40 protein-coding genes are annotated in these 41,410 nt (G+C 74.0%); 24 read left to right on the top strand and 16 right to left on the bottom strand.

Going from position 1 to position 41,410, the window contains the following annotated elements; translation table 11 throughout:
* Positions 1-97 precede the first annotated feature (97 nt).
* Positions 98-844: a D-Ala-D-Ala carboxypeptidase family metallohydrolase gene (locus ACSNOB_RS18855; RefSeq protein WP_436687841.1), complete on the bottom strand. Its 747-nt coding sequence runs from the start codon at positions 842-844 to the stop codon at positions 98-100.
* Positions 845-1,003: 159 nt separating this feature from the next.
* On the opposite strand from ACSNOB_RS18855, the gene ACSNOB_RS18850 reads away from it, so the two are divergent.
* Both ACSNOB_RS18850 and ACSNOB_RS18845 read left to right on the top strand, forming a co-directional pair.
* Complete coding sequence (locus ACSNOB_RS18850) at positions 1,004-1,510, top strand: HIT family protein (protein ID WP_436687843.1); 507 nt, start codon at positions 1,004-1,006, stop codon at positions 1,508-1,510.
* Between the two features lie 206 nt (positions 1,511-1,716).
* Positions 1,717-2,775 carry an aldo/keto reductase gene (locus ACSNOB_RS18845; RefSeq protein ID WP_436687840.1) on the top strand — a complete coding sequence of 353 codons (1,059 nt, stop codon included), beginning with the start codon at positions 1,717-1,719 and terminating at the stop codon, positions 2,773-2,775.
* A 125-nt stretch (positions 2,776-2,900) separates the two neighbouring features.
* On the opposite strand, the gene ACSNOB_RS18840 is transcribed toward ACSNOB_RS18845, so the two are convergent.
* Positions 2,901-5,063: an elongation factor G-like protein EF-G2 gene (locus ACSNOB_RS18840; RefSeq protein WP_393109703.1), complete on the bottom strand. Its 2,163-nt coding sequence runs from the start codon at positions 5,061-5,063 to the stop codon at positions 2,901-2,903.
* Positions 5,064-5,317: 254 nt separating this feature from the next.
* Here ACSNOB_RS18840 and pgsA point away from each other — a divergent pair, with 254 nt between their 5' ends.
* The 6 genes from pgsA (at position 5,318) to pdxT (ending at position 10,395) form a co-directional block, all read left to right on the top strand.
* On the top strand, positions 5,318-5,950 hold the full coding sequence (gene pgsA / locus ACSNOB_RS18835) for a phosphatidylinositol phosphate synthase (protein WP_436687839.1): 633 nt from the start codon (positions 5,318-5,320) through the stop codon (positions 5,948-5,950).
* Positions 5,951-5,993: 43 nt separating this feature from the next.
* Complete coding sequence (locus ACSNOB_RS18830) at positions 5,994-6,926, top strand: phosphatidylinositol mannoside acyltransferase (protein ID WP_436687838.1); 933 nt, start codon at positions 5,994-5,996, stop codon at positions 6,924-6,926.
* Positions 6,927-6,941: 15 nt separating this feature from the next.
* A complete protein-coding gene (locus ACSNOB_RS18825) occupies positions 6,942-8,102 on the top strand; it encodes a glycosyltransferase family 4 protein (RefSeq protein WP_393109709.1) in 1,161 nt (386 codons plus the stop codon).
* A gap of 2 nt (positions 8,103-8,104) precedes the next feature.
* Complete coding sequence (locus ACSNOB_RS18820; RefSeq protein ID WP_393109973.1) at positions 8,105-8,608, top strand: hypothetical protein; 504 nt, start codon at positions 8,105-8,107, stop codon at positions 8,606-8,608.
* Positions 8,609-8,795: 187 nt separating this feature from the next.
* Positions 8,796-9,713, top strand: coding sequence for a pyridoxal 5'-phosphate synthase lyase subunit PdxS (gene pdxS / locus ACSNOB_RS18815; protein WP_436687837.1), 918 nt, complete (start codon positions 8,796-8,798; stop codon positions 9,711-9,713).
* Between the two features lie 73 nt (positions 9,714-9,786).
* A complete protein-coding gene (gene pdxT / locus ACSNOB_RS18810; protein ID WP_436687836.1) occupies positions 9,787-10,395 on the top strand; it encodes a pyridoxal 5'-phosphate synthase glutaminase subunit PdxT in 609 nt (202 codons plus the stop codon).
* Between the two features lie 39 nt (positions 10,396-10,434).
* On the opposite strand, the gene ACSNOB_RS18805 is transcribed toward pdxT, so the two are convergent.
* Complete coding sequence (locus tag ACSNOB_RS18805; protein WP_436687835.1) at positions 10,435-11,286, bottom strand: MmyB family transcriptional regulator; 852 nt, start codon at positions 11,284-11,286, stop codon at positions 10,435-10,437.
* Between the two features lie 104 nt (positions 11,287-11,390).
* Between ACSNOB_RS18805 and ACSNOB_RS18800 the strand changes: the two genes are divergently transcribed.
* The 5 genes from ACSNOB_RS18800 (at position 11,391) to ACSNOB_RS18780 (ending at position 15,590) form a co-directional block, all read left to right on the top strand.
* Positions 11,391-12,053 carry an NADPH-dependent FMN reductase gene (locus tag ACSNOB_RS18800; protein WP_436687834.1) on the top strand — a complete coding sequence of 221 codons (663 nt, stop codon included), beginning with the start codon at positions 11,391-11,393 and terminating at the stop codon, positions 12,051-12,053.
* Positions 12,050-12,352: a hypothetical protein gene (locus ACSNOB_RS18795; protein WP_436687833.1), complete on the top strand. Its 303-nt coding sequence runs from the start codon at positions 12,050-12,052 to the stop codon at positions 12,350-12,352. Before ACSNOB_RS18800 ends, ACSNOB_RS18795 begins: the two co-directional genes overlap by 4 nt.
* Positions 12,353-12,585: 233 nt before the next feature.
* Positions 12,586-13,335: a YebC/PmpR family DNA-binding transcriptional regulator gene (locus ACSNOB_RS18790; RefSeq protein WP_393109715.1), complete on the top strand. Its 750-nt coding sequence runs from the start codon at positions 12,586-12,588 to the stop codon at positions 13,333-13,335.
* 391 nt (positions 13,336-13,726) lie between these two features.
* Positions 13,727-14,818 (top strand): hypothetical protein, encoded by a 1,092-nt coding sequence (locus ACSNOB_RS18785; protein WP_436687832.1) that lies wholly within the window; start codon positions 13,727-13,729, stop codon positions 14,816-14,818.
* 109 nt (positions 14,819-14,927) lie between these two features.
* On the top strand, positions 14,928-15,590 hold the full coding sequence (locus tag ACSNOB_RS18780; RefSeq protein WP_436687831.1) for a DUF402 domain-containing protein: 663 nt from the start codon (positions 14,928-14,930) through the stop codon (positions 15,588-15,590).
* Positions 15,591-15,605: 15 nt separating this feature from the next.
* Here the strand turns inward: ACSNOB_RS18780 and ACSNOB_RS18775 are convergent, their stop codons facing one another.
* Together ACSNOB_RS18775 and ACSNOB_RS18770 are read right to left on the bottom strand one after the other, a co-directional pair.
* Positions 15,606-17,054, bottom strand: a complete 1,449-nt coding sequence (locus tag ACSNOB_RS18775; protein ID WP_436687830.1) for a nitroreductase family protein — start codon at positions 17,052-17,054, stop codon at positions 15,606-15,608.
* A 212-nt stretch (positions 17,055-17,266) separates the two neighbouring features.
* Positions 17,267-18,058 carry a shikimate dehydrogenase family protein gene (locus ACSNOB_RS18770; RefSeq protein WP_436687829.1) on the bottom strand — a complete coding sequence of 264 codons (792 nt, stop codon included), beginning with the start codon at positions 18,056-18,058 and terminating at the stop codon, positions 17,267-17,269.
* Positions 18,059-18,404: 346 nt separating this feature from the next.
* Here ACSNOB_RS18770 and ACSNOB_RS18765 point away from each other — a divergent pair, with 346 nt between their 5' ends.
* The gene (locus tag ACSNOB_RS18765) at positions 18,405-19,208 is read left to right on the top strand and encodes an SGNH/GDSL hydrolase family protein (protein WP_393109726.1); all 804 of its coding nucleotides are present in this window, start codon (positions 18,405-18,407) and stop codon (positions 19,206-19,208) included.
* 250 nt (positions 19,209-19,458) lie between these two features.
* Here the strand turns inward: ACSNOB_RS18765 and ACSNOB_RS18760 are convergent, their stop codons facing one another.
* From ACSNOB_RS18760 to ACSNOB_RS18740, 5 genes are all read right to left on the bottom strand, one after another.
* Positions 19,459-20,520, bottom strand: a complete 1,062-nt coding sequence (locus ACSNOB_RS18760) for an ABC transporter permease (protein ID WP_436687828.1) — start codon at positions 20,518-20,520, stop codon at positions 19,459-19,461.
* Positions 20,517-21,410, bottom strand: a complete 894-nt coding sequence (locus tag ACSNOB_RS18755) for an ABC transporter ATP-binding protein (protein ID WP_436687827.1) — start codon at positions 21,408-21,410, stop codon at positions 20,517-20,519. Before ACSNOB_RS18755 ends, ACSNOB_RS18760 begins: the two co-directional genes overlap by 4 nt.
* Before the next feature lie 81 nt (positions 21,411-21,491).
* On the bottom strand, positions 21,492-22,265 hold the full coding sequence (locus ACSNOB_RS18750) for a response regulator (RefSeq protein ID WP_436687826.1): 774 nt from the start codon (positions 22,263-22,265) through the stop codon (positions 21,492-21,494).
* Positions 22,262-23,545: a sensor histidine kinase gene (locus ACSNOB_RS18745; protein WP_436687842.1), complete on the bottom strand. Its 1,284-nt coding sequence runs from the start codon at positions 23,543-23,545 to the stop codon at positions 22,262-22,264. The genes ACSNOB_RS18750 and ACSNOB_RS18745 overlap by 4 nt, the downstream gene beginning before the upstream one ends.
* Positions 23,546-23,558: 13 nt before the next feature.
* Positions 23,559-23,966 carry a hypothetical protein gene (locus ACSNOB_RS18740; protein WP_436687825.1) on the bottom strand — a complete coding sequence of 136 codons (408 nt, stop codon included), beginning with the start codon at positions 23,964-23,966 and terminating at the stop codon, positions 23,559-23,561.
* 149 nt (positions 23,967-24,115) lie between these two features.
* Here ACSNOB_RS18740 and ACSNOB_RS18735 point away from each other — a divergent pair, with 149 nt between their 5' ends.
* Both ACSNOB_RS18735 and ACSNOB_RS18730 read left to right on the top strand, forming a co-directional pair.
* On the top strand, positions 24,116-24,922 hold the full coding sequence (locus ACSNOB_RS18735; protein WP_436687824.1) for a helix-turn-helix domain-containing protein: 807 nt from the start codon (positions 24,116-24,118) through the stop codon (positions 24,920-24,922).
* The gene (locus tag ACSNOB_RS18730; RefSeq protein WP_436687823.1) at positions 24,913-25,125 is read left to right on the top strand and encodes a DUF397 domain-containing protein; all 213 of its coding nucleotides are present in this window, start codon (positions 24,913-24,915) and stop codon (positions 25,123-25,125) included. Before ACSNOB_RS18735 ends, ACSNOB_RS18730 begins: the two co-directional genes overlap by 10 nt.
* A 46-nt stretch (positions 25,126-25,171) precedes the next feature.
* Here ACSNOB_RS18730 and ACSNOB_RS18725 read toward each other — a convergent pair whose 3' ends face one another.
* The 3 genes from ACSNOB_RS18725 to ACSNOB_RS18715 all read right to left on the bottom strand — a co-directional run bounded on the left by ACSNOB_RS18725 (position 25,172) and on the right by ACSNOB_RS18715 (position 27,278).
* Positions 25,172-26,122 carry a permease prefix domain 1-containing protein gene (locus ACSNOB_RS18725; protein WP_436687822.1) on the bottom strand — a complete coding sequence of 317 codons (951 nt, stop codon included), beginning with the start codon at positions 26,120-26,122 and terminating at the stop codon, positions 25,172-25,174.
* Positions 26,119-26,460: a PadR family transcriptional regulator gene (locus tag ACSNOB_RS18720; RefSeq protein ID WP_393109742.1), complete on the bottom strand. Its 342-nt coding sequence runs from the start codon at positions 26,458-26,460 to the stop codon at positions 26,119-26,121. Before ACSNOB_RS18720 ends, ACSNOB_RS18725 begins: the two co-directional genes overlap by 4 nt.
* A gap of 131 nt (positions 26,461-26,591) precedes the next feature.
* Entirely contained in the window at positions 26,592-27,278 is a 687-nt protein-coding gene (locus ACSNOB_RS18715) for a hypothetical protein (RefSeq protein ID WP_436687821.1), read from the bottom strand.
* A gap of 278 nt (positions 27,279-27,556) precedes the next feature.
* Between ACSNOB_RS18715 and ACSNOB_RS18710 the strand changes: the two genes are divergently transcribed.
* Complete coding sequence (locus tag ACSNOB_RS18710; protein ID WP_436687820.1) at positions 27,557-28,936, top strand: serine/threonine-protein kinase; 1,380 nt, start codon at positions 27,557-27,559, stop codon at positions 28,934-28,936.
* 66 nt (positions 28,937-29,002) lie between these two features.
* On the opposite strand, the gene ACSNOB_RS18705 is transcribed toward ACSNOB_RS18710, so the two are convergent.
* Positions 29,003-29,572 carry a hypothetical protein gene (locus ACSNOB_RS18705; protein WP_436687819.1) on the bottom strand — a complete coding sequence of 190 codons (570 nt, stop codon included), beginning with the start codon at positions 29,570-29,572 and terminating at the stop codon, positions 29,003-29,005.
* 1 nt (position 29,573) lies between these two features.
* The gene (locus ACSNOB_RS18700; RefSeq protein WP_393109750.1) at positions 29,574-30,140 is read right to left on the bottom strand and encodes an RNA polymerase sigma factor; all 567 of its coding nucleotides are present in this window, start codon (positions 30,138-30,140) and stop codon (positions 29,574-29,576) included.
* A 235-nt stretch (positions 30,141-30,375) separates the two neighbouring features.
* On the opposite strand from ACSNOB_RS18700, the gene dnaE reads away from it, so the two are divergent.
* Complete coding sequence (dnaE, locus tag ACSNOB_RS18695) at positions 30,376-33,906, top strand: DNA polymerase III subunit alpha (protein WP_436687818.1); 3,531 nt, start codon at positions 30,376-30,378, stop codon at positions 33,904-33,906.
* Positions 33,907-34,359: 453 nt separating this feature from the next.
* Positions 34,360-35,397: an aminotransferase class V-fold PLP-dependent enzyme gene (locus ACSNOB_RS18690; RefSeq protein WP_436687817.1), complete on the top strand. Its 1,038-nt coding sequence runs from the start codon at positions 34,360-34,362 to the stop codon at positions 35,395-35,397.
* Between the two features lie 39 nt (positions 35,398-35,436).
* On the opposite strand, the gene ACSNOB_RS18685 is transcribed toward ACSNOB_RS18690, so the two are convergent.
* Positions 35,437-36,297: an SPFH domain-containing protein gene (locus tag ACSNOB_RS18685; RefSeq protein WP_436687816.1), complete on the bottom strand. Its 861-nt coding sequence runs from the start codon at positions 36,295-36,297 to the stop codon at positions 35,437-35,439.
* A gap of 309 nt (positions 36,298-36,606) precedes the next feature.
* Between ACSNOB_RS18685 and ACSNOB_RS18680 the strand changes: the two genes are divergently transcribed.
* Genes ACSNOB_RS18680 through ACSNOB_RS18660 form a run of 5 tightly spaced genes read left to right on the top strand, consistent with a single transcriptional unit; the run spans position 36,607 to position 41,238 of the window.
* Entirely contained in the window at positions 36,607-37,368 is a 762-nt protein-coding gene (locus ACSNOB_RS18680; protein ID WP_393109758.1) for an ABC transporter ATP-binding protein, read from the top strand.
* Positions 37,355-38,047, top strand: coding sequence for an ABC transporter ATP-binding protein (locus ACSNOB_RS18675; protein ID WP_436687815.1), 693 nt, complete (start codon positions 37,355-37,357; stop codon positions 38,045-38,047). The genes ACSNOB_RS18680 and ACSNOB_RS18675 overlap by 14 nt, the downstream gene beginning before the upstream one ends.
* A 40-nt stretch (positions 38,048-38,087) precedes the next feature.
* Entirely contained in the window at positions 38,088-39,347 is a 1,260-nt protein-coding gene (locus tag ACSNOB_RS18670; protein WP_436687814.1) for an ABC transporter substrate-binding protein, read from the top strand.
* A complete protein-coding gene (locus tag ACSNOB_RS18665) occupies positions 39,344-40,225 on the top strand; it encodes a branched-chain amino acid ABC transporter permease (protein WP_436687813.1) in 882 nt (293 codons plus the stop codon). Before ACSNOB_RS18670 ends, ACSNOB_RS18665 begins: the two co-directional genes overlap by 4 nt.
* A complete protein-coding gene (locus ACSNOB_RS18660) occupies positions 40,222-41,238 on the top strand; it encodes a branched-chain amino acid ABC transporter permease (protein WP_436687812.1) in 1,017 nt (338 codons plus the stop codon). The genes ACSNOB_RS18665 and ACSNOB_RS18660 overlap by 4 nt, the downstream gene beginning before the upstream one ends.
* Positions 41,239-41,410 lie beyond the last annotated feature (172 nt).

The raw sequence follows: 41,410 nt of genomic DNA, 5'->3' as shown, positions 1-41,410 counted from the left end.
CCCCCCCCCCCCCCCCCCCCCCCCCCCCCCCCCCCCCCCCCCCCCCCCCCCCCCCCCCCCCCCCCCCCCCCCCCCCGGGCCCGGTCGGCCGGTGTGGTCAGATCCCGCAGGTCGGGGCGGACCAGGACCGGCTCGGCGTGTTGCCCAGGTGGGTGTGGTCGTTGTGCCCCGGGTAGCCGGGGCCGAGGATGTTGCTGAAGCCGTGGTACCGGGCCTGCTGGGCGAGCCGGCACAGTGAGTGCGACCCGACGAGGTCGACCCCGTCGCCGTAGAGGTGCCGGCTGTTGGCGGCCCCGCCGACCGCGTTGTTGCAGGCGTAGCTGCGGAATCCGCTGCTGATCTGGAGCAACTGGTCGCCCATGGCGTGCCGCATGGCCTGGAGCTTCCACATCGACACCCGCGCGTTGAAGCGGGCGGTGGTGGCCGACACCGCGCCGCCGGACCAGTCGCTGTTGCACCTGTTCCACTCGGCGTAGCTGAAGTTGACCGGGGTGCAGTCGTCGTCCTGGAGCGCGTAGATCTTGTTGAAGGTCAGCGGGCCGGCGACGCCGTCGGCGCCCAGCCCGTACGCCTGCTGGAAGCGGATGACGGCGGACCGGGTGGCGGGGCCGAACACCCCGTCGAGGCCGAGCACCGTGCCGTAGTCGGGGTAGCCGGAGACCCGGATCTGGAGTTGCCGGACGTCCTCGCCGGACATCCCCTGGGACAGGGTGCGTCCCCAGGTGTAGCAGCCGTCGGCGTGGGCCGCGCCGGCGGTGAGGGTGACGCCGACCACGGTCGTGGCGGCGGTCAGCACGAGCGCCGCGAGAATCCTGCCGAGCCGTCGGATCACGAGAGCCTCCATCGGTGTATGGAAGTAGTTCGATGGATGGAAGTTTCAGTGTTGGCGTTCGTTTCGTCAACAACTTCCGGCCACGGGTTCCCGGCGGCGGGCCTCGCCGGTCGTCGGGCGGGTCCGTAGGATCGGCGTGTGACAGGGGCGGAACGGCACACGGACAGCGGCATGGCCGACGGCCTGGAGCGGCTCTGGACGCCGCACCGGATGACCTACATCTCGGGCGGGGACCGCCCGAAGGACGGCCACGAGAGCGGCTGCCCGTTCTGCCTGGCCCCGGGACTGCCGGCGGCGGAGAGCCTGGTCGTCGCGCGCGGCGCGCACGTCTTCGTCGTGCTCAACCTCTACCCCTACAACCCGGGCCACCTGCTGGTCTGCCCCTACCGGCACGTCGCCGACTACACCGACCTCGACGGGCCGGAGACCGCCGAGCTGGCGTCGTTCACCCAGACCGCCATGCGGGTGATCCGCAAGGTCAGCAACGCCCACGGGTTCAACCTCGGCATGAACCAGGGCGGGGTGGCCGGGGCGGGCATCGCCGCCCACCTGCACCAGCACGTCGTGCCCCGCTGGGGCGGGGACGCCAACTTCATGCCCGTCATCGGCCGCACCAAGGTGCTGCCGCAGCTGCTCGGCGACACCCGGGAGCTGCTCGCCCGCGCCTGGCCCGCCTGACCGTCCGGCCCCGCTCGGCCGGTGTCCGCCTGGCCGCCGGGCCCCTGCGCTCCGGGCCCTCCGGGCCCTCCGGGCCCTCGGCGCGATCCGTGCGGCGTGGGCTGCCCGGCGCGGGCCGTGTCGCCGGGCACCGGCCGGCGGCCCGCCGCCCGCCGACGGCGCGGGCTTCGGCCCCCCGCGCGTGCCGGAGGTGGCACGATGCGTCGATGGCAGTCAGCACGCGGACGTTGGGCCGCAGCGGCGTCGAGGTCAGCGCCCTCGGCATGGGATGTTGGGCGATCGGCGGCCCGTGGTCCGCGGGCACCCAGCCGCTGGGCTGGGGCGCCGTCGACGACGAGGAGTCGGTCCGGGCGGTCCGGCGCGCGCTGGATCTCGGCGTCACCCTCTTCGACACCGCCGACACGTACGGGGCGGGGCACTCCGAGCGGATCCTGGGCCGGGCGCTCGCCGGCCGGCGGGACGAGGCGGTGATCGCCACCAAGTGGGGCTACACCTTCGACGAGGCGACCCGACAGGCCACCGGCGAGGACGCCTCCCCGGCGCACCTGCGGCGGGCGGTGCGGGACTCGCTGCGCCGGCTGGGCACCGACCGGATCGACCTCTACCAGCTGCACCTGGCCGACCTGCCGGTGCCCCGGGCCGAGGCGCTGGTCGGCACGCTCGAAGAGCTGGTCGGCGACGGCCTGGTCCGGGCGTACGGCTGGAGCACCGACCGCCCCGACCGGGCCGCCGCGTTCGGTCAGGGCGCCCCGCACGCCACCGCCGCGCAGCACGCCCTGTCGGTGCTCCGGGACGCCCCCGAGATGCTCGCCGTCTGCGACAAGTACGACCTGGCCAGCGTCGTCCGGGGACCGCTCGGGATGGGCCTGCTCACCGGCAAGTACACGGCCTCCTCCACGTTGCCCCGCGACGACCTGCGCGGGGCCGCGCCGGGCTGGCTGGAGTGGTTCCGCGGCGGGCGGCCGGCACCGGAGTGGCTGCGCCGGGTCGCCGCCGTGCGCGCGGCGCTGACCGCGGACGGGCGCACCCTGGCCCAGGGCGCGTTGGGCTGGATCTGGACGCGCAGCGGCCGTACCGTCCCGATCCCCGGCTGCCGCACCGTCGCCCAGGTCGAGGAGAACGCCGCCGCCCTGCGCTGGGGTCCGCTGCCGCCGGACCAGTTCGCCGAGGTGGAACGCCAGCTCGCCGCCCTCCGCGCGGCGGCGCTGCGGTCGGCCGACCGCCCCTACTGGCCCAGCCCCACACTCCCGGCCATCCACCCGTGACCCCGCCGCCCGGCGTCCGCCAGCTCCTACGGTCGAGGGGCCGGACCGCCGGGCGGGGGCGCGACCCCGACCCGGTCCGCGACCGCACCGCCGGGAACGGGCGCGGCCTCGCGTGGGGGCGTGGGTCAGGGGTGGGGAGTGTGTTCCTTGCGGATCTGCTCGGCCAGGTGGGCGGGCATCGGGTCGTAGCGGACGAAGCGGCGGCGGAACGTGCCCGTGCCCGACGTCATGGAGCGCAGCTCGACCGCGTAGCGGAGCAGTTCCGTGGCGGGCACCTCGGCGCGGACCAGGGTGCGCCCCTCGGCGTCGGTGTCCGGCTCGGTGCCGAGCACCCGGCCGCGCCGCCCGGACAGGTCGCCCATCACCGCGCCGACGGCCGAGTCGGGCACCCGAATCACCACCTCGTCCACGGGCTCCAGCAGCGCCGGCTGGCCCTTCTCCGCGGCGTCGCGCAGCGCCAGCGCGCCGGCGGTCTGGAAGGCCGCGTCGGAGGAGTCGACGCTGTGCGCCTTGCCGTCGAAGAGCGTCACCCGCAGGTCCACCACCGGGTGACCGGCGACCAGGCCGCGCTCCATCTGGGCGCGGACGCCCTTCTCCACCGAGGGGATGTAGTTGTGCGGCACCGCCCCGCCGACCACCCGGTCGACGAACTCGAAGCCGCCGCCGGGCGGCAGGGGCTCGACCTCGATGTCGCAGACCGCGTACTGGCCGTGGCCGCCGGACTGCTTCACGTGCCGGCCGTGCCCCTTGGCCGCGACGGTCAGCGTCTCGCGCAGCGCGACCCGGACCGGCTCGGTGTCCAGTTCCACCCCGCCCGCGCGCAACCGCTCCAACACCACGTCGGCGTGCGCCTCGCCCATGCACCAGAGCACCAGCTGGTGGGTCTCCGGGTTGCGTTCCAGCCGCATGGTCGGGTCGCCCGCGACGAGGCGCGCCAGGTTGCGGGCGAGGGCGTCCTCGTCGGCGCGACTGCGGGCCACCACGGCGACCGGCAGCAGCGGCTCGGGCATCTCCCAGGGGGCGACCAGCAGCGGGTCGTCCTTGGCCGAGATGGTGTCGCCGGTCTCCGCGCTGCCCGACTTGGTGAGCGCGCAGATGTCGCCGGCCACGCAGGCGCCCACCTCGCGCAGGCTCGCGCCCAGCGGGGAGTAGATGTGCCCCACCCGCTCGTCGGCGTCGTGGTCGGGGTGGCCGCGCTCGGCCATGCCGTGCCCGGAGACGTGCACGGTCTGCTCGGGGCGCAGGGTGCCGGAGAAGACCCGGACCAGCGAGACGCGCCCGACGTGCCGGTCGACGGTCGTCTTGACCACCTCGGCGACCAGCGGGCCGTCCGGGTCGCAGTCCAGCGGCGGGCGGGGGGAGCCGTCCACCCCGGCGACCGCCGGCAGCTCGTGCTCCAGCGGCGACGGGAAGCCGGCGGTGAGCACCTCCAGCAGCGCGTCCAGCCCGACGCCGGTCTCGGCGCAGACCGGCACCACCGGGTAGAAGTGGCCGCGGGCGACCGCCTTCTCCAGGTCGTCGACGAGCACGTCGGTGCCGATCTCCTCGCCGGCGAGGTAGCGGTCCATCAGGGACTCGTCCTCGCTCTCGGCGATGATGCCCTCGATCAGCTCGTTGCGGGACTCGACGATGGCGGGCAGGTGCTCCGGGTCCGGCTCGCGCACGTCGGCGGGCAGGCCGGCGGTGTAGTCGAAGACCCGGCGGGTGATCAGGCCGAGCAGGCCGACGGTGGAGACCCCGTCGTCGCCGAGCATCGGCAGGTAGAGGGGGAGCACGTTGTCGCCGAAGACCCGCTGGCAGAGCGCCACCGCCTCGTCGAAGTCGGCGCGCGGGTGGTCCAACCGGGAGACGGCGACGGCCCGGGGCATGTCGACCGCCGCGCACTCCTCCCACAGGGCGGCGGTGGCGGCGTCCATGCCGTCGACGGCGGAGACCACGAACAGCGCCGCGTCGGCCGCCCGCAGCCCCGCCCGCAACTCGCCCACGAAGTCGGCGTAGCCGGGCGTGTCGAGCAGGTTGACCTTGATCCCGTCGTGCAGCAGCGGCGCGCAGGCCAGGCTCACCGAGCGCTGCTGGCGTACGGCCGCCGGGTCGTGGTCGCAGACGGTGGTGCCGTCGGTGACGGTGCCGGCCCGGCCGATCGTGCCGGTCGCCGCGAGCAGCGCCTCGACCAGGGTCGTCTTGCCCGCTCCGGAGTGCCCGACGAGCACCACGTTGCGGATCCTGCCGGGCTCGGTCACCACCGGCGCGCCGCCGGCGACCCCCTTCTCCTGACTTTTCTGCGCCATGGGGCGCACCTCCCTCAGCCGGTGGTTGGTGGCGACCGCCGCGCGCGACGGGGAAGCGGCCCGAGCGGGTTCCGCGGCGATATCCTCCGGTGCTTCGCTGGGTTGCGGGTAATCAACGGGCGGGCGGGTGAGCTGGCTCACCTTCCCGGCTCGATCACACACCCGTTGCGGGGCCGGCACAAGACTCCGCCCTGCGCGCGTCGCCTGACCGGCCGTACCGGCGGTGGCGGGCGGACCGTTATCGTGGGACCGCCATGGCGAAGATCTTCCAAGTGACGGCCCGCGCGGGGATGACCCGCGTCGTCGAGCCGGTCGCACGCGGCCTGCTCCGAGCGGGCGTAACCCCCAACGCGGTCACCGTGGCGGGCACCCTCGGGGTGCTCGTCGGTGCGCTCGGCTTCGGTGCCCGCGGTCATCTGGTCGCCGGGGCCCTGATCGTGACCGTGTTCGCGCTCACCGACCTGCTCGACGGGACGATGGCCCGGATGAGCGGCGGCTCCACCCGGTTCGGCGCGTTCCTCGATTCGAGCATGGACCGGATCGCCGACAGCGCGGTCTTCGGCGCGGTGGCGTACTGGCTCGCCACCGAGCACGACCATTCGGGTGTCGCCGCCGCGCTGCTCTGCCTGGCCGCCGGCGGGCTGGTCTCCTACGTCAAGGCCCGCGCGGAGGGGCTCGGCATGACCTGCAACGTGGGCATCGCCGAGCGCACCGAGCGGCTGCTCATCGTCGGCGTCGGCGGGCTGCTCACCGGCGTCGGCGTCCGGCCCGCGCTGGAGATCGCGCTCTGGCTGCTCGCCGCCGTGTCGATCTTCACCGTCGGCCAGCGGATGGCGCACGTGTACCGCCAGGCCCAGCGGGTGCACACCCCGGGCGGACAGGGGTGAGCGCGACACGCGCGAGTCGGCCACGGCCGGAGGGCCGGCGCCGGTGAACCTCACCGAACTCGGCTACGTCGCCGGGTGGCGCGTGATCCGCGCGTTGCCCCGGCCCGTCGTGGCCGCGGCGTTCCGCGCGGGCGCCGACCGCGCCCACCGCCGCGGCGGCGGGGGTACGGCCCGACTGCGCGCGAACCTGCGCCGGGTCGTCGGCCCCGACCTGCCGGAGGCCGAACTCGACGAGCTGGTCCGCCGCGGCCTGCGCTCGTACGCCCGGTACTGGATGGAGGCGTTCCGGCTGCCCTCGCTCAGCCGGGCGGAGATCCTGGCCGGCTTCCGGCTCGACGGCGAGGAGCTGCTCGCGGCCGACGTGGCCGCCGGCCGGGGCGCGGTGGTGGCGCTGCCGCACGCCGGCAACTGGGACGCCGCCGGCGCCTGGGTCGCGGCGACCGGCTGGCCGATCACCACCGTTGCCGAGCGGCTCAAGCCCGAGGGGGTCTACCAGCGGTTCCTGGCCTTCCGGCGGAGCCTGGGCATGGAGATCCTGCCCACCCACGGCGGCGACCGGCCCGCGTTCGACGTGCTGGTCGACCGGGTCCGGGCCGGCACGGTGGTGCCCCTGCTGGCCGACCGGGACCTCTCGGCCCGGGGGGTGGAGGTCGACTTCTTCGGCGGCCGGACCCGGATGCCGCCCGGGCCCGCCCTGCTCGCGCTGCGCACCGGGGCGCCCCTCTACGTCGCCTCGATGTGGTACGAGGCGGACACGGCCCGCGCCTCGATCGAGGGCCCGCTGCCGCTGCCCGGCCCCGAGGAGGGCCCGCTCGACCGGCGGGTCCGGTCGCTGACCCAGCGGGTCGCCGACGGTCTGGCGGCGGGCATCGCCCGGCATCCGGAAGACTGGCACATGCTGCAGCGGATGTGGCTGGACCAACGCGGCACGGGTGACGGCGCTACCGTGCCCTCCCCGGCCGCCGACGAGGCGTAAGGGAGGCGTTGCGGCGTGCGCATCGGCATCGTGTGCCCGTACTCCTTCGACGTGCCCGGCGGCGTGCAGAACCACGTCATGGACCTCGCCGAGGCGCTGATCGGCCTCGGGCACGAGGTGAGCGTGCTCGCCCCGGCCGACGAGGACTCCCCGCTGCCGCCGTACGTGGTGCCGGCGGGACGGGCGGTGCCGCTGCCGTACAACGGCTCGGTGGCCCGGATCGCCTTCGGCCCGGTCTCCACCGCCCGGGTGCGGCGGTGGATCATCCGGGGCGAGTTCGACGTGCTGCACGTGCACGAGCCGCTGACCCTGAGCCTGTCGCTGCTGGCGGTGCTCTCCGCCCGGGGCCCGGTGGTGGCCACCTTCCACACGGCGATGACCCGGTCGCGGGCGCTGGCCGCCGCGCAGGGCGTGCTCCAGATCGTGCTGGAGCGGATCACCGCCCGGATCGCGGTCAGCGCGCTGGCGCGCAAGGTGCAGGTCGAGCACATGGACGGCGGCGCGGTGGAGATCCCCAACGGGGTGGCCGTCGCGAAGTTCAGCCACGCGGCGCCGCTGCCCGGCTGGCCGGGGGAGTGCCTGCCCGGGCGGGGCGGGGCGATCGGCTTCCTGGGCCGCTTCACCGAGGCCCGCAAGGGCTTCCCCATCCTGCGCGACGCCTTCGTCGAGCTGGCCCGGCAGCGTCCCGGCCTGCGGCTGCTGGTGGCCGGCCCGGGCGACCCGGACGACCTGTACGGCCGGTTCCCGGTCGAGCTGCGCGACCAGGTGACCTTCCTCGGGCTGGTCAGCGAGGAGGACAAGGCGCGGATGCTGCGCAGCGTTCACCTGTACGTCGCGCCGAACACCGGCGGGGAGTCCTTCGGCATGATCCTCACCGAGGCGCTCGCGGCGGGCACCACCGTGGTGGCCAGCGACCTCGACGCGTTCCGCCGCGTGCTCGACGGGGGCCGGGCCGGCCGGCTCTTCCCGACCGGGGACCCGGCCGCGCTGCGTACCGCCCTGGCCGACCTGCTCGACGACCCCGCCGGCCGGGCCGCGCTGACCGCCTGCGGCGACCAGGTGGTGGCGACCTTCGACTGGCCGGTGGTCGCCCGCCGGGTCCTCGAGGTGTACGCGGCGGCGATCGAGGCCACCGACGGGCGGGTCATGGACACCGAATGGGTGGGGCTGGACTGACGATGTCGGGCATGTGGTGGGTGGTGGTCGCGGCCCTGGTCGTCGGGCTGGTCGCGGCGTACCTCGTCTGGACCGCCGGCCGGGTCGACCGGCTGCACGCCCGGGCGGAGCTGGCCGCCCGGGCGCTGGACGCCCACCTGCTGCGCCGGGCGGCGGCCGCCGCGGTCCTGGCCGAGCGGCGCTACGGCGTCGAGCTGTACGCGGCGGCGCGGATCGCGCTGGACGCCGGGCCGGACGAGCGGGAGGCCGCCGAGAACGACCTCACCCGCCAGTTGCGTGCCGTGGAGCTGGACCCGGCCGACCCGGACTGCGAGGCCGTGATCGCCGCCAGCCGGCGGCTCGCCCTGGCCCGCCAGGTGCACACCGACCTGGTCCGCGACGCCCGCGCGGCGCGTGGGCGTCCGCTGGTGCGGCTGTTGCGGATGGGACGCCGCCGGCCGTGGCCGCGCTACTTCGACATCGACGACCCCACCCTCACCGTCCCGGCCGACGTCCCGGCCGGCTGACGGGCGCGAAACCGGACAGAGCGCCCAATCGGGACGTGGCGCGCGGCCGGTGCGCCCCGCGGCATCGGGGTGGTGATGGCTGCCACAGGGCAGGCCACCGTGGGTCTGATTGGCTGTCGGTCGGGCGTTGGGGGCCGTCGTAGCATTTCCGCAGCCACCCCCCGAGCACGTTGAGGAGCGATAGCCCGTGCCCGAAACCACTGCCCAGAACGCCACCGCCAGCCCCGTCACCGGCACCGCCCGCGTGAAGCGCGGCATGGCCGAGATGCTCAAGGGCGGCGTGATCATGGACGTGGTCAACGCCGAGCAGGCCAAGATCGCCGAGGACGCCGGCGCCGTCGCGGTGATGGCGCTCGAGCGGGTGCCCGCCGACATCCGCGCCCAGGGCGGGGTGTCCCGGATGAGCGACCCCGACATGATCGACGGCATCATCAACGCCGTCTCCATCCCGGTGATGGCCAAGGCCCGGATCGGTCACTTCGTGGAGGCCCAGATCCTCCAGTCGCTCGGCGTCGACTACGTCGACGAGTCCGAGGTGCTGACCCCGGCCGACTACGCCAACCACATCGACAAGTGGGCCTTCACCGTCCCCTTCGTGTGCGGGGCGACCAACCTCGGCGAGGCCCTGCGCCGGATCACCGAGGGCGCGGCCATGATCCGCTCCAAGGGTGAGGCCGGCACCGGCGACGTCTCCAACGCCACCACCCACATGCGCCGGATCCGCCAGGAGATCCGCCGGCTGGGCTCGCTGCCCGAGGACGAGCTGTACGTGGCCGCCAAGGAGCTCCAGGCGCCGTACGAGCTGGTCAAGGAGGTTGCCGAGAACGGCAAGCTGCCGGTGGTGCTGTTCACCGCCGGTGGCATCGCCACCCCGGCCGACGCCGCGATGATGATGCAGCTCGGCGCCGAGGGCGTCTTCGTCGGCTCCGGCATCTTCAAGTCCGGCAACCCGGCGCAGCGGGCCGCGGCCATCGTCAAGGCCACCACCTTCCACGACGACCCGGACGTGCTGGCCAAGGTCTCCCGGGGCCTGGGCGAGGCGATGGTCGGCATCAACGTCGACGACATCCCGCAGCCGCACCGCCTGGCCGAGCGCGGCTGGTGACGTGCGGGGAAGGGCCCGTCCCGGACGCCGGAGGCAGCGGAAGGGCCTTTCGCCACCAGGAGAGGAGCGGCAGATGAGCGACGCACCCGTGATCGGCGTGCTCGCCCTCCAGGGTGACGTGCGCGAGCACGTCGCCGCCCTCGCCGCGGCGGGCGCGGACGCCCGCCCGGTGCGCCGTCCGCAGGAGCTGGACGCGGTCGACGGGCTGGTCGTTCCCGGCGGCGAGTCCACCACGATCAGCAAGCTCGCCGACATCTTCGAGATGCGCGAGCCGATCGACAAGCGGATCGCCGGCGGGATGCCGGTCTACGGCTCCTGCGCCGGCATGATCATGCTGGCCGCCGAGGTCCTCGACGGCCGGCCCGACCAGCGCGGCTTCGCCGGCATCGAGATGACCGTGCGGCGCAACGCGTTCGGCCGGCAGGTCGACTCGTTCGAGGCGCCGGTGGGGATCACCGGCGTCGAGGGCGGTCCGTTCCACGCGGTGTTCATCCGGGCGCCGTGGGTGGAGCGGGTCGGCGCCGGCGTCGAGGTGCTCGGCACGGTGACCGAGGGCCCGACCGCCGGGCGGATCGTGGCGGTCCGGCAGGGCAACCTGCTGGCCACCTCGTTCCACCCCGAGCTGACGGGCGACACGCGGGTGCACGCGTACTTCGTGGCGATGGTCCGGGCGTCCCGCTGAGCGGCGGCGACGGGTTCTCCGACCGGAGGGCCCGTCTGCTCAGCCGGCCACCGACCGCAGGTGCCCGGGCAGGCGACCCTGTAGCCGGTCCAACCCGGCCGCCGTCGCCGCGTCGGCGGGCAGGTGGACGATGAGACGTTGGTGGTCGCTGTCGGCGAACTCCAGCGTCTCGTAGGTCAGCCGCAGCAGCCCCACCTCCGGGTGCCGCAGCCCCCGCACGCCGGTGACCGGCGCGGCCACCGGCCGCCGCTGCCACCGCTGCGTGAACGGCACGCCGACCGTGCGGGCGAGCCGTTCGGCGAAGTCGTCGGTGGCGCGGTCGCCCTGGCGCAGCCGGTGCAGCTCGGCGACCTGGTGGTCGGCCAGCCGCGCCCAGTCGGAAAAGTGGTCGCGGGCGCGCTCGTCGGTCAGCACGAACCACACCAGGTTGGGGCGGTGACCGTCGAGCAGGCCCAGGGGACGGGCCAGCCGGTCGAAGGCATCGTTCCAGGCCAGCACGTCGCCGAGCCGGTTGAGCACGTACGCGGGGGAGTCCCGCAGCGCGTCGAGCACCGCGCGGACGGTCGGGCGGACGCCGCGGGACACCGCCGGCCGCTCGCCGGGGCACAGACCACGGCTGTGGTTGGCCGCCGCGAGCTGCCGCAGGTGCTCGCGGTCGGCGTCGTCGAGCAGCAGGGCGTCGGCGAGCGCGGCGAGGATCTCGGGCGACGGGCGGGTGTCGCGGCCCTGTTCCAGGCGGGTCAGGTACTCGACGCTGACCTGCGCGATCGTCGCCAGTTCGGCCCGGCGCAGCCCGGGTGTGCGCCGCCGGACGCCGGTGGCGAGGCCGACCTGCGCCGGCTGCACGGCCTCCCGGCGGCTGCGCAGGAACGCGCCCAACTCTCCGTCCATCACCGGGTCAGTCTGACAGCGGCCCGCGGACGGTGGGTGGCCCTGCCGGGGCCACCCTCGCGGCGGCCTCCCCACGCCGGCGAACCGGCCGCAGGCTCATCGGCATGGACAACGCACAGACAGCAGGGCCGGTTCGCATCGGCCTGATCGTGGGAAGCACCCGTCCCGGCCGGCGTGGGGCGGCGGTCGCCGGATGGGCCGGGGAGGTGGCGGCGGGGCACGAGGCGGTGCGCGCGGGCACCGCCGTCGTCGAGGTGCTGGACCTGGCGGAGCAGGCCCTGCCGCTGCTCGACGAGCCGGTGCCGGCGATGTTCGGCGACTACCGCAACCCGCACACCCGTCGCTGGTCCGCCGCGGTCGCGGCCTGCGACGCGTTCGTGTTCGTGACGCCGGAGTACAACCACTCCGTTCCGGCCGCGCTGAAGAACGCCATCGACTACCTCCACCCGGAGTGGAACGGCAAGCCGGCCGGGGTGCTCAGCTACGGCGTGCAGGGCGGCACCCGGGCCGGCGAGCACCTGCGGCAGATCCTGGCCGAGGTGCGGGCGGTGGTCGTGCCCACGGCGGCCGCCCTGACCGTCTTCACCGACTTCGACTTCTCCGGGGCGGATCCCGGCGACCCGACGGCACCGGGGCGGATCGCGCCGGCCGCCGAGCGGGCGGAGGCGCTGTCGGCGATGCTGACGGAGATCGTCACCCGGGCGCGCGCGCCGCGCTCCGACGACGACCTGGTCACGGCGGGCGGCAGCCCGGAGCGGATGGGATGAGCATGGAGACGATCCTGATCAACTACCGCGTCCGGGCCGAGCACCTGTCGGAGCACCTGCGCCTGCTCCGGGCCGTCCACGAGGAGGTGGCCCGGACCCGGCCGGCCGGGCTGCGGTACGTGACGCTCCAGCTCGACGACGAGCGGAGCTTCGTGGACATCGCCATGGCGCCCGAGCTGCCGGGGCCGCTGCCAGGGCTCGAGTCGTTCCGGCGCTACCGGCCCGGCCTGGAGGACCGGTGCGAACAGCGGTCCACGGCCGGGTTCACCGTGCTGGGGTCGTACGGCTTCGGGGCCTGACCCGCGCCGGCGCCTTCGCCCCGTCTGCCCTGGTCCGGGCGGGCGGGGCGGGGCGGCGACGCGCCGCGCGTGACAGTCGCGGGCCGGACGTCGGTAGGATTGCCGAGATTCGGCAGGGCCATCTGCCCGTCACGGCTTCCACCAGGGCTGACCGGCACCACCGCGTGCGCCGGCGGGAGCGGGGCGTGCGCGGTGCGGTCGAAGCAGACGGCGGGTAGCAACGGAGGTAACAGATGTCCGGCCACTCAAAGTGGGCGACGACCAAGCACAAGAAGGCGGTCATCGACGCCAAGCGCGGCAAGATGTTCGCCAAGCTGATCAAGAACGTCGAGGTCGCGGCCCGGACCGGCGGCGGTGACCCCGCCGGAAACCCGACGCTCTACGACGCCATCCAGAAGGCCAAGAAGAACTCGGTCCCCAACGACAACATCGACCGCGCGGTCAAGCGCGGCTCGGGCCTGGAGGCCGGCGGCGCCGACTACCAGACGATCATGTATGAGGGCTACGGCCCGAACGGCGTCGCGCTGCTCATCGAGTGCCTGACCGACAACCGCAACCGCGCGGCGACCGAGGTGCGCACCGCGCTGACCCGCAACGGCGGGTCGTTCGCCGACGCCGGCTCGGTGTCGTACATGTTCTCCCGCAAGGGCGTGGTGATCGTCCCCAAGGCCGGGACTACCGAGGACGACGTGATGATGGCGGTCCTCGACGCCGGCGCCGAGGAGGTCAACGACCTCGGTGAGGCGTTCGAGGTGGTCTCCGAGCCGACCGACCTGATCGCGGTGCGCACCGCGCTGCAGGACGCCGGCATCGAGTACGAGTCGGCCGAGTCGTCGCTGATCCCGAGCGTCAACGTCCCCCTCGACGAGGAGGGCGCGCGCAAGGTCTTCAAGCTGATCGACGTCCTGGAGGACTGCGACGACGTGCAGAACGTCTACGCGAACTTCGACGTCTCCGACGAGGTGATGGAGGCCGTCGGCTGACGCCTGGTGCCCGCCGCCGACCTCGCCGGGTAGCGACCTGGCGAGGTCCGGCGCGGGCCGGGCCCGCTGCCCCGCGCGTGGCCACCGCGCTGACGTCGGGGTGTTCGTCCGTTCGGACCTGAATTCCGGACGTTTGTTCGGTCCCGCGTGTTTTATGGTTGATCGCCCGGACTCCCGCCGTTCGGTACGTTCACCTAAGATCCTCCGCTGTTCGATCTTCTTTGAGCAACGGAGAGACATGCGCAGGACCCTCACCGCCGCGGCTGTCGCCCTGGCGATTCCCGTCCTGGCTGGCGCGGTCGTTTCGCCCGCCGCGACGGCGGGCGCGATGGCGACCCCGGGCCGCGGCCCGGCCTTCGGGACGTCGCGTCCGGCAGTGGCGTCACCGGACATGCCGGCGACGGTGTACGGCGGCGCGTGGCCCTCCGGCCACGTGCAGGGAGTGGCGGTCGACTGGAGCCGTGGCCACGTCTACTGGTCCTTCACGAACCTCCTGGTCAAGACGGATCTCGACGGCAGGGTCGTGGGGACGGTGACCGGCCTGACCGGCCATCTCGGCGACCTGGACCTCAACCCGGAGGACGGCCGCGTCTACGGCTCGCTGGAATACAAGGCGGAGCGGGCCTTCTACATCGCCATCTTCGACGTCACCCGGATCACCCGGACCGGGATGGACGCCGAGAAGGACGGGGTGATGACCACCGTCCACCTGAACGAGGTCGTCGAGGACTTCACGGCGGACCTGGACGGCGACGGCGTCTTCGACGGCGACACCGCGCAGACCGCCGACCACCGGTACGGCGCCAGCGGCATCGACGGGATCTCGTTCGGGCCGGCGCTGGGCAGCTCCGGCGGGCGGAACGTGCTGATGGTCGCCTACGGCATCTACCCGAACACCACGCGTACCGACAACGACCACCAGGTGCTGCTCGCCTACGACGTGCGGCGGTGGAGCCTCCTCGCCCGCCCGCTCAACCAGACCGCGCCGCACCGGAGCGGGCCCGGGCAGCCGTACGCCAAGGTCTTCGTCCGGACCGGGAACACCACCTTCGGCGTGCAGAACCTGGAGTACGACCGGCACACCCGCCGGTGGCTGATGGCGGTCTACCGGGGCAGCAAGCCGGAGTTCCCGAACTGGACGCTCTACGCGATCGACGGCACCGTCGCGCCGCAGACCGGTGTGCTCACCGGCCAGCCGGACGGCGCGACCGGGCGGATCGTCCCGCTGGCCCCGGCCGGGCTGACCCATCAGGCCACCGGGATCCGCGGCTGGGAGGGGCCGGGCAGCTTCGGTCTGGAGGCGCTCGGCGACGGGCGGTTCTACGTGGTCGCCAGCGGGACGACCACGGTGGACGGTCAGCGGCGACAGACCGGCACCGCCGTCCTCCAGCGGTGGACGGAGGCGTCGCCGAACCCCTTCGCCGCCCCCGGACCCGCCGTCGCGGGGCGCCGGCCCGCGGCGCGTACGGCGGCCTCCCGCTGACGTTCCGGCCGCCGGCGCAGACGTGGCGAGGGCGGTCGAGCCGGCCGTGCGGACACCCCGGGGTGCCGCAATCCCGGGCGGCGATGCCGGCGGCCGATAGGTTGGCGGAGTGGATCGTCCGGGTCGGGTGGAGCAGGACGGTGGACGGGTCGGGGTGGGGCGCCGCTTCAGCCCCGGCGACGTGGTCGTCCGGCGCGAGGTCCTGCACGGCGAGGTGTGGTTCGGCTGCCCGACCGTCTGCGTCGAGGACTCGCCCGACCGGCTGGTGCTCTACCTGCCGCCGGGCGCGGAGTTCGGCTTCCCGGAGGCCGGGCGGTTTCCGTGCGGCCGGCACCCGTGGCAGGTCGCCGGGCACCGGGCGTGGACCGGGCACGGCAAGCTGATGCTGCACCGCCCGGGCGAGGCGCACTCCGTGGACGTCTTCTGGACCGGTCCGGAGCGCGCCTTCGCCGGGTGGTACTTCAACCTCCAGGAGCCGTTCCGGCGTACCCCGATCGGAGTGGACACCCTGGACCACGAGCTGGACCTGTGGTGGCCGGCCGGCGCGGACCGCTACGTCTGGAAGGACGTGGAGATGCTCGCCCAGCGCCTCGAAGAGGGGCGTTATCCGGGGATGGCCGACGCGATCCGCGCCGAGGGCGACCGGATCGCGGCCCTGCTCGACGCGGGGGAGCGCTGGTGGGACGAGTCGTGGGCGTCCTGGCGGCCGGACCCGGCCTGGCCGGTGCCGGGCCTGCCCGCCGGCTGGGACAGCGTCCCCCCGGCCCGCTGACCCGGCGGTGCCCCGTCAGGACCCGCCGAGGCGGGGCATGACCGGGCGGACCGCCACCGGGCTGCCCGGCCGGCCGCCGGCACGCGACGCGTACTCCGGGACGCCCACGCAGGTGAAGAGCAGCGCCGCGAGGTCGTCCGGCTCGCCGAGCAGGCCCGGGACCTCGGAGTCGAGGAAGGTCATCCCGGAGGCCCCGGCGCCCAGGGCGTACGCCGCCAGGTGCAGCCGGCCCTCGACCAGCCCGGCGGCGAGCTGGGCGTCGCGGTAGCCACGGTCGTCGAGCGTCGACAGCGGCGCGGCCGCGACGACCACGTACGCCGCGTCGCCGGCGAGGGACTGGTCCAGGCAGACCCGCAGCAGCTCGCCGCGCAGGTCCGCCGCCCGCAGCGGACCCGACAGGTCGGGCCACCGGTAGAGACCGGGCGCCACGTCGTCGACGCCGTGGACGGCCACCCAGTGCGGCACCCGCACCCCGCGCAGTGCGGCGGCCAGGGGCCACTCCAGCAGGGCACGCGGCAGCGTCCGGGACCGGTCCATGCGGCGCTGCGAACCGCGCCGGCGCACCACCTCGTCGAGCGGGTCGGACGGCGGGAACTCCGCCAGCGCCGGCGCCTCCGGCCAGGGCTCGCCGAGCGTGTCCCGCTCGCCCGCGCGCTGCGCGGCGGTGCACAGTGGCAGCTCGACCGGCGGCAGCTCGCCCGGGGTCGCCGGGCCGGTGGGACCGATCGCCGGCTCGCCGTCGCCGAGGGAGAGCAGGGCGAGCGGGTACTCGTGCACCCCGTCCGCGCCGACCAGGTCGCGCACCGCGGCGTCCGGGAACAACGTGCGCAGCCGGGGCGCGAGGCCGGCGCTCGCGGCCGCCGCCGACAGTTGGGACAGCAGCGTCCCGGCGTCCCAGTAGAGGTGCCGCCAGCCGCGCTCGGCGTACCGCCATCCCGTCCGCCACGGCACGCCCGTGACCACGAGCGTCGTCGCCGCTCCGGTGGCGGCGGGGGCGACCCGGACGAGCGCGTGCCGCGCCGGGTCGTACCAGTGCACCCCGTCCGGGACGCCCGCGACGCCGCGGGTGCTCGCGTAGACCTCCAGCGGGAACCGCGCCCCGGCCGACCCGGCGGCGCGGTAGAGGAACGGCCGCCCGTGGCGCTCGGCGGTGCGGACGACGCCCGCGCCGAGGAAGAGCACCCGGCCGAGCTGCGCCGCGTCGAGGGGCTGCGCCGCGCCCGCGACGCCCGCGAGCACGGCGGTGGCGGGAACTCCCGGAGCGGGCAGGTCGCGCGGCAGGGCGAGCACGGTCAGGCCGTCCGGGTAGCCCTTGATCTGCGGGGGCAGCGTCGCGGGGTCGTTCGGGACGAGGTCGCGGCGGATCCGCGGGTCGTCCACGGGCACGTCCCAGTCGCGGTTCGGCACGTACGACGTCAGCCGGTGCAGCAGCCCGGCGCCGGAGTCGAGGTCCACACCGGTCATCCTGCCAGTCGTCGCGGCGACGGGCGCGGTCGCGGCGACGCTCCGCTGTCCGTGCGTCACCCCACGGGCGAAGTGGCGGGCCGTCCGACGGAGATGGTGGCGCGATGCCGATCGGCTGGCCGCCCGCGCATCGACGTCATCGCTCGGCGATCGCAGGAGGGACGCACCGCCGTGCGGACGCGCGCCTCGCCGTGCTGCCGCGGTGGCTCCCGTCAGAGCCCGAAGAATTCGAGGTAGGAGTCGATCTGGTGGGCGAGCATCGGCTCGCCGGGATGCGCCCGCAGGTCGCGCCGGCGGGCCTCGGCCAGCAACGCCGTCTCCGCCGGGGTCATGATGATGTCGGCGACGACGGCGTCCGCCGGCAGGTCGGCGACCGGGAACGGCAGCGGGTCGTCGGGGCGCAGCCCGAGAGGCGTCGCGTTGACCGCGAGGTCGGCGTCGGCCAGTCGCGGTCGCGCCGCGGCGGTGACCCGGCCCGGGTACGCGGCGCACAGCCGCCGCCGCAGCGTCTCCAACCGGCCCGGGTCGGTGTCGGCCAGTCGTAGTTCGGCCACGCCGGCGTCGAGCAGGGCGACGGCGATCGCGCTGCCCGCCCCGCCCGCGCCCACCACGCACACCCGGCGGCCCCCGGGGTGGTGACCGGCGCCCGCCAGCCCTCGCACGAACCCGTCGCCGTCGAACGTGTCCGCGGTCCAGGTCCCGTCGGGCTCGCGCCGCAGGGCGTTGGCGCTGCCGGCCAGGCGGGCGCGGTCGCTGGCCCGGTCCGCGAGGGCCAGCGCGGTGGCCTTGTGCGGCACGGTGACCAGCATCCCGTGCAGGTTGGCCACGCGTTGCAGTCCGCGTACGACCCGGGTGAGGTCGGCCGGTGCGACGTGGACCGGGACGAGCACCGCGTCGGCGCCGCGCCGGGCCAGCACCGGGTTGAGCAGGCCGGGGGCCCGCACCTGCGCGATCGGGTCGCCGAGCAGCGCGTACACCCGGGTGGCGCCGCCTATCTCCGCCATGCCGCCCCCTCCGGGTCGTGACCCGCGCCGAGCCGCCCGTCCGTCGGGGCCGCGCCGACGCTATCGCGGGCCCGGGTGCGCGACCCCGCCGGGTCCGTGGCCGTCCACGATCCCCACCGGTCCCGCCGGGCTCGGAACCGTCCACGATCCCCGCGCCCCACCGGGGACGCAACCCCGCCGGGGCCCGTTCCCGACCCGGATGCCGGGGGCGGGCGGACGCGCCCGCGTGGGTGCCCGACCCGGAAACCGTTGCCGGTACCCCTAAGATCATCGCAAGGATCTTTCGCCGGGAAATATTTAGTGATATCAATCTCGCACTCGATCCCTCTCACCCCCGGAGTGCGACGTGCGGAGAACCCGCTTCGTGACCCTCGCCCTGAGCCTGGCTACGGCTCTCGGCGCCAGTTTCGCCCTGGCCGGCCCCGCCCAGGCAGCCCCGACCGACCGTTACGTCGCCCTCGGCGACTCCTACGCCTCGGGCGTGGGCGCCGGCAGTTACACCAGCGAGAGCGGCTCCTGCCAGCGCAGCACCAACGCCTACCCCGCGTTGTACGCCGCCAACGTCAAGCCCGCCTCGTACCGCTCGGTGGCCTGCTCCGGCGCCACCACGACCAGCGTGATCAACACCCAGCTCTCCGCGCTCAGCTCCACCACGAGCCTGGTCAGCGTCACGGTCGGCGGCAACGACGTCGGCTTCGCCAACATCATGACCACCTGCGTGCTCAAGGGCACCACCGAGTGCGTCGCCGCGGTGCAGGCCGCCGAGGACAAGGCCCGCGCGCAGCTCCCCGGCCTGCTGCGCAACGTCTACAACGGAATCAAGACGCGGGCGCCGAACGCCCGGGTGGTGGTCGTCGGATACCCGGTCTTCTACCAGCTCGGCACCGTCTGCGTCGGGCTGAGCGCCACCTCGCGCGCCAAGATCAACGAGGGCATCAACCTGGTGGACGACATCACCCGCAGCGCGGCCACCTCGGCCGGCTTCACCTTCGCCGACGTGCGTTCGGCGTTCGTCGGGCACCAGCTGTGCAGCTACGGCGAGAAGTGGCTGCACGCCCTCAACTACGTCAACCTCGGCGTCTCCTACCACCCGACCGCGGCCGGCCAGTCCGGCGGCTACTACCCGGTCTTCCGCAACGCCGCCGACTGACCCCGACCACGCGCCACCGCCTGGCACCCCTGGCTGTTCCGTCAGCCGGCGCGCGGGTGGCGGTGCACGTCGTCGGCCCGTCCCCGCCCGATCCCTGCGGGGCGGGGACCGGCCGGGCGCGGCGGCCCGGCACGCGGTGAGCGTGCCGGGCCGTTCCGCCGGCCCTCTCCGCCACCGGGGCGACCGGCAGACCACCACGTCGGCCCCGTCGGGCGCGGCACGCGTCGGCGGCGCCCCGCGACACGGCCGCTCAGCCCACGGTCTCCCGCGTCCGCCACGCGGCGCGCACCGAGGTGCGGCCGTTGGTGCGCAGCAGCGAACCCTCGTACACCCGGGCGCCGGCCGCGACGAACGCGGCGGCGGCGACCAGCAGCAGGGCCAGCGACACCAGCGGCTCCCAGCCGGCCGCGTCCCCGGTGAACAGTCGCAGCGGCATCGCCGTCGGCGCGGAGAACGGCAGGTAGGACAGCACCCGCATGGCGGTCGCGTTGTCGTTCAGGAAGATCACCGCGAAGAACGGCAACATGACCGCGAACTGCACCGGCGTCGACACGCCGGCGATGTCCTCCTGGCGGTTGACCAGCGCCCCGGCCGCCGCCCACATCGCCGCCACCAGCAGGAAGCCGAGCAGGAAGAAGGGCACGAACCAGCCGATCGCCGGGGCCAGCAGCGACAGCAGCCCGCCGCTGCCGCCCAACTGCACGCCGGCCACCGTGACCAGGGCGATCAGCCCGATCTGCCCGAGCGCCAGCACCGTGCCGGCCACCAGCTTGCCGGCCAGCAGGGCCCGGACCGGCACGGCGGCGACCAGGATCTCCACGATCCGGGTCTGCTTCTCCTCCACCACCGACTGCGAGATCTGGAGGCCGAAGGTCTGCGAGGTGATGAAGAAGACGAACGCGAAGGCGAACGGCACCAGGAAGGCCACCACCGGATCCACCGCGTCCGGGTCCAGCAGCCGGACCGGCGGCTGCGTGCTCAGCGCCGCCACCACGTCGTCGGGGGCCTCGTCCATGGCCAGCACCGCCGGCCCGGAGACGACCGCGGCGTCCACGTCGCCGTCGCGTACGGCCTGCTCGGCGGCGCGGTCGTCGGGCACCGAGCGCACCTGAAGCCCCGCCTCGCGCAGCGGGCCGGCCGCCGCCTCGGTCACCGCCACGCTCGACGAGCCGCCGGCCAGCAGCGGCGGCAGGATGGTCGCCGCGGCGGCGATCAGCAGGAAGAACAGGGTGCTGAACAGGAACGTGCGGTCGCGCAGCTTGACCCGGATCTCCCGGGCGGCGACCAGGCGGGTGGCCTGCGTGGTGTTCACTGGGCGACCTCTCGGAAGATCTCGGTGAGGGACGGGCTGACCGGACGGAACGCGCGGACCGGGCCGCGGGCCAGCGCCGCGTGCAGCACCGGCTGCTCGTCGGCGCCGGGCGCCAGGTCGAACACGGCGCGGGCGCCGTCCAGGTCGACCAGGGTCACCCCGGGCTGGTCCCGCAGCCAGCCGGCGTCGGTCTCCACCACCAGCTCGAACCGGGGCACCGTGTACGTCGCGCGCAGCCGCTCCCGGCTGCCGGCGGCGCGGATCACGCCGCCCGCGATGATCACCAGGTCGTCGCAGAGCCGCTCGACGACGTCCAACTGGTGGCTGGAGAAGAGCACCGGCACGCCCGTGGCGGCCCGCTCCCGCAGGACCGCCACGACCGTGTCCACGGCCAGCGGGTCGAGGCCGGAGAACGGCTCGTCGAGCACCAGCACCTCGGGGTCGTGGACCAGCGCGGCGGCGATCTGCGCGCGCTGCTGGTTGCCCAGCGACAGCGTCTCCAGCAGGTCGCCGCCGCGTTGGGCGAGCCCGACCCGCTCCAGCAGGGCGTCCGCGCTGCGTCCCGCCGCGGCGGCCGTCATGCCGTGCAGCCGGCCCAGGTAGGTCACCTGCTCCCGGACGCTCATCTTCGGGTAGAGGCCGCGTTCCTCCGGCATGTAGCCGAAGCGTCGGCGGACCTCCCGGGTCAGCGGCGCGCCCTGCCAGCTCACCTCGCCGGCGTCCGGGGCGAGCACCCCGAGGATGATCCGCATGGAGGTGGTCTTGCCGGCGCCGTTGCCGCCGACGAAGCCGGTCATCCGGCCGGCCGCCACGTCGAAGGACACGTTCTGGAGCACCCGACGGTCGCCGAAGCTGCGGTCGACGCCGTCGAGACGGAGCACATTCGTCACGCGGCCCACGCTAGATCGCCAACCGCCCGCCGCCGTCCGCCGGCAGGTTGAGCCGGCAGGTCCCCCGCGCGGTGGAGACGGTCACCCGCCGGGGCGCACCACCCCGTGCTCGTACGCGAAGACCACCGCCTGCACCCGGTCGCGCAGGCCGAGCTTGGCCAGCACCCGGCTGACGTGCGTCTTCACCGTCGCCTCGCCCAGGTGCAGCTCGGCGGCGATCTCGGCGTTGCTGGCACCCCCGGCGACCAGCACCAGGACCTCCCGCTCGCGGGGCGTGAGGTCCCGCAGCGCCGCCTCGGGGGACGTCCTCGCGCCGACCGGTCCGGCGGACTCGCCGGGGCGGGCGAAGGTGGCGATGACCCGCCGGGTGAGTTCCGGGGCGAGCAGGCCGTCGCCCCGGGCGAGCACCCGGATCGCCTCGACCAGCGCCTCCGGGGTGCCGTTCTTGAGCAGGAAGCCGCTGGCCCCGGCGCGCAGCGCGGCGAACAGGTAGTCGTCCCGGTCGAAGGTGGTGAGGATCAGCACGGCCGGCCCGCCCGGCTCGTCCTGCTCGGCGGTGATCCGCCGGGTGGCCTCCAGCCCGTCGACGCCGGGCATCTCCACGTCCATCAGCACCACGTCCGGGCGCAGCGCCCGGGTCATGCTGACGGCACGTCCGCCGTCGGCGGCCTCCCCGACCACCTCGATGTCGTCCTCCACCTCGAGGATGACCCGGAAGCCGGTGCGGACCAGATGCTGGTCGTCGGCGAGCAGCACCCGCACCGGCCGGTCCGCGTCGGGCACCGCCGCGTCGGCGTCCGCGCCGGGCACCCCGTGCTCGGCGTGGACGCCGGGCATCCCGTGGCCGGCGCTCACGCCGGACGCCCCGCCGTCACCGGGAGCGGGAACCGGGCCCGCACCCGCCAGCCGCCGCCGGCCCGCGGGCCGACCTCCAGCGCGCCGCCGTGGGTGGCGACCCGCTCCCGCATCCCGACCAGGCCGAGCCCGTCGGCGTTCGCCGGGCGGGTGGCCCGTCCGTCATCGGTCACGTCGACCTCCACCTCGTGCGCCAGGTAGCGGATCCGCACGTCGAGCGCGGTCGCCCCGGCGGCGTGCTTGAGCGTGTTCGTCACGGCCTCCTGGACGACCCGGTACACGGCCTGGGAGACCGACTCCGGCAGCGGCGCGCGGTCCCCGTACACCCCCAGGGTGGCCCGCAGACCGGCCTCGCGGGCCCGGTCGACCACGGCCGTGACCCGGTCGATCGCGGCCGGCCCCGGCTGGTCCGCGCGGTCGGCGTCGTCGTCGCGGGCGCGGAGCACGCCCAGCATCCGGCGCAGCTCGTCGACCGCCGTGCGGGCCGTCTCCTCGATCGCGCCCAGTGCCGTGCGGGCCTTCGCCGGGTCCTTGTCGAGCACCCGGCGTGCGGCGGACGCCTGCACGCCCATCACCGACACGTGGTGGGCGACCACGTCGTGCAGCTCCCGGGCGATGCGGACCCGCTCGCCCACCACCGCGTGCTCGCGGACCTCGGCCTGCGAGCGACGCAGTTCCTCGGCCTGCGCCTGCACCTCGTGCTGGCGGCGGGCGGCCAGCCACGCGGTCTCGCCGAAGAGGTACGCGAACCCGAAGAAGATGCCGTTGACCAGCACTCCGCCGACGATCGAGGCGAGCAGCGGGGGCACCGGCCCGACCGCGCGGTCGAACGCGTCGGGCGGGATGTCGTCGATGGCGAGCGCGTAGGCGACGCCCAGCCAGACGAACATGGTGGCGATCACGCCGATCCGCAGCCGGCGGGCCAGCCGGCGGTCCGGCCCCCACGCGCCCAACGAGTAGATGGCGGCGAACAGCGCCCACTGCGCGAGTTGCGTCTCCGGGGCGGAGCGCGCCTGCGCGGCGATGAACGCGACCGAGACGACCAGGGTGGTGGTGGCGGGGAAGCGGCGTCGCCAGATCACCGGCAGGGTCACCGCGACGGTCCAGAAGACCTGCTCGGGCACGGACGGCGGCGGCCCCAGCATGAACGCCCCGGCGCTGCGGGCGAGGGTGAGGCTGACCAGCGCCAGGGCGGCCGTCGCCAGCCCGGCGTAGACGTCGAGCCGGCGCTGTTCCGGGGTCGGGCCCGGCCGCCGCCAGTCGTCGGTCACGGTGTTCACGCTGGTGAGGATCTCACCCCGGCGGTCGGCGCCGATCAGGAACCCGGCCGGGGCGACCCGGGCCACCCCGGCCGCGTCCACCCCTCGAGGGTCCGGTGGCGGTCCGGGCGAGGAGCTGGTCCAGCCGGCCCCGCTCGGCCGCCGCCCCGACCGGCCGGGTCCAGCCGACGAACCGGGCGAACAACTCGGCCGGGTCCGGCGGCCGGGGACGCAGCCGCAGCCAGTCACCGGCCGCCTCGTGCAGCAGCACGCAGAGGTAGACGGACAGGCCGACGGGGTCGTGGGCGTACTCCACGCGCAGCGCCAGCTTCGCCGGCTGGCAGGGCCAGGGCGCGGCGCAGACCCGGCACCGCCACGCCGGCCGGGCGGCGACGTGCCCACGCCGCCCGGCCGGCGGTACGCGATCCGCGCGCCTGTCCATGTCGACCTCCTCCGTCGCGCCTGCTCACACTCTGCCGCCCGGCCGACTACGGTCGGAAGGCGTCGACGGGTCACCGCTCGGTGGTGCCGGCCGGGTGGCCCCCGGTGGCGGGCGCTGGCGGTGACCGGCGGGGCTGTGGTGGAGGTGTGATGGGCGGCGGCCAACTGTCCACGCTGGAGTTCCTCGGCGGTGAGCTGCGCCGGGCGCGGCGCGACCGGGGGCTGAGCCAGGAGGAGCTGGCCCAGCGGATCAACTACTCGTCCTCACTGGTGGGCATGGTGGAGATCGGGCACCGGACCCCGTCGCAGGACTTCGTCGGCCGACTCGACGCCGCGCTGGAGTCGGGCGGCTTCTTCGAGCGGCTGCTCGCCCTCGTCCGGGCGGACGCCGCCCCGCCGTGGCTGCGGGAGTGGATCCAGGTGGAGGCGGAGGCGACGCTGATCCGCTGGTTCGAGCCGTCCCTGATCCCCGGCCTGCTCCAGACCGAGGCGTACGCCCGCGCGGTGCTCACCGGCGGCGGCATGCTCCGCGAGGCCGAGATCGAGCAGCGGGTGGCCTCCCGGCTGGCCCGCCAGGCGGTGTTGAGCCGGGAGGCCCCGCCGGAGGTCGTCTTCGTCGTGGACGAGTCGGTGCTGCGCCGCCAGATCGGCGACCGAAAGGTGATGGCCGAGCAGTTCGACCACCTGCTCGCGGTCACCGCGGCGCCGCACGTCGACCTGCACGTGGTGCCCGCCGACGCCGGCATGCACGCCGGGCTGGCCGGCGCGTTCATCCTGGCCCGCACCCCGGAGGGCGGCGAGGTGGCGCACCTGGACACCCCGCTGCGCGCGCACGTGAGCGACCGCTCGGATGACGTTGATAGCCTTCAACGCAGGTGGGAGAACCTGCGGGGCGAGGCGCTGCCCCGCCGGGCGTCCCGAGAACTCGTCGTGGAGGTGGCGGAGTCATGGACCTGACCGGCGCGACTTGGCGGAAGTCCACCCGCAGCGACAACGGCGGGTCCACCTGCGTCGAGGTGGCGACGAACCTGGCCGGCGTGGTCGGCGTACGCGACAGCAAGGACCCGGCCGGGCCGGTGCTGGCCTTCGGCCCGACGGCCTGGACCGGTTTCCTGGCCGCGGCCACCACCGGCGCCCTCCGACCCGCCCGGCACGGCTGACGGCCCGGCACGCGGGGGGCGTGCCGGGCCGTGCGGCGCGGTCGGGTCAGCGGCGGGCGCGGAGCGCCTTGAGGACGCTCTCGACGACGTCCCAGAGCACGATCAGCGCCGTGCCGGCGACCACGACGGTGGCGACGGTGTTCAGGTTGTTGCCCTCGCCGAGCCACTCGAAGCGGGCCACGAGGTCGGGGTTGAGCAGCCGGTCGGTCGACGCCAGCCAGACCACCGGCACCGCGAACGCCAGGTCGAGCACCGCGTTCGCGGCGACCAGCGGCCAGGTCCAGCGGCCGCTGCGGTACTTGGCGATCTCCAGACCCACGGTGGCGACCAGGACGACGATCAGGAACGGCAGCCAGAAGCTCCACAGCGCGGGGTCGAGGACCGGCAGGTTCTCGTCGCCGTCGGCGGGCACGAACGACCGGAAGTGCTGCAACGGCAGGTAGGCGATGAAGAGCGCCAGGAAGCCGATCGAAGCGGCGGTGTCGGTCAGCGTGATCTGCCGCTCGGCCGGGCTCTCCGGGAGCTGGTCGACGCTCCACTCGGGCAGGTGCAGGGGAGTCCTGGTGCGCTCCAGCACCGCGAAGACCAGGGTGACCCAGAAGGTGATCTGGATGGCCACCGTGAGGGCGGTGGCGACGCCCTCCCCGACGGCTCCGCCGGCGTTGTCGCCGTCGGTGGCCGCCAGCAGGCCCACCAGCACGCCGGCCGTCGCCGGCACGAAGCTGAGCAGCAGCTTCAGCAGCCGCTCCCAGGCGAGGTAGTAGGCCGGGCCGATGAGCTGCAACCGGCGGTCGGCGTAGCGGGCGGCGAGCTTCGCCGGGTCGCCCAGCTCGGTGAGCACCTCACGCTCGGCGGTGGCGGCGTCCTGCCCGCCCGCCGTGCGGCCCTCGACCATGTCCTCGATGGAGGCGCGCAGCTCGGTGGCGATCTCCTCGCGGCGTGCGACCGGCACCGAGCGGAGGGTCGCGGCGAGATAGCGGTCGGTCAGGGGGGTCATCGGTCGGCTCCTTCGATCAGCCTGGTCAGAGAGGTGTGCACGGCGGTCAGGTCGGCGAGGAGCCGGTCCAGCACCGACTCGCCCTCCTCGCTGGTCCGGTAGAACTTGCGCGGCCGGCTCTCCTCGGTGTTCCACTCGCTGGTCACCAGCCCCTGCTCCTCCAGCCGCCGCAGCAGTGGGTAGAGCGTGTTGGCGTCGACCGGGAAGCCGTGGTCGGAGAGGCGTTGCAGCAGCGCGTAGCCGTAGTCGGGGCGGCGCAGGGCGACGAGGCTCGCCACCACCACGGTGCCCCGACGCAGCTCCTGGAGGTGCGTCCGCAGGATCTCATCGCTCACCATGCGTCACACCATACTGTGTGCCACACACCATTGTCCAGCGGCATAACGTCGTGAGCTACACCATCACTGTGTCGGGGGCGGGACGGGCGGAAGGCGGGGCGCCGTTCACGCCCCGCCTTCCCGGTCGCCTCTCAGCAGGTCCGGCCCTCCCGGAAGGTGCGCTCGACGAAGGACGCCAGCCCGACCTGGAGGTAGCCGACGCCCGGCCGGATCGGGTGGCCGGTGAACAGCTCCACCCGCGAGCCGAAGCGCACCAGGTACGCCGACGCGTCGCCCGCGTCGTTGCGGATCAGCGCGCCCCGCCGGCCGTAGATCTCCTCCAGCTCGGCGAAGGTCATGCCCACCGCCGCGCCGGCGGGGGAGTGGGGCGGCGCGGTGGCGGTGCCGACCTCCACCAGCCGCCCGTCGCGGAAGGCCAGCAGGATGACGCCCGCCCAGGCCCCGGTGACGCCGGCGTGGACGACGCCGCCGCACCCGGGGGCCACCCAGTCGATGAGGCCGGCGGCCGACAGGCGCGCCAGGCTGGCCCCGATCCGGAACGGTCCGGCGCCCCGGACGCTGATGACCTGCGTCTGGTCCTGCCCGCCGGTGACCCGGTGGACGTCGGCCGGCGCGCCGCCCCCGCCGGGGCGGCCGGCCAGTGTCTCGGCCGCGGCGGCGGCCCGCGGTCGGGCGGCCTCCGGCCGGGCGGCGACGACCTCCGATCGGGCGGCGGCCGCCTCCGGCCGGGCGGCGGCGGCCGGGGCCGCCACGGTGAACGGTGCGAGCCCGGTCGCGGCCAGCAGGGCGGTGACGACGGTGTACGAGAGACGCTGCACGGTGATCTCCTCCTCGGGAGTTCGGGTGTCCTGTCCTGTTGGTCACCCCGCAGGCCGGATCGGTTCGTCGGGTTCCCGACTGTCGCGTCGGTTGGTCGCGTCGACCACGGCGAGCCGCCCCGCCGCAGCCGGGGTGGTGGCGACGCGGAGCGGCCGGCCGGGGGCGGCGCACCCCCGGACGTGCCGGCGACCTCCGCCGAGGGCTGCCGTCGACCGGGCGCGCCGTCTACTGTCGAGGCGGAGCGGCGGCCGGCGGTGCCGGTGGCGGGGGTGGTGCGGTGACCAGTCCGGCGCGGATCGGGCCCTACCGGATCGAGCGGCTGCTCGGCACGGGGTCGTTCGCGACGGTCTGGCTGGGCCACGACCCGGTGCTGGACTCCCGGGTGGCGATCAAGGTGCTGGCCGAGAACTGGCACCACGACCTGCGGGTGCGGGAGCGCTTCCTCGACGAGGCCCGGCTGCTGCGGCGGCTCGACGACGAGCGGCTGGTCCGGGTCCACGCGGTCGGCGAGCTGCCCGACGGCCGGCCGTACGCGGTGCTGGCCTGGGCCGACGGCGGCAGCCTGCGGGACCGGCTCGCGGCCGGGCCGATCCCCGTGCCGGCCGCCCTGGACCTGCTCGCCGAGATCGCCGCCGGCGTCGCCGTGCTGCACCGCCACGGCGTGGTGCACCGCGACCTGACCCCGGGCAACGTCCTCTTCCGGTCCTCCCCGGACGGCGAGCGGGTGCTCGTCGCCGACCTGGGGCTGGCCAAGGCGCTCGCCGCCGCCTCCGGTCTCACCGCCCGGGCGGGCACCCCCGGCTACATGGCGCCGGAGCAGGACGACCCGCTCGCGGTCGTCGACACCCGCGCCGACGTGTACGGGCTGGGCCGGCTCGGCCTCCGGCTCCTCGGCGCGGCAGCCGCGCCGCCGGGCGCGACGAGTCGGCTGCGCGCGGGCGTCGCGCCGGAGGTGGCGGCGGTGCTGCGCCGCGCCACCGCCACCCTTCCGGCCGACCGCCACCCCGACGCCGCGGCCTTCCGCGCCGCCCTGCGCCGCGCCGGCGCCGCCTCCGTTCCCCGGTCACCCGTACCCGTAGCGGAGGAGCGGTCACGCCGGGCCCGGCGAGCCGGCCGGCGGCGGCGCGGCGTGCTGGGGCTGGGGGTCGCGGCCCTCGTCGCGGTCGGTGCCACGGCCGGGGACGGCGCGACCGCCGGGCGGCCCGCCGGCACCTGGAGCAGCGGACCGGTGACGGTGGCGCTACCGCCCGGGTGGCGGGCCACCGGCACCGGCTGGGCCGGTCACTACGGTGCCGACGGACGGCTCGAACCGGCCCTGGTGATGTCGCCGGAACCGCACCGGTGGGCGGTGGACCCGACCGTGCCGGGCGCCTTCGTCGGGCTGTCGGCCAGCATCGCCGCCCGGACCACCCCGGCGGGGTACGTCGCCGAGCGCCCGCACGCGTCGTGCGCCGCCGCGCCGGTGCGTCACACCCGGCAGGGGGGCGTCGACTGGGTGGTGGCCCGGTTCGCCTGCGCGGCGGGACGGCCGGTGCTGGTCGAGGCCGCCGGGCTCGCCCCCGGTGGGCGCGGCCTGATCTACGTGCAGCTCACGCCGCCCGCCGGCAGCGGGACCGACTTCGTCGACGCCCTGCTGGCCGGCGTACGGGTGCGCTGACCCCGCGTGGCGGGCGCTCGTGGCCGGCATCCGGGGCCCTCCGGGTCCCCCCCGGCGGAACTTCCGCTAGCGGATGACCACGGTGATCTCGTGCGTGGTGCCGCCCTGCGGGATCCGCACCGCCACGGTGCCGGGGCGGACGAACCGGATGTCCACCACCCCGGCCTCGTAGCTGCGGGAGACGAGGCCCTCCCGGTCCACCGTCACCTCGCCCGGGCCGATTCCGATGATCCGCAGCACTCCACCGGTGGCGAAGCAGAGCGAGGTGAGCAGCGCCAGCTCGGTCTCGGCCAGCACCAGGTCGTAGCGCACGGCGCCGTGACAGGTGCCGGGCAGCCCGCTCGGCGACCGCGTCGCGGGCGGCGTACGCCGGGTGGTGGTCGTCGCGGGCGGGACCGGCGGGGGACGCCGGGACGTCGGAACCACGACCGGCGGGGCCGGCGGGCTGGACGGCGACGGCGCGGTGGACGGCGTGGGGGAGGCCGGCGGGCCGGCGGCGCCGACGGTGGTCGTCGGCGGCTGGACGGGCAGCGGCGAGACCGGCGCGTCGCCGCCGCACCCCGCGAGCGGCCCGGCCACGGTCACCGCGACCAGCCCGGCGGCGGCGAGCCGCCACCGAACCCGGCGGGCCGCCACGTCACCGCCGCCCGTCGCCGGTGCGGTCCGGCTCCCCGGACAGCCGGTGCCGGACCTGCCGGCGGGCCTCGTGGATCCGGGACTTGACGGTGCCCTCCGGCAGGTCGAGCAGGGCGGCGATCTCGCGGTAGCCCAGCCCGAGGACGTCCCGCAGCGTCACCGCCTCGGCGAGCTCGGGACGGACCGAGTCGAGCGCGTCGAGCAGATCCAGCCGGGTGCCGGCGACCACGCTGGTCCGCCGGGGGTCCGACGCCTCCGGCAGCGGCACGCCGCCGGCCTCCACCAGCCAACGCCGACGCAGCACCCGGTACGTCGAGCGGGCCCGGTTGGCCGTCAGCCGGTAGAGCCAGGTGTGGAACGACGACCGGCCCTCGAACCGGGTGATGCCCCGGGCCAGCGCGAGCAGCGCGTCCTGGCACGCCTCCTCGGCGTCCTCCCGGTTCGGCAGCAGGCGGGCGCACAGCCGCAGCACCTCCGGGCGCACCGCGGCCAGCAGCGCGTCGAGCGCCGCCGGGTCACCGCGCGACGCCGACGCGGCCAGGTCCTCGACACCGTCCGCGAGGGGCATCAGGTCGTCCAATGCTCGCCGGATACCGTCCGCTCAGGGTACGGCCGGCGCCGCCGGACGGGTCGCCACGAGTCCGGGAACCGACTGTCGGCAGCCGTCGCCGGGGCGGCCGAAGAGACCCGGGACACTCCGGCCGCTCCGCCGGGCGCGGCATCTTCGGCGGCCTCTGGCGGCGGCGATAGGGTAGGCCGACCGACCTCGACCAACCCATGACCAGACCCGGGGGGCGCCACGCATGGGCGATTCGTTCGCGCATCTGCACGTGCACACGGAGTACTCGATGCTCGACGGGGCGGCCCGGCTGAAGGACCTCTTCGCCGAGGTCAAACGGCAGGGCATGCCGGCGGTGGCGATGACCGACCACGGCAACATGCACGGCGCGAACGACTTCTACAAGCAGGCGATGGCCGCCGGCGTGACCCCGATCCTCGGCATCGAGGCGTACGTGGCGCCGGAGTCGCGGTTCCACAAGCAGCGGGTGCGCTGGGGCCGGCCGGAACAGAAGAGCGACGACGTCTCCGGCAGCGGCGGCTACACCCACATGACCATCTGGGCGAAGAACAAGACCGGCCTGCACAACCTCTTCAAGCTGACCAGCCGGTCGTACACCGAGGGCTTCTTCGTCAAGTGGCCACGGATGGACGCGGAGCTGCTCGCCGAGAACTCCGAGGGGTTGATGGCCACCACCGGCTGCCCCTCCGGTGAGGTGCAGACCCGGCTGCGCCTGGGCCAGTACGACGAGGCGCTCAAGGCCGCGGCGCGGTACCAGGAGATCTTCGGCAAGGAGAACTACTTCCTGGAGATCATGGACCACGGCATCAGCATCGAACGCCGGGTCCGCCAGGAGCTGCACGACATCTCGCGCAAGCTGGACATCCCGCCGGTGGTCACCAACGACTCGCACTACACCCACGAGTCCCAGGCCGAGGCGCACGACGTGCTGCTCTGCGTGCAGACGGCGGCGAACGTCGCCGACCCGAACCGGTTCCGCTTCGACGGCAGCGGCTACTACATCAAGTCCGCCGACGAGATGCGCGGCGTCGACAACTCCGACCTCTGGCTGGAGGGCTGCCGCAACACCCTGCTGGTGGCCGAGAAGGTCGACCCCACCGGGATGTTCGAGTTCCACAACCTGATGCCGCGCTTCCCGGTCCCCGAGGGGGAGACCGAGGAGTCCTGGTTCCGCAAGGAGACCTTCGCCGGGCTGGCCCGGCGCTACCCGGGCGGCATCCCCGAGGGCCACGTCAAGCAGGCCGAGTACGAGCTGGGCGTCATCATCCAGATGGGCTTCCCGTCGTACTTCCTCGTGGTCGCCGACTTCATCCAGTGGGCCAAGAGCCAGGGCATCGCGGTGGGCCCGGGCCGTGGTTCGGCGGCCGGCTCGCTGGTGGCGTACGCGCTGGGCATCACCGACCTCGACCCGATCCCGCACGGCCTGATCTTCGAGCGCTTCCTCAACCCCGAGCGCGTCTCGATGCCGGATGTCGACATCGACTTCGACGAGCGTCGGCGCGGCGAGGTGATCAAGTACGTCACCGACAAGTGGGGTGAGGACAAGGTCGCCCAGATCGCCACCTTCGGCACCATCAAGGCGAAGGCCGCGATCAAGGACTCGGCCCGGGTGCTCGGCTACCCGTACGCGGTCGGCGACCGGATCACCAAGGCGATGCCCCCGGCGGTGATGGGCAAGGACATCCCCCTGGAGGGCATCTTCGACCCCAAGCACCCCCGGTACGCCGAAGCCGGTGAGATCCGCGGCATGTACGAGGCCGAGCCGGACGTCAAGAAGGTCATCGACACCGCCCGGGGCATCGAGGGGCTGATCCGACAGACCGGCGTGCACGCCGCCGGCGTCATCATGTCCGCCGAGCCGATCATCGACCACATCCCGCTGATGCGCCGGGACTCCGACGGGGTCATCATCACCCAGTTCGACTACCCGACGTGCGAGTCGCTCGGGCTGTTGAAGATGGACTTCCTCGGCCTGCGCAACCTGACCATCATCGACGACGCCGTGAAGAACATCCAGCTCAACCACGGCAAGGAGCTGGACCTGCTGGCGTTGCCGCTGGACGACAGGGCCGCGTACGAGCTGCTGGCCCGGGGCGACACCCTGGGCGTGTTCCAGCTCGACGGCGGGCCGATGCGCTCCCTGCTGCGGATGATGAAGCCGGACAACTTCGAGGACATCTCCGCCGTCCTCGCCCTGTACCGGCCCGGCCCGATGGGCGTGGACTCGCACACCAACTACGCGCTGCGCAAGAACGGCCTCCAGGAGATCACCCCGATCCACCCGGAGCTGGAGGAGCCGCTGCGGGAGATCCTCGCCCCCACCTACGGCCTGATCGTCTACCAGGAGCAGGTGCAGCGCGCCGCGCAGATCCTCGCCGGCTACACCCTCGGCCAGGCCGACCTGCTGCGCCGGGCGATGGGCAAGAAGAAGAAGGAGATCCTCGACAAGGAGTTCATCCCGTTCCGCGACGGTTGCCGGGAGCGGGGCTACTCGGACGAGGCGATCCAGAAGGTCTGGGACGTGCTGGTCCCGTTCGCCGGCTACGCCTTCAACAAGGCGCACTCCGCGGCGTACGGCCTGGTGTCGTACTGGACGGCGTACCTGAAGGCGCACTACCCGGCCGAGTACATGGCGGCGCTGCTCACCTCCGTCGGCGACGACAAGGACAAGATGGCGCTCTACCTCTCGGAGTGCCGCCGGATGCGCATCCAGGTGCTGCCCCCGGACGTCAACACCTCCGCCGGGCCGTTCACGCCGGTCGGCAAGGAGATCCGGTTCGGCCTCGGCGCGGTGCGCAACGTCGGCGCGAACGTCGTCGCCTCGATCATGCGCTGCCGCGAGGAGAAGGGCGACTACACCGACTTCTACGACTTCCTGTCCAAGGTCGACGCGGTGGTCTGCAACAAGAAGACCATCGAATCGCTGATCAAGGCCGGGGCGTTCGACTCGCTCAAGCACCCCCGCAAGGCGCTGCTCGCGGTGCACGCGGAGGCCATCGACGCGTACGCCGACGTCAAGCGCAAGGAGGCCGTCGGCCAGTACGACCTCTTCGGCGCCGGCTTCGGCGACACCGAGACCAGCAGCACCACGGTGATGCCGGCGATCGGCGAGGGGGAGTGGGACAAGCGCGACAAGCTCGCCTTCGAACGCGAGATGCTCGGCCTCTACGTCTCCGACCACCCGCTCTTCGGCCTGGAGCACGTCCTCGGCGCGGCGGCGGACTGCACGATCGCCGCGCTGTCGGAGGAGGGCACCGTCCCGGACGGGGCCGTGGTCACCCTCGCCGGCATCCTCTCCGGCGTCCAGCGCCGGGTCACCAAGCAGGGCCGGGCCTGGGCCTCGGCCACGCTGGAGGACCTGGCCGGCGGCGTGGAGACGCTCTTCTTCCCCAACACCTACGAGGTGATCGGGCAGTACATCGCCGAGGACGCCATCGTGGTGGTCAAGGGGCGGGTCGACCGGCGCGACGACACCCCACGGATCATGGCGATGGACATGTCCATGCCGGACATCAGCAGCAACCCGGCGAGCAAGCCGATCACCCTGACCATCCCCGTGACCCGGTGCACGCCGCCGCTGGTGGAGCGCCTCAAGGAGACCCTGGTGCTGCACCCGGGCGACACCGAGGTGCACGTCAAGCTGCTCAACGGCAGCAAGGTCACCATGCTGCGGCTCGGCCCGTTCCGGGTCGCGGCCACCACCGCGCTGATGGGCGACCTGAAGAGCGTCCTCGGCCCCGCCAACGTCAGCTGACCGGTCCACCCGCCCGCGTCGCCGTCGCCATCGCCGTCGCCGCCCGCGTCGCCGTCGCCGTCGCCGGTGCCGGCGACGGCGCGGGCGCGGGCGCGCCGGGCAGACGACCGGCAGCCCTCCTGACCGGGTGGCCCGTACCGGGCGAGACCGGGCGGGCGCCCCACGCCCACATGCCTGCTCCTCAGCCGGGATCGCGCTCGATCCGGGATGTAGGGGTGTCCCGCCGTCGCGCAGGCCACTACATCCGGGTTCCCGCGCGATCATCCCGGCTACCGAGGGCCTGGGTGGCACCTGCCGTCGTCGGTGGCCGGAGATCCTCCACCGTGTCGGCGCCGGCACGGCGGGCCGTCCGGGGAGCGCCCCCGGCGGCGGCGACGGCCGCCGGTCGACGTGGGGCCGCGAGTGGCGGATTGGCCGTCCCGGTGCGCGGCGCGGCTGGCTAGCGTCGGTGACGTGGAGATCGCGCAGGCGCAGAAGCTGTGGCAACCGCAGCCGGGCTGGCTGAACACCGCCAGCTACGGGCTGCCGCCCGACCCGGTGTGGGACGCGGTGCAGGCGGCGCTGGCGGACTGGCGGGTCGGGCGGACGTCGTGGGAGGGCTGGGGCGAGTCGACGCACCGGTCCCGCGTCGCCTTCGCCCGGCTGGTCGGAGTGCCCGTCGCCGACGTCGCGATCGGCAGCACCGTCTCGCAGCTGCTGGCCCCGGTCGCCGCCGCGCTGCCACCCGGCGCGACCGTGGTGGTGCCCGAGGTCGAGTTCACCTCCAACCTCTTCCCCTGGCTGGTGCAGGCCGAGCGGGGCGTCGAGGTGCGCACCGTGCCGCTGGCCGGGCTGGTCGACGCGATCGACGCCGGCACCGACCTCGTCGCGTTCAGCCTGGTGCAGTCCGCCGACGGCGCCGTCGCCCCGTACGACGACATCGTCGCGGCGGCCCGGGCGCACGGCGCGCTCGTCGCGGTGGACGCCACCCAGGCGTGCGGCTGGCTGCCGTTCGACGCGAGCCTCGCGGACGTGGTCGTGGCCGGGGCGTACAAGTGGCTGATGGCCCCGCGCGGCTCGGCGCTGGCCTACCTGGCCCCGGCGCTGCGCGAGCGGCTGCGGCCCGACGCGGCCGGCTGGTACGCGGGCCACGACCCGCACGCCTCCTACTACGGCCCGCCGCTGCGCCTCGCCGACGACGCCCGCCGGTTCGACATCTCGCCCGCCTGGTTCAGCTGGGTCGGCACCGCCCCCGCCCTGGAGCTGCTCGTCGACATCGGCGTGCCGGCCGTGCACGCGCACGACGTCGCGCTGGCCAACCGGTTCCTCGCGGGGCTGGGCCGGCCGCCGGGGGACAGCGCCATCGTCACCGTGGAGGTCCCCGGGGCGCAGGAGCGGCTGGAGCGGGCCGGCGTCCGCGCGGCGGTCCGCGCCGGCCGGGTCCGGGCCTCCTTCCACGTCTACTCCACCGAGGACGACGTCGACCTCGCCCTGGACGCGCTCACCGGCTGAGCCGGGCGCGTCCGGGGCGGGGTCAGCGCCGGTCGGCTGTCACTTGGTGCCGGTGATGATTCCCGGGTTGATGCACAGCCCGGGGTTGCTGCCGTTGCGCTCGGCGATCTCCAGGCACCGCGACACCTTGTCGACCTTCGCGTTCGTCTCGGTGATCTGCTTCTGAATCGCGGCGTTCTTCCGGTCCTGCTCCAGGTTGCGGGTCTGGGCGAGCTTGTCCTGGAACGCCTTGATGTTGCCCTCGGTCTTGTCGTCGTGGTTGACCCGGGTGATCGTCACCGACAGGATGTCGACGTCGCTGGAGAGCCGCGTCTCCGCGCTGGTCTTGATGCTCTCGGCGAAGGGCTTCAGGTCCACGTTCAGACTGCCGGTGTTCGAGTCGATCTTCTCCAGCGGGTTGTACGTGGCGAAGGCGTCGTTGACGGCGCTGTCGAGCTGGACGCCCACCCGCTGGCCCCGGAAGCTGTCGAAATCGCCCTTGTAGTCCATGAACTGCTTCGGCGCGTTCTCGGGCTTGACCTGCCACTCCACGAGCACCTCGACGCAGGCGTCGGCGAGCGTGCCGGTGCGGACCCGCACGCAGTGCTCGCCGCCGATGTGGTCGTACTTCTGCCGGCCCGCGTCCCACTCGCCGACCTTCTGCCACGGGGCGACCCACTTCAGCCCGGAGCCGGTGACCTTGCCCGTCGGCTTGCCGAAGCTGGTGACGATCCCGACCGAGCGGATCGGCACGGAGTGGGCACTGGCGCCGACGGTGAACACGACCGCGCCGACGAGGCAGGCGAGCGCCGCCAGGGTTGCGGTCCGCTTCGTCGACGTATTCGAGGCGGCGAGCGCGAGCAGGCCGGAGACTGCCAGGCTGACGCCAAAGATGATCGCAACTATGAAGCCGAAGGGCATTTCGCTCGGCGCCTTTCGTGAGAGGGGGCCATCACCCTAGGGGCAACGATCAAGGCGGGGCGTAGGCGGGGCGCGGCCGTGGGGCGCCCACATGGACGTGGTACGGAGCGGCCCCATAGTCGTCGATGTCGATGTCGATGGGTGGGATGACCGGGCGGCAAGTGGAGTTCCCACACGGTCGTGCGTCCCCGAATGTGTTGGTCATCGACATGGTTCGACATCCGGTGCAGCCGTACGTTTCCAGGACGCGACGGCCATGTGACCGCGGTCACCGATCCGACCGTCGCGACACCTGCGAAGGAGTAGGCGATGGCCGGGCAAGCGCTCCTGTCGGCTCGCGGGCTGACCCGCGACTTCCGGGGCTTCCGGGCGGTCGACGGCGTCGACCTCGACATCGCGGCGGACAGCGTACACGCGCTGGTCGGCCCGAACGGCGCCGGGAAGACCACCCTGTTCAACCTGCTCACCGGATTCCTGCGGCCCAGCGGCGGCCGGATCGAGCTGGCCGGCCGCGACGTGACCGGGCTACCCCCCGAGCAGGTCGCCCGGCTCGGCGTGGCCCGGTCGTTCCAGATCACCAGCCTCTTCCCGCAGCTCTCCGCCCGCGAGCACGTCGAGCTGGCGTTGCAGTCGTCGAGCGGGCTGGGCTGGCGGTTCTGGCGCTCGGCGAAGCTGATGCGCCGCTACACCGACCGGGCCGCCGAGCTGCTCGACATGGTCGGGCTGGGCGAGCTGGCCGAGGCCCCGGCCGAGGCGCTGGCGTACGGGCGCAAGCGGGCGCTGGAACTGGCCATCGCCCTCGCCCTGGACCCGAAGGTGCTGCTGCTCGACGAGCCGACCGCGGGCATGGGACTGGAGGACGTCGACCGCACCGTCGAGCTGATCGCGCGCGTCCGGCAGGGCCGGACGGTCGTGATGGTCGAGCACAACATGAGCGTGGTCGGGCGGCTCGCCGACACCGTCACCGTCCTGCAGGCCGGCAGGGTCCTCGTCGAGGGCCCGTACGAGCAGGTCCGCGCCGACGAACGCGTGATCACCGCATACCTGGGAGCCGCTGATGCTGCGCATTGAGAACCTGTCCGCCTGGTACGGCGAGGCGCAGGTGCTGCGGGACGTCGGCCTGGAGGTCTCCGCCGGCGAGGTGGTCACGCTCGTCGGGCGCAACGGCGCCGGCAAGTCCACCCTGCTGCGTTGTGTGATGGGCCTGCACACCGGCCAGCGCGGCACGATCGAGCTGGACGGGCGCGACGTCGGGAGGCTGCCCGCGTACCGGCGGGCGCGGCTGGGGCTCGGCTGGGTCCCCGACGACCGGGGCAGCTACGCCACGCTGAGCGTGACGGAGAACCTCACCCTGCCGCCGACGGTCGGCCCCGACCCATGGTCGCTGGAGCGGGTGTACGAGGCGTTCCCCGCCCTCTACCAGCGGCGGGACTCGGCCGCCACCATGCTCTCCGGCGGCGAGCAGCAGATGCTCGCGCTCGCCCGGGTGCTGCGGATGGGCGCCCGGCTGCTGCTCTGCGACGAACCGACCGAGGGGCTCTCGCCGCTGCTCGTGCAGCAGGTCGGCGACCTCCTGCGCGAGGCCAAGCGGCACGGGGTGACCGTGCTGCTGGTCGAGCAGAACCTGCACTTCGCCACCGGCGTCGCCGACCGGCACTACCTGCTGGCCGAGGGACGCGTCGCGGAGGCGATGGACAACTCCGAGGTGCGCTCGCGGGAGCGCGAGCTGCTGTCGTACCTCGGCATCTGATTTCCGATTCGACGACCCGCGCGGCGCGCGGGGTGGAGGGATGAGCATGCGTAGGACGGTGGGTGTGGCCGCCGCGTCGGCGGCCGCGGTGGTGCTGGTCGCCGGCTGCGGCGGCGGTGGTCCCCAGTCGGGCGGGGACCAGAAGCTGACCGGGGACAAGATCGTGCTGGGCGTGCTGAACGACCAGTCCGGCGCGTACTCGGAGCTGTCCGGAAAGAACTCGGTCAAGGCCGTGGAGATGGCGATCGCCGACTTCAAGGCGAAGCACGGCGACCGGGCGGTGACGAAGGACATCACCGTGGAGACCGCCGACCACCAGAACAAGCCGGACATCGCCAACACCAAGGCCGCCGAGATGTACGACCGCAAGGGCGTCGACCTCATCCTCGACGTGCCCACCTCGTCGGCGGCGCTGAAGGTGGCCGACGTGGCGAAGGAGAAGAAGAAGCTCTACTTCAACATCGGCGCCGCGACCACCGACCTGACCGGCAAGAGCTGCAACAAGTACACCTTCCACTACGCGTACGACACGTACATGCTGGCCAACGGCACCGGCAAGACCACCACCGAGCAGGTGGGCAAGAACTGGTACATCCTCTACCCGAACTACGCGTTCGGTCAGGACATGGAGAAGAGCTTCTCCGCCGCCATCGCCGCGGCCGGCGGGAAGGTCGTCGGCAAGGACGGGGCGCCGTTCCCGAACACCAGCGGCGACTTCTCCACCTTTTTGCTCAAGGCGCCGACGCTGAACCCGAAGCCGGACGTGCTCGGCACCATGCAGGCCGGCGCGGAGCTGGTCAACGTGGTCAAGCAGTACAACGAGTTCAAGCTGCGGGACAAGGGCGTCGGCCTGGCGGTCGGCCTGATGTTCATCACCGACATCCACTCGCTCACGCCGGCCGCGCTCGCCGGCACCACCTACACCGACGCCTGGTACTGGAACTTCGACCAGCAGAACCGCGAGTTCGCCGACCGGTTCCAGAAGGAGACCGGCACCCGGCCGTCCTTCGCGCACGCGGCCAACTACTCCGCCGCGACGCAGTACCTGGAGGCCGTGCAGGCCGCCGGCACCGACGACGCCGACACGGTGGTCAAGGGGCTGGAGGGCAAGGAGGTCAACGACGTCTTCCTGCGCAACGGCAAGATCCGCGCGGAGGACCACCGGGTCATCCACGACGCGTACCTGGCCCAGGTGAAGCCGCAGTCCGAGGTCACCGAGCCGTGGGACTACGTCAAGGTGCTCAAGACCATCCCGGCGGCGGAGGCGTTCGCCGCCCCGTCCCCGGACTGCAAGCTGTGACCGGATTCCTGCAGAACACGTTCAACGGGCTGGTGAGCGGGGCGTTCTACGCCCTGCTCGCCCTCGGGCTCGCGGTCATCTTCGGCATGCTGCGCGTGGTCAACTTCGCCCACGGCGCGTTCTACATGCTCGGCGCATTCGGCGCGTACGTGCTGCTCACCGAGGCGGGCGTGCCGTTCTGGGCGGCACTGGTGATCATGCCGGTGGGGTTGGCCCTGCTCGGCATGGCGCTGGAGCGGGCCTTCATCCACCGGCTCACCCGGCTCGACCCGCTCTACAACTTCCTGCTCACCTTCGGCCTGACGCTGATCCTCCAGGATCTGGTGAAGCTCCGGTACGGCGTGCAGTCCAGCCCGTACGCCACCCCGTCGGCGCTGAGCGGGTCGGTCGACTTCGGGCTCTTCGACTTCCCCACCTACCGGGTCTTCATCCTCGGCTTCGCGGTCGCCGTCTGCGTCGGCGTCTGGTGGGTGCTGACCCGCACCCGCATCGGCATGGTGGTCCGGGCCTCGACCGAGCGGCCGGAGCTGACCCGGGCGTTCGGCATCGACGTCGGCCGCTGGGTCACCCCGGTGTTCGGCTTCGGCATCGGCCTGGCCGGGCTCGCGGGGGTGCTGGCCGCGCCGATGCGGGCCGTGAACCCGCTGATGGGCGCCGACCTCATCATCGTGGTGTTCGCCGTGGTGGTGATCGGTGGGCTGGGCTCGATCTTCGGGTCCGTCGCCGCCGGCTTCGGCATCGGCCTGGTCCAGGCGTGGGGCGAGGCGTACCTGTCCGACTTCCCGATCGTGTCGCAGACGATCGTCTTCATCGTGATGGCCGTCGTGCTGCTCTGGCGCCCGGCCGGGCTGTTCGGCCGTGAGGAGGCACCGGCATGACGAGCACCGTCGACACCGCGACCGACGCCGGTCGCCCGGCGCCGAGGTCCGGGCTGGTCGCCGTGACCCGGGCGCCCGGCTGGGTCCGGTACGCGCTGCTCGCCGTCGGGCTGCTGGTGGCGTTCTGGCTGCCCAACGGGCTGTACCCGGCGGTGGCGGTGGACATCCTCTGCTGGGCGCTGTTCGCCGTCGCCGTGGACCTGCTGCTCGGCTTCACCGGGCTGATGTCCTTCGGGCACGCGGCCTTCTGGGGCACCTCCGCGTACGTCACCGGGTTGGTGGCCATCCACGCCGGTCTGCCGTTCCCGGTGGCCGTGCTGGCCGGGGCGCTCGCCGCGGCCGTGCTCGCGGTGCCGATCGGCTACCTGGCGGTGAAGCGGACCGGCATCTACTTCGCCATGGTCACCCTGGCGTTCGCGCAGATGGTCTACTACGTGGCCAACGAGTGGCGCTCGGTCACCCGGGGCGAGAACGGCCTCCAGGGCGTGCCCCGGGAACTGTTCGGGCTGGACCTCGCCGACGACTACTACTTCTACTACGCGATCCTGCCGATCGTGCTGCTCGGGCTGGCCGCCGCGTGGCGGATCGTGCACTCGCCCTTCGGTCGGGTGCTGGTCGGCATCCGCGACAACCCGGCCCGCGCCCGCGCGCTCGGCTACCCCGTGCACCGCTACAAGCTGACCGCGTTCGTGCTGTCGGGCTTCATCGCCGGGCTCGGCGGCGGGCTGTTCGCCGTCGGCCACCGCTTCGTCTCCCTCGACGTGCTGCACTGGACCACCTCCGGCAAGGCCGTCATCGTGGTGGTGCTCGGCGGCATCGGCACGCTCTGGGGCGGGGTGCTCGGCGCGGGCATCCTGGTCCGCCTGGAGGACTGGCTGTCGTTCTCCGGGTTCGAGGCGATCGGCCTGGTCACCGGAAGCATCTTCGTCCTCGTCGTGCTCGTGTTCCGGCGCGGCATCTGGGGCAGCGCCGCCGCCCTGGCGCACCGCTGGCTGGCATCCCGCCGCCGGTAGTCCCGCGAGGGGCGCATCCGGCCGGCGCCCTCCCAGCGCACCCCCTGGTAGCGAACGTCCACCCGGGGGTGCGTCTGGTGCTGACAGATCCTCCCGGTTGCGGTGGGCACGCCGTCGGCCGGCGCCCCGTGTCGGGGTGCCGGCCGTCGGGTGTGGATGTGCCGCCGGGGGG

The organism is Micromonospora sp. URMC 106 (assembly GCF_051386395.1).
GTDB lineage: Bacteria > Actinomycetota > Actinomycetes > Mycobacteriales > Micromonosporaceae > Micromonospora.
The sequence above is the reverse complement of the archived record's forward strand: the minus strand, read 5'-3'. Positions and strand labels throughout refer to the sequence as shown.

What these genes read in the sequence shown, in the direction of transcription:
- ACSNOB_RS18850 (WP_436687843.1), top strand. Translation starts at nt 1,004, where the DNA reads ATGGCCGACGGCCTGGAGCGGCTCTGGACGCCGCACCGGATGACCTAC.
- ACSNOB_RS18740 (WP_436687825.1), bottom strand. Translation starts at nt 23,966, where the DNA reads ATGGACAGGCGCGCGGATCGCGTACCGCCGGCCGGGCGGCGTGGGCAC.
- ACSNOB_RS18805 (WP_436687835.1), bottom strand. Translation starts at nt 11,286, where the DNA reads ATGGACGGAGAGTTGGGCGCGTTCCTGCGCAGCCGCCGGGAGGCCGTG.
- ACSNOB_RS18840 (WP_393109703.1), bottom strand. Translation starts at nt 5,063, where the DNA reads ATGGCGCAGAAAAGTCAGGAGAAGGGGGTCGCCGGCGGCGCGCCGGTG.
- ACSNOB_RS18790 (WP_393109715.1), top strand. Translation starts at nt 12,586, where the DNA reads ATGTCCGGCCACTCAAAGTGGGCGACGACCAAGCACAAGAAGGCGGTC.
- ACSNOB_RS18785 (WP_436687832.1), top strand. Translation starts at nt 13,727, where the DNA reads ATGCCGGCGACGGTGTACGGCGGCGCGTGGCCCTCCGGCCACGTGCAG.
- ACSNOB_RS18720 (WP_393109742.1), bottom strand. Translation starts at nt 26,460, where the DNA reads ATGGTGAGCGATGAGATCCTGCGGACGCACCTCCAGGAGCTGCGTCGG.
- ACSNOB_RS18725 (WP_436687822.1), bottom strand. Translation starts at nt 26,122, where the DNA reads ATGACCCCCCTGACCGACCGCTATCTCGCCGCGACCCTCCGCTCGGTG.
- dnaE (WP_436687818.1), top strand. Translation starts at nt 30,376, where the DNA reads ATGGGCGATTCGTTCGCGCATCTGCACGTGCACACGGAGTACTCGATG.
- ACSNOB_RS18770 (WP_436687829.1), bottom strand. Translation starts at nt 18,058, where the DNA reads ATGGCGGAGATAGGCGGCGCCACCCGGGTGTACGCGCTGCTCGGCGAC.
- ACSNOB_RS18660 (WP_436687812.1), top strand. Translation starts at nt 40,222, where the DNA reads ATGACGAGCACCGTCGACACCGCGACCGACGCCGGTCGCCCGGCGCCG.
- ACSNOB_RS18675 (WP_436687815.1), top strand. Translation starts at nt 37,355, where the DNA reads ATGCTGCGCATTGAGAACCTGTCCGCCTGGTACGGCGAGGCGCAGGTG.
- ACSNOB_RS18775 (WP_436687830.1), bottom strand. Translation starts at nt 17,054, where the DNA reads ATGACCGGTGTGGACCTCGACTCCGGCGCCGGGCTGCTGCACCGGCTG.
- ACSNOB_RS18735 (WP_436687824.1), top strand. Translation starts at nt 24,116, where the DNA reads ATGGGCGGCGGCCAACTGTCCACGCTGGAGTTCCTCGGCGGTGAGCTG.
- ACSNOB_RS18700 (WP_393109750.1), bottom strand. Translation starts at nt 30,140, where the DNA reads ATGCCCCTCGCGGACGGTGTCGAGGACCTGGCCGCGTCGGCGTCGCGC.
- ACSNOB_RS18845 (WP_436687840.1), top strand. Translation starts at nt 1,717, where the DNA reads ATGGCAGTCAGCACGCGGACGTTGGGCCGCAGCGGCGTCGAGGTCAGC.
- ACSNOB_RS18730 (WP_436687823.1), top strand. Translation starts at nt 24,913, where the DNA reads ATGGACCTGACCGGCGCGACTTGGCGGAAGTCCACCCGCAGCGACAAC.
- pgsA (WP_436687839.1), top strand. Translation starts at nt 5,318, where the DNA reads ATGGCGAAGATCTTCCAAGTGACGGCCCGCGCGGGGATGACCCGCGTC.
- ACSNOB_RS18800 (WP_436687834.1), top strand. Translation starts at nt 11,391, where the DNA reads ATGGACAACGCACAGACAGCAGGGCCGGTTCGCATCGGCCTGATCGTG.
- ACSNOB_RS18670 (WP_436687814.1), top strand. Translation starts at nt 38,088, where the DNA reads ATGAGCATGCGTAGGACGGTGGGTGTGGCCGCCGCGTCGGCGGCCGCG.
- ACSNOB_RS18680 (WP_393109758.1), top strand. Translation starts at nt 36,607, where the DNA reads ATGGCCGGGCAAGCGCTCCTGTCGGCTCGCGGGCTGACCCGCGACTTC.
- ACSNOB_RS18685 (WP_436687816.1), bottom strand. Translation starts at nt 36,297, where the DNA reads ATGCCCTTCGGCTTCATAGTTGCGATCATCTTTGGCGTCAGCCTGGCA.
- ACSNOB_RS18820 (WP_393109973.1), top strand. Translation starts at nt 8,105, where the DNA reads ATGTCGGGCATGTGGTGGGTGGTGGTCGCGGCCCTGGTCGTCGGGCTG.
- pdxT (WP_436687836.1), top strand. Translation starts at nt 9,787, where the DNA reads ATGAGCGACGCACCCGTGATCGGCGTGCTCGCCCTCCAGGGTGACGTG.
- ACSNOB_RS18795 (WP_436687833.1), top strand. Translation starts at nt 12,050, where the DNA reads ATGAGCATGGAGACGATCCTGATCAACTACCGCGTCCGGGCCGAGCAC.
- ACSNOB_RS18855 (WP_436687841.1), bottom strand. Translation starts at nt 844, where the DNA reads ATGGAGGCTCTCGTGATCCGACGGCTCGGCAGGATTCTCGCGGCGCTC.